Raw genomic sequence first — 57,551 nt, 5'->3', positions numbered from 1 at the left:
TACCCGGCAGGAAAGCGCGACCTACCAGCCGGACCAACCGCACCAGCCCGTGTGTCCCTCTTGAGCCTGGACACCCCATGCCGTTCGGATGTGGCGGACGGGTGCGTGTGACGGTGCTTCAGGGGCCCGGGGGGAGTCTGGGGGGACGTCCCCCTGAGCCCGTTCACCCCGGCAGCCCGTTCACCCCGGCAGCCCTCAGCCCGGCCTCCCCGGGGTGCGGCCGGAGTCCGTGGTGGAGGTGCGTGTCGGGGCGGTCTCGGCGAGGAGGTGGAAACTGCCCTCCGCGTCCGGCCCCGCCGTGAGCCGGCCGCCGATCGCGGCGAGGCGTGCCGAGAGGCTGTCGAGACCGCCGCCGCGCTGCTCCCCGGAGTCGTGTCCGGCGGGCCGCACTCCGTCGTTGACGATGCTGAGCCTGACCACCCCGTCCTCCTGCGTGGCCTCGATCCGGCAGCGCGAGGCGTTGCTGTGCCGGACCACGTTGGTGATGCCCTCGCGCACCACGGTGGCGAACGCGGTGTCGGCGGCGCTGCTCAGCCGGTCGTAGTCCACCTTCAGATGGGCCTCTATGCCCGCGGCGGACAGCACCGAGCGGGCCGACGAGAGCTCGTTGAGCAGCGACAGCGAACGGTAGCTCCGCGCCACCTCCCGTACATCGGTGAGCGCCTCGCGCGAGGTGTCCACGATGCTGCGCAGCTCCTCCCTGGCCCGCTCCGGGGAGCGCTCCACCAGCTGGTAGGCCAGCTCTCCCTTGAGCGTGATCGCGGAGAGGCTGTAGCCGAGCAGGTCGTGCAGGTCGTGGGCGAAGCGCAGCCGCTCCTTGGTGACCGCGATCCGGGCGAAGTCGTCCTGGGCCTCGTGCACGGCGATGGTCAGCAGCGCGAGCCGGATCAGGCTGTAGACGATGATGCCGGTCAACAGGGTCGACACCATCATGTACAGCACCGCGACGGTCCCGAAGCCCTCCCGCAGGCCGGTGCACAGACCGATCAGCAGCACCAGCAGACCGAAGAGCGGCACCGCCTTGCGCACCGGCAGGACCAGCAGCGCGGAGGCGCCGACGAAGCCGCCCATGCCGCCCCAGGCCCAGCCGAGCGCCAGACACGGGACGGTCACCAGCAGGATCTGCACGACCAGGATCCAGCGGCCGTAGCGGTCGCGGACGGACTTCGTCCGGGGCAGCGTCTGCACCAGCTGCAGGACGATGGTCAGCGGCAGCACGGTCAGACACAGGGAAATGCTCAGCGGCGTGACGCCCTCGTCGAGGATGTCGACGACCTGCATGACGAAGAATCCGCTCATCACCATGAAGACGACGGCCAGCGCGAAGCGCGGCGGCGGCGCCGTGGCACCGAGCGCGACAAGTTTTGTCTCATTCGGTTCGGTGCAGTCGGCCCCGGGTGCTTGTTCGCACGCCTCGGAGCGTCTCAGGTGATCGGCCGGCACCGTCATCGGTTTCCCCCTTGGTCGACATCAGGGGCGATAATACGGTTTATGCGTGCAGGAGTGCCGACTCCGTACACCTTTGATCCGGCTCAGTAAACCTCTGATACGGATCGGGCGCCGTCGTTGTCCGGAAGTGAACCCAACAAGAACTCGCCGACCGCGGACTCCTCGCGCCAGTCGAGCCCGAACGCGCGGGCGCTCTGCCCGGTGTCCCCCGTACCGATCGCGCAACCCCCGAGCCCCATGGCGGTGGTGAGCAGGTACAGCGTCTGCTGCACCACCCCCACGTGCTTGAGCGTCAGCGCGTAGGCGAGCCCGCTGTACTTCCACGAGACCCGGGCGAAGCGGGCCGTCATGGTCAGCAGGACGTCCGGCACACCGGACATCCCGGCGCCCGTCCCGGCCTCCGCGAGCAGCCGGCCGACCGCGGCTTCCTGGTCCGGCAGCCGCACCAGGCAGTGCTCCGCGGGGGCGTAGTAGTACGCCCCGGGCGCCAGGCCCGCGCACCGGCCGACGCTCAGATAGAACTCGAGCTCGTGGCAGCCGCCCCCGCTCGGGTAGGGCCGGTCGGAGTGCGGGCAGGCGTCCCGCTCAGGGGCCGCCGCCCCGCCGGTCCGCACCCGCAGCGCCCGGTACAGGAGTTCACCGAGCTCGGCGAGCGTCAGGGGCCGGGCCCCGTGGGCGCGCACCGAGACCCGCTGCTCCAACGCGTCGGTCAGCGACATGTCCAGGCCGGTCCCCGACTCCTCGGAGGGCCGGGGCAGGGCGACGCGCGGCCCCTCGGGCAGCTCCTTGAGCGCGGGCGGCCGTGGCTGTGCGCCGCGCAGCGGGTAGGTCGCGCCGAACACCCCGTCACTCAGCCCGGGCCTGCTGCTCCAGTGGAACATCAGGTCGTGCGGGGACCAGGACCTGAGCACCGGATCGGAGTCCTCGGCAAAGCGCGGTTCGCCCTCCTCGCCCTCCGCGGCCTGCACCATGCCGGTCCCGATGAGGTAGGAGAGCATGGTGCGCGCCGACTGCGCGGAGACCGGCAGCGACCGCGTGGCCCGCGCGGCGGTGACGGGCTGGCCGAGCGCGGCGATCAGCCGGGTCGTCTCGGGACGGCTGAAGACCACCCGGAACGACGAGAGCGGCGACTCCAGGACCCAGCCCCGGTCGTCCGGGCGCAGCGCGGCGAACCGGGAGAGCCGCAGCGGCCGGTCCTGCGGCACGGCGGCCGGCTCCAGCGGGGACTCGGGCCTGGTCGGCACCACCGAGAGCAGTGAACTGCGGCCGTCGTCGGCGCCGACGGAGCGCACCACGAGGCCGCCGAGCTGTCGCAGGTCGACCAGGAGCTGGACCCGCCGGCGGAGGTCGTCGGTGCCGGGCACGTTCTCCAGCCGGGCCGGCCCGAGCTCCATCCGGCGCAGGGCCTCGCGCAGCACCGGCGTCGGCCGGGGGATCCGCAGGGTGCCCCAGCGTGAGCGCAGTGCGATGCGGGAGCCCTCGAGCTGCAGATGGACGTCCTCGCACAGCGACCAGAGTTCGCCTTCGGTGACGTGTGCCGATGACGGGCCGACGGGTGAAGCAGGAGAGGGCACAGGGCTTCCAGGGACGGGGCTCAGACGAAGAGCGGTACGGGATTGAGGGCGTCGTACGGAGTGGGCGAGGTCAGTCGCCCGAGGGTGACGGGGACGTCGTAGAGGCGGCCCGGCGCGAACCGGGGCCAGAAGTGCCGCAGACCGGGAACGATCATGCGGATCACCGGAAGCCCCAGGTCGGGCCGGGTCTGGTCCAGCGCGAGGACTTCGAGGCCGCGCTCTTGCAGACGTCGGCGCAGCTCGGTGAGGTCGCCGAGGAGGTCGTCGGTGGGGCGGTAGGCGTAGTCGGCGGGGGTGCGGGCCCCGGCGGCCGGGGAAGCGGCCAGGTAGGGCAGGCCGTCGCGGGTGGCGGTGCGCCACCAGCCGAGGGCCACCGGGTCGGAGCACTCGTACCCGGTGCCGTCGGGCCGCGCGCCGAGCACCGCGGGGAGCAGCTGGTTCATCTCCGACAGGGCCCGGGAGAGCGCGACCCGCGGGTCCGGGTGCGCGCCGAAGCCGAACACGATGTCCTCGGCCGCCCGGTCGGTGCGCCGGGACAGCGCCGCCATCACCGGGACACCCAGGTCCGACGTGACGTCGAGGACCCAGACCTCGCGGCCGAGGGCGGCGTGCGCCTCCTGCACCTCGGTGATCCAGGGGTCGGCGAAGGCGGTCAGGTCGACCGCGGGCTGGCGGGTCCGGTTGTACCACCACAGCGCCACGGCGTCGCGCTCCACGAGTTCGAGGAGCCCCTGCAGCGCGGCGTCCTCCAGGGTCCCGCCGGCCGCGCAGCCGTTGGAGTCGGCCGGTGCCATGCGGCGCGCGGCCCGGTCGGCCGCGTTGTAGTAGAGCAGGGAGCTCGGCAGCAGCACCTGGCGCTGCCGGGTCAGGGACCAGACCGGCGTCCAGTCGAGCACGGCGTCGTCGTCGAAGCGCTCGGGGACGAGGTGGAAGGGATGGGCCCCCGCGTTCCAGGCGTCCCGCCCGGCGAACTGGCGCTCGTGCCAGAGCTGTACGCCGCCGGGGGCCATGGCCCGCTCGCCCAGCGAGCGGAGCGAGCCGCGCACCCGCCGCTCGTCGCCCTGCCAGGTGCCGCTGACCCGCTCGACCCCCTCGCAGAGCGCACCGACCCGGGCATCGAGGGCGGTGCGGCCCTTGCCCGCGCTCTCCTGGCGCAGCGAGGAGCGCAGTTCGGACATGCGGCGCGGGCCGAGCGCCAGGTTGTGCCCTGCCCGGTAGACGTTGAGCAGCGCGGGACCGCGGTCGTCGCGGCGGATCTCCTTGATCACTCCGGTCACCGGGCTCACCAGCCGGTCGTAGCGGTCCAGGACGCTCTGCGCGGACAGGGCGCGATGGCCGCCGCCCGAACTGACCGCCTTGGCGCGGGAGGTGAAGACGACCGGCCGGTCGGCCAGGGCCGCCGTCAGGCCGGCGTCCCCGCACTCGGGGCACTGCGGCCGGCGGTCCAGGGGGTGGGTGCGGCTGGTGAGGGTGAGGGTGTCGAAGGTGACCACGCCGTCCTGCGCCTCGTGCCGGTGCCCGGCCAGCCACTTCGCGCACTCCAGGGCGGCGAGGCCGGTGCCGAGACCGACGGTCACCGGCAGCGCGGCGCGCGGCGGCGGCGCCGGGGCCTCGCCGAGGGCGCGGCGGACCGGGGACTCGGCGGCGCGGTGCCCGCGCAGCCGGTGCGCCAGGCAGTGCCAGCACGCCCCGTCGCCGGGGCGGAAGACGGGGCCGACCCAGACGCCGGTGCCGTACGGCTTGGCGAGCAGCCAGGTCCTGCCCTCGGCCCGGTGGGCCGCGTCCAGCGCGCCGAGGCGCGGGTCGAGGTAGTCCTCGCACACCACGAGGTCGAGGGCGGCGTCGCCGGGCGCGTCGACGACGGTGAGCCCGGCGCCGCGGCAGGAGGCGAGCAGCTCCGAGGTGTCGATGTCGCCGACGGCCACGATCCGCAGCGACAGCCGGCCGGCGGCGGCCCGCCGGACCTCCTCGCCGCCGGCGATCTCCCAGTACGCCGCCGCGGCGGCGTCGGCCTCCGCCCGGTCCTCGTCGGGGCGCCGGTGGTCGAGCAGCCCCGAACGGGTCAGCTGGCCGACCAGGTGGCCGACCTGGGCGGGCGGCACCTGCGGCGACGCGTCCCGCAGCAGCGTGCGCAGATCGCGGGTGCCGTCCAGCAGGGGGGCCAGGGCCGTCATATGGCTCCCCGGTACGGCCGTCACACCGTGCTCCGAGACCAGATAGACACCGTCACCCGCCACCACCTCGGGCCGCAGATGCGGCTTGAAGCCGATCAGCGCGCCCTCGCCCTGCCCTCGCCCGGTGGTCATGCGGCCGGCGTCTCCGCGGCGGAGGCGAACGCCGGCGTCGGCTCGTCCGCGAGACTCAGGCAGAACCCGGCGGTCGGGGCCGCGGCCGGCAGGGTGTCGAAGCGGTCCACGACCACGTCGAGCTCCTCCCCGGGCAGCAGCGCGGGCACCGCGGAACCGGGGGAGAGCTCGATGCCCGCCTCGGCGAGCACGTCGCGCGGGTCGGCGAGGTAGCGCGCACGCAACTCGGCGTCGGTCCAGGTCCGTGCGATGAGCTCCGCGAAGCGCCAGTCGTGGTCGAGCGTCATGTCGTCTCCTCTGCTCTGTTGCCGCTCCCCTGCGCGGGGAGCGGTCCGGGACGTGCGTAGGAAGACCTCGAGACTTTCTCGAGAAAGCCTGGAGAAGCCTTCGTCAGGAGTTAATGCCATCACCGGGAAGAGGGGCCAGTGCCTCCTTCACGTTCCCGGTATGAACGATTCATGTCCCGGGCGGGAGCGGCCCACAGGGGGTGCGGTGATCCGTACACGGGCAGCTGATGAGCTCCGCACTGTCCCTTGCGCATCGCAGCTGTGAAGGTTGTGGAGATTCGTCCAGATAGGGCGTCCGACCGTGGGGTAAGTGGGGAAAACCGTGATCGTTGACATTGGAGTGCTCGGGCCGCTGCGTGCCGGGATCGGTGATGTGTCCGTTGTGCCGTCGGCGGCGAAGCCGCGTCAGCTGCTGGCGCTGCTCGCCGTGCGCGCGGGGCAGATCGTCACCGTCGACGAGCTGACCGCGGAGCTGTGGCAGGAGGATCCACCGCGCAGCGCCGCCACGACTTTGCAAACGTATGTACTGCAACTTCGGAGAAGGATCACCGCGGCGATCGGTGACCGCCCCGGCCTCTCGGCGAAGGACATGCTCTCCACGGAGCACGGCGGATACCGCCTCGCCCGGCCCGCCGAATCGGTCGACCTCCACCGCGCCCGCGCCCTGATAGCCCGCGGCCGCCAGGAGCTGGCCGACGGCGACGACCACGCCGGATCCGCCCTCCTCGGCGAGGCGCTGCGGCTGTGGGACGGGCCCACCCTGGTCGACGTGCCCAAGGGGCCCCAGCTGCGCATCGAGTACATGGCCATGGAGGAGAGCCGGCTCGGCGCCCTCGAACTGCGCATCGAGGCGGATCTGCGCCTCGGCCGGCACCACGGGCTCCTGGACGAGCTCACGACCCTGACCGCCGAACAGCCGCTGCACGAGGCGCTGCACGCCCACTTCATGGTGGCCCTGTACCGGTCGGGCCGCGCGGTCCAGTCCCTCGAGGTCTTCCGGCGGCTGCGCGCCACCCTCATCGACGAGCTCGGACTGGAGCCGTCGCCCCGCGTCCAGCGGCTGCACCAGGCGATCCTCGCCTCGCACCCCGGCCTCGACCCGGTGCCCGCGCCCGCCGCGGAACTGCTGGCGAAGGGGCGGTGACCACGATGCTGGACATCAGTGTGCTGGGACCGTGCCGGGTCACCCACCAGCAGACGTCGGTGGTGCCCACGGCGGCCAAACCCCGCAAGGTGCTCGCCCTGCTCGCGCTCTCCCCGGACCGGTTCGTGTCCGTGGACTGCCTGATGGAGGAGCTCTGGGAGGAGCGACAGCCGCGCAGCGCCCCGACCACCCTGCAGACGTACATCCTTCATCTGCGCAACCTGATCGCCGCCACCCTGCGCGAGGCCCCGGTGCGGACCGGCCTCGACGTCAAGGACGTCCTGGTCACCAAGCCGGGCGGCTATCTCCTCAACACCGGGGGCGGCAGCGTCGACGTACGCGAGTACGAGGCCAGGGCGGCCGCGGGACAGCGGGCGATGACCGCCGGCGACTACGCCGCGGCGGCCGTCGGGTTCCGCGAGGCGCTGTCCCTGTGGCGGGGCCGTGCCCTGGTCGACGTGCAGACGGGGCCGAGGCTCACGGCGGAGGCGCGCCTCCTGGAGGAGTCCCGGCTCGCCCTGCTCGGCCGCCGGATCGAGGCCGACCTGAGGCTCGGCCGCCACCACGAGATCATGGGCGAACTCGCGGGCCTGTGCGCCGAGTACCCGCTGGACGAGACCTTCCAGGCGCAGCACATGGCCGCGCTCTGCAGGGTGGGGCGGCGCGGCCGGGCCCTTGAGGTGTACGCGGGGCTCAGGCTCGCGATGAAGCGGGAGCTCGGGCTCGAACCCTCGCAGGCCGTCGCCCGGCTGCAGCACACCATCCTCAGCGGGGCCCCGGGCACCGACTGGGAGCCGGCCGCCGACGCCTGGAGCGTTCGGCCGCAGCTGCTGCGCGCGGGATGACCGGCGCCGATGTCGCGGCGGACACCGCCCGATACCGAGTCTTGAGAGGCATTCGACCGCAGGGGACCAGGGTTCGAGGTCCGAACGTGGCCCGGGGCGCCAGCGCCGCCCCCGTGCCCACGGCCGCCTCCGTGGGGAGCGGCCGTCACGGTGAGGAGAGGTCCATGAAGGCCCTGGTGTTGTCGGGCGGCAAGGGTACCCGCCTGCGTCCCTTCAGCTACTCGATGCCCAAGCAGCTGATTCCCATAGCCAACAAGCCGGTGCTCGAGCACATTCTGGACAACCTGCGGAAGCTGGGCGTCCGGGACGTCGGCATCATCGTCGGCGACTGGGCGCCGGAGATCACCGCGCTCCTCGGCGACGGCAGCCGCCACGGCATGCGCATCACCTACATCCCGCAGGCCGAGCCCAGCGGGCTCGCCCACTGCGTGTCCATCGCCCGGGAGTTCCTGGGCGACGACGACTTCGTGATGTACCTGGGCGACAACATGTTGCCCCAGGGCGTGACGGAGATCGCCGAGGAGTTCCGCGCGCATCGCCCCGCCGCCCACGTCGTGGTCCACAAGGTGCCCGACCCCCGGGCCTTCGGCGTGGCCCAGGTCGACGCCGAAGGCCGGGTGACCCATCTGGCGGAGAAGCCGGAGCAGCCGCTCAGCGACCTCGCGATGATCGGCGTGTACTTCTTCACCCCCGCGGTGCACGAGGCCGTGGCCGCCATCGAGCCGAGCGCCCGCGGCGAGTTGGAGATCACCGACGCCATCGCCTGGCTGGTCGAGCGCGGCGAGCGGGTCACGGCCTCGGAGTACGACGGCTACTGGCGCGACACCGGTCGCGTCGACGACGTACTCGAGTGCAACCGCGAGCTGCTCGACGCGCTCGTGGCCCGGACCGACGGCGAGGTCGACTCCCTGAGCGAACTGGTCGGCGAGGTCGTCGTGGAGGCCGGCGCGCGCGTGGTGCGCTCACGCATCCACGGCCCGGCCATCGTGGGCGCGGGCACCGTCGTCGAGGACAGCTGGGTCGGACCGCACACCGCGATCGGCCGCGACTGCCGGCTCAGCGACGCGCGCCTGGACCACTCCATCGCGCTCGACGGGGCGACGGTCCGTCATGTGCACGGAATCCACGGCTCGTTGATCGGCAGGGCGGCCGTGGTCAGCACCACGGACACCGGCCCCGGCCGCCACCGCCTGGTGGTCGGCGACCACACCACCGTCGAGGTGGCCGCATGAGCGCCCCGCCGGAGCGGGCCCTGCCGGTACGGATCGGGGTGCTCGGCACGGCCGACATCGCGCGCCGCCGGATGCTGCCGGCCTTCGCCGCCTGTGACCGGACCGAGGTCGCGGCCGTCGCCAGCCGCGGCGCGGCCAGGGCGGCCGAGCAGACGGAGCGGTTCGGCGGTGTGCCGGTGGAGGGCTATGCCGCCCTCCTGGAACGCGACGACGTGGAAGCGGTCTATGCGCCGCTGCCCGTGGCGCTGCACGCCGAGTGGGTGGAACGGGCGCTGCTCGCGGGCAAGCACGTCCTGGCCGAGAAGCCGCTGACCGGCGATCCGGCGACGACGCGCAGGCTGCTCGCGCTGGCCAGGGCGCGCGGCCTGGTGCTGAGGGAGAACGTCATGTTCGTCCACCACGCCCAGCACGCGGCCGTCCGGCGGCTGGTGGCCGACGGGGCCATCGGCACCCCCCGGTCCCTCAGCGCCGCCTTCACCATTCCCGAACTCCCGCCGGACGACATCCGGTTCAGCGCCGAGCTGGGCGGCGGCGCGCTGCTCGACGTCGGCCTGTACCCGGTCCGTGCCGCCCTGCACCTGCTCGGACCCGGCCTCGACGTGGCCGGGGCGCATCTGCACCGGCCGGCCGGGCTCGCCACCGAGACGACCGGCGCGGCGCTGCTGCGCGGGCCCGGCGGCGTCACCGCCCAGCTGACCTTCGGCATCGGATGCGGCTACCGGTCGCGGTACGAGATCCTCGGATCCGAGGGGAGCCTCGCGGTGGACCGTGCCTTCACCCCGCCCGCCGATCACCGCCCGGAGCTCCGCCTGGAGCGAGGGGGCCGGGGCACCCTCGTCCCCCTGGAAGCGGACGACCAAGTGGCCAACTCCGTAAGGGCGTTCGCCGACGCGGTGCGCGACCCGGCGGGCCATGACGTCGATCACCGGGAGACGCTCAGGCAGGCCCTGCTCCTGGACACGATCCGCCGGGCGGCGCCGCCCGTACCGGGACTCGAGCCGTTGTCCAGGCCTCCGGCCGACCATGACCTGGCAGTACGAAAGGCCAAGGCAGTGGGAGGGGACCAGTGACTTCGAGAGCCAGACACGCAGATCCGGCCGCGCCGGACATACGGAAGGCGGGGCGACCGTGACCCGCAGGGTGGTCATCACCGGACTGGGCGTCGTCGCCCCGGGCGGAATCGGTGTGAAGGCCTACTGGGACATGCTGACCGCAGGGCGCTCCGCCACCCGCACCATCACCCACTTCGACGCCTCGCCGTTCCGCTCCCGGGTCGCCGCCGAGTGCGACTTCGACCCCGAGGCGGCGGGCCTGGACCCGCAGGAGATACGGCGCCTGGACCGGGCCGCGCAGTTCGCGGTGGTCAGCGCCCGCGAGGCACTGGCCGACAGCGGGGTCGAGACGGACACGTACGACCCGACGCGGATCGGCACCACCCTCGGCAACGCGGTGGGCTGCACCACCAGCCTGGAGCGCGAGTACGTGGTGGTCAGCAACGGCGGCCGCAAGTGGACCGTCGACCACGAGTACGCGGTGCCCGACCTGTACCGCCACTTCGTGCCGAGTTCGATGGCGGGCGAGCTGGCCTGGACGGCCGGTGCGGAGGGCCCGGCCTCCATGGTCTCCACCGGCTGCACCTCCGGCCTCGACGCGCTCGGTCACGCCACCGAACTCATCCGTGAGGGCAGCGTCGACATGGTGGTCGCCGGGGCGACCGAGGCCCCCATCACGCCGATCACCTCGGCCTGCTTCGACGCCATCCACGCCACCACCCCGCGCAACGACGACCCGGAACACGCCTCGAGGCCCTTCGACCGCACCCGCAACGGGCTCGTGCTCGGAGAGGGGGCGGCCACCCTGATCCTGGAGGACCTGGAGAGCGCGCGGCGCCGCGGGGCCCACGTCTACGCGGAGATCGCCGGGTTCGCCTCGCGCTGCAACGCCCACCACATGACCGGCCTCAAGCCCGACGGCCGGGAGATGGCCGAGGCCATCGACGTCGCGCTGGCCGAGGCCAGGATGGACCCGTCGGACGTGGACTACATCAACGCCCACGGCTCCAGCACCAGGATGAACGACCGGCACGAGACGGCCGCGTTCAAGCGGAGCTTCGGCCACCACGCGCACGACATCCCGGTCAGCTCGATCAAGTCGATGATCGGGCACTCGCTCGGCGCGATCGGCGGCCTGGAGGCCGCGGCCTGCGCGCTGGCGATGGAACACGGGGTCCTGCCGCCGACGGCCAACCTCCACGAGCCCGACCCCGACTGCGATCTGGACTACATCCCGCTGCACGCGCGCGAGCGGCGCACCGACGCGGTCGTCAGCGTGGGCAGTGGCTTCGGCGGCTTCCAGACCGCCCTGGTCCTCGCCCGACCCGAAAGGAGCGGCCGGTGACGGCGACAGCAGTGGTGACCGGCCTCGGAGTGGTCGCCCCCAACGGCCTGGGCACCGAGGAGTACTGGGCGGCGACCCTGGCGGGCCGCAGCGGACTCGGCCCGGTGACCCGCTTCGACGCGGACCAGTACCCGGGCAGGATCGCCGGTGAGGTCTCCGGGTTCGTCCCGCAGGACCACGTCCCGAGCCGGCTGCTCCCGCAGACCGACCACATGACCAGGCTCGCCCTGGCCGCCGCCGACTGGGCGGTCGAGGACGCCGCCGTCGACCCGGCGGAGCTCGACGAGTACGGCATGGGCGTGGTCACCGCGGCCTCCGGCGGCGGCGTCGAGTACGGCCAGCGGGAGCTCCAGGAGCTGTGGAGCAAGGGCAAGGAGTACGTCAGCGCGTACCAGTCCTTCGCCTGGTTCTACGCGGTGAACACCGGTCAGATCTCGATCAGGCACAAGATGCGCGGGCCGAGCGGAGTCCTGGTCACCGAGCAGGCGGGCGGCCTCGACACCCTGGGCCACGCCCGGCGGCACATCCGCAAGGGCATCCCGCTGGTGGTCTCCGGCGGGGTCGACGGGGCGCTCTGCCCCTGGGGCTGGGTGGCACAGGTCTCCACCGGACGGCTCAGCGCCGCCGACGACCCGGACCGCGCGTATCTGCCCTTCTCCGCCGACGCCGGCGGCTATGTGCCGGGCGAGGGCGGCGCGATCCTGCTCGTGGAGGACGCCGAGGCGGCCAGGGCCCGCGGCGCGGCCCAGGTGTACGGCGAGATCGCGGGGTACGCCGCGACCTTCGACCCGCGCCCGGGCTCCGGCCGCCCGCCGGGGCTGCGCCGGGCCGCGGCACAGGCCCTGGCCGACGCGGGGCTGACCCCCGATGACGTCGACGTGGTCTTCGCCGACGCCGCGGGCGTCCCGGAGCTCGACCGCGTCGAAGCGGAGGCCCTGGTCTCGCTCTTCGGCCCGTCCGGGGTCCCGGTGACCGCGCCCAAGACCATGACCGGGCGGCTGTTCGGCGGCGGCGCGGCGCTCGACGTGGCGACGGCCCTGCTCGCGCTGCGCGACGGCGTCGTCCCGCCGACCGCCAACGTCGCGGGGCCCGCCGCCGACTACGCGCTCGACCTGGTGACCGGCGCCGCCCGTGAGGCACCGCTCAGGACCGCGCTGGTCCTGGCCCGCGGGTACGGCGGATTCAACGCGGCCATGGTGCTGCGCCGGGCCTGATCCGCTGCGGTCCGGGTGCCGCCGCCGACCCGTTCGGCGTTCACCCGCCCTCTCTCCACTCTCTCCGTCTGTTCACCCACTCCCGAAGGAGCACAGCCATGTCCACCAACGGCATCCTCGAACTCACCGACCTGACCCGCCTGTTGCGCGAGAGCGCGGGCGAGGAGGAGGGCGTCGACCTCGACGGCGACGTCCTGGACACCGACTTCACCGAGCTCGGCTACGACTCTCTGGCGCTGCTCCAGGTCATCGGCCGCATCCAGCGCGAGTACGGCGTGGAGATCCCCGACGCCGCCGCCGAGGCCGAGACCCCGCGCGCGCTGCTCGACCTGGTCAACTCCGTTCCTCCGGTGGCCGCCTGAGCCGTCGGGCTCCGCCGTCGCCGAGCCCCCTGGACCAACCGAATCGACGGCCGTTCCCCCGCGGCCGTCACCGCGGCCGCCCCGCCCATCCGGGTGGGGCGGCCGTGTATCCACCCCGCCCACCCGCCCACGCCGGGTCAGGACCGTCCCACCGGGAGGAACCATGCCGGGAGCACCCACGCGCTCCGCCGCCCCACTCGCACCGCTCACCCGCGCACCGCTCCCCGTCGCGCTGCTGCTGCCCGGGCAGGGGGCCCAGCAGGAGGGCATGGCCCGCGGCCTGTACGGCAGCGAACCGTCCTTCACCGAAGCCGTCGACGAGGTCTTCGAGCTGCTCGGCGCGGAGGGCGACCGGATCCGCGACGACTGGGCCGCCGACCGTCCCGCCGTCCCGCTCGACCATGTCTCGCGGGCCCAGCCGCTGCTCTTCGCGGTGGACTACGCGCTGGGCAGGATGCTCTTCGACTGGGGCATCCGGCCGGCCGTGCTGCTCGGCCACAGCGCCGGTGAGGCCGCCGCGGCCGTGCTCGCCGGGATCTTCTCGCTGCCGGACGCGGTGCGCCTGCTGGCCGAGCGCGTCGAGCTGATCGCCCAGGCCCCGCCCGGCGGCATGCTCGCCGTGGCCGCCACGCCCCACGAGGTGGCACCCCACCTCCGCGCCGGCGTGGTCGTCGGCGCGGTCAACTCCCCGGCCCAACTCCTGCTCGCCGGGCCCGAACCCGCGCTGTCCGAGACCGCCGACGCCGTGCGCGCCGCGGGGTTCACCTGCGTACGGGCCAAGGCCACCGCGGGCTTCCACAGCCCCTCGCTGGCCCGGTTGTGCGCCCGGCAGATCCCGTCGGTGGCCGCCGTGCGGAGGAACCCGCCCGCGATCCCCGTCCTGTCCGCCTACACGGCCACCGAACTGACCCCGGACCGGGCCGCCGACCCCGAGTTCTGGGCCATGCAGCCCGCCGAGCCGGTCCTCTTCGGCCCGGCCCTCGACCGGCTCCTCGCCGACGGCCCCTACCAGCTGGTGGAGGCCGGTCCCGGCCAGAGCCTGTCCGCGCTGGCCCGTCGCCACCGCGGCGTCACCTCCGGCGGCAGCCGGGTCCTCGGGCTCCTCCACGCCCGTCCGTGCGGCGCGGAACGCGACCGCGAGACCGTCCTCAAGGCGGCCGAACAGCTCGCCGCCGACGGGCAGTTCACCGACCCGGACGTCCTGGCGCGGCTGCGCAACCGGCTGTCCGGCGAGGATCGATCCCGTTTCGAGGCCCCCGCGTGAGGCTTGGCCCGCAGAAGCAACCGGAAGGGACGGGGAGTGGCGCCATGAGGATTCTGGTCACCGGAGGAGCCGGATTCATCGGCTCGCACTATGTGCGGCAGCTGCTGGCCGGCGCGTATCCCGGATACGAGGACGTACGCGTCACCGTCGTCGACAGCCTCACCTACGCGGGAAACCTCGCCAACCTGCCCGAGGCCCACCCCCGCCTGGAGTTCGTCAGGGGCGACATCTGCGACCAGCGGCTCATGGACGAGGTGACGCCCGGACACACCGCGGTGGTGCACTTCGCGGCCGAGTCGCACGTGGACCGGTCGCTGCACGGGGCGGCCGCGTTCGTACGGACCAACGTGGGCGGCACCCAGACCGTCATGGAGGCCTCGCTGCGGGCCGGCGTCGAGCGGGTCCTGCACGTCTCCACCGACGAGGTGTACGGGTCCATCGACGTGGGGTCCTGGACCGAGGAGTCCCCGCTGCTGCCCAACTCGCCCTACGCGGCGTCCAAGGCGGGCAGCGACCTGATCGCCCGCGCCTACTGGCGCACCCACGGCCTCGACGTCTCGATCACCCGCTGCTCCAACAACTACGGCCCGTACCAGCACGTGGAGAAGCTGCTTCCGCTCTTCACCACCCGCCTGCTGGCCGGAGAGCAGGTGCCGCTCTACGGCGACGGCGGCAACGTACGCGAGTGGCTGCACGTCGACGACCACTGCCGCGCCCTGCACCTGGTGCTCACCGAGGGCGGCGCGGGCGAGATCTACAACGTGGGCGGCGGCGAGCACACCACCAACAAGGAGATCACCGGCCGACTGCTCGACCTGTGCGGCGCCGACTGGAGCTCGGTCCGCAGGGTCGCCGACCGCAAGGGCCACGACCTGCGCTACTCGCTCGACGACAGCAAGATCCGCACGGAGCTCGGCTACCGGCCGCGGATCCCCCTCGAGCGCGGACTCGCCGAACTCGTCGACTGGTACCGGGACAACGAGGCGTGGTGGCGGCCGCTCCAGGACGCCGCCTGACCCGGTCGCCACCGCCCGGCGTCGCCGACGCCGTCCGCCACCGCCGCAGCACACACGACCGAGGAGTCGACATGCGGGTTCTGTTCACCACCGCGCCCCTGCCCGGGCACTTCTATCCGCTGGTGCCGCCGGCCTGGGCGCTGCGCGCCGCGGGGCACGAGGTCCTGTTCGCGGCGCCGGAGAGTTTCGCCGACACGGTCATCGAGGCCGGACTGCCGGTGGCCGCGTCCGCGCCCCCGGTGGGCTTCGCGGAGTTCATGCTGCACGACAGGGAAGGGCGGCGCCTGGAGCCGGTGCGCGACCCGGTCGCCCGGCGCAGGGCGAGCGGCCGCGCCTGGGGGCGCCTTGCCGCCCGCACCCTGGAGGGCACCCTGCGCCTGGTCGAGGAGTGGCGCCCCGACCTGATCGTCAGCGAACCCATGGAGTACGCCGGGCAGTTGGCGGCGGCCGCGTACGGCATCCCGTGGGTGGAACCCGGGCTGAACTTCGCCGGGTTCCACGGCCCCGAAGGCCCCGACCGCCCCGCGGCGGAGGAGCTCGCCCCGGAGTGCGCGGCCCTCGGCGTCGCGGGACTGCCCGACCCCGCCCTCGTCCTCGACATCTGCCCGCCCTCGATGCGCGGCACGACCCCGCCACGGAGCACGCCGATGCGGCACGTTCCGTACAACGGGCCCGACATCCACACCGCTTGGCCCGACCGTCCACAGGGCGTCCCGCGGATCTGCCTGACGCTCGGCAGCATGCTGCCCACCCACGGCAAGCTCGACTTCCCCGGCCGGATGGCCGAGTTGATGACGGCGCTGACCGGCCTGGGCGCCGAGGTCGTGGTCGCGGTCGACGAGCAGGTCGCCCGGGGCTGGGATCCGCTGCCGGTCGGCGTGGTCGCGGCCGGCCGCTTCCCGCTCGACCGGGCGCTCGCCGACTGCGACGTACTGATCAGCCACGGCGGGCCGGGATCGGCGTTCGCCGCGCTCGTCCACGGCGTACCGCAACTGTGCCTGCCGCAGACCTCCGACCAGTTCGAGAACGCCGCACTGGTGGAGCGGCACGGCGTCGGGCTCGGCCTCACCCCCGAGCACGCGTCGACCGAGGCGGTCGTCGAGCGCGCCGAGGCGCTGCTGCGGGACGGCTCCTACCGCTCCGCCGCGCGGGCGGTGGCCGCCGAGATCGCCCTGCTGCCCGCCCCGGCCGACGTCGTGCCCGTGCTGGAGAAGCTCGCCCTGTCCGGCTCCGCGGGACCCGTCGGGGCGGCCCGCTCCGGCGCGGCCGAGTAAGGAGCGGACGGATGCAGATCGTGGGCCGCGGCTTCCTCGCGCGGCACTTCACCGCGTCGGCCGACCGGCACCCCGGCATCGTGCTGCTCGCCGCCGGGGTCTCCTGGGCCGACGGCGTCTGTGAGGCGGAGTTCGCGAGGGAGGCCGCCCTGGTGCGCGAGACGCTGCGCCGGTGCCGGGCGGACGGCACCCGGCTGGTGTTCTTCTCCACCGCCTCCACCGGGATGTACGGGGCGAAGGGGTGCCGCGGCAGGGAGGACGAACCCGTCACCCCCTGCACGCCGTACGGCAGGCACAAGCGGGGCCTGGAGGAGGAGGTCGCCTCGTCGGGGGCGGACCACCTGATCCTGCGCCTGGGGCACGTGGTGGGCCCCGGACATCCACCGCACCAGCTGCTGCCCACCCTGATCCGCCAGGTGTGCGCGGGCACGGTGACCGTGCACCGCGGTGCCGCCCGCGACCTGATCGCCATCGACGACGTGGTCGCGGTCGTGGACCGGCTGCTCGCCCTCGGCGTCTCGCACGACGTGGTCAACATCGCCTCCGGGGTGCAGGTGCCCGTCGAGGCGATCGTCGACCGGATCGAGCGGCGGCTCGGCGCCACGGCGGAGCGCCGCTTCGTCGACGGCCGTGGCGCCAACCACCAGGTCTCCATAGCGAAGCTGCGGCGGCTGGTGAGTCCGGAGCCCCTCGACTTCCCCGCGGACTACTACCGCGGGGTGCTCGACCGGTACGTCCGGGCCCCGGTGACCACATGACCCGCCCCCTCCGGCCGGCCGACAGGCGCCGGCCGTCCCCCTCGACCTCAGGAGAACTCCGGTGCGTGTGCTGTTCGTGACGGCCGTACTCCCTTCGCACTACTTCGTCATGGCGCCGTTCGCCTGGGCGCTCCGCGCGGCCGGGCACGAGGTGCGCGTCGCCACCCAGCCCGAACTCGTCGAGACGGTCGCCCGATCCGGGCTCCCGGTGATCGGCGTGGGCGGCGACGCGGACTTCGCGGGCCGCTACCGCGACCGGGCCGAGAGCCGCGAGCCCCGCTCCGGCGACCCCAAGGTGCTGTTCTGCGAGATCGCCGACGGCATGGCCGACGACCTGGTCGCCTTGGCCCGCGACTGGCGGCCGGACGCGGTGGTGTGGGAACCGGCGACGCTGGCCGGACCGCTCGCGGCCGCGGCGTGCGGCGCCGTCTCGCTGCGCTATCTGTGGGGCCCGGACATCGTGGGGCGCGGCATCGGGCGGGACAACCTGCCGCCCCAGTTCGCCGAGCTCTTCGAACGGTTCGGGATGCGCCTCGACGACGTACCGGACTGGTGGAACCTGGACGCCTGCCCGGACGACGCCCAGGTCGCCGGCAACACCCGGCGGCTGCCCGTGCGTTACGTGCCCTACAGCGGGGCCGGACACGTCCCCGAGTGGGTGCTGCGCGCCCCCGCGAGGCCCCGCGTCTGCGTCACCCTCGGCATCACCATGACCGAAGTCGTGGGCGAGGAGAGCTTCTTCGTGCCCAAGGTCCTCGACGCCCTGTCGGGGCTCGACGTGGAGCTGGTCGCGGCGGTGGTGCCGAGCCAGCGCCCGCTGCTCGGCGAGGTGCCCGACGGGGTGCGGATCGCCGAGGACTGCGCCCTGTACAAGATCGTGCCGAGCTGCGACCTGGTCATCCACCACGGCGGCGTGGGCTCCATGCTGACCGCGGCGCTGAACGGCGTACCGCAGTTGATGATCACTCAGATGCCGGACCAGGGCTTCTTCTCCGCCCATCTGGCACGGACCGGCGCCGGCGTCCACCTCACCGGCGACCGGGCGGATCCGGAGACCCTGCGCGCGACGGTGAGCCGGCTGCTCGACGACCCGTCCTGCCGCGAGGCGGCGGCAGCGGTGCGGCAGAGCGTGCTGTCCCGGCCCACCCCCGCCGAGTGCGTGCCGCTCGTGGAGCGGCTCGTGGCCGATGCCGCCGCCGACCGGACCTCCCGCACTTCCCCCACACCCCCGACTGCCCGCCGAGGAGCTGCCCGATGACGAACACCCCCGCACCGGAGGGCTCCGGAGAGGGGCTCGACTTCGGGCTTTTCTTCTTCGCCGCCGTCGGAGACGCCGCGGCCGAGGCGTACCGGCTGCTCCTGGACGCCGCCCGGCGCGCCGACGAGCTCGGCTTCGCCTTCGTCTCCACCCCCGAGCGGCACTTCCACCGCTTCGGCGGCGCCTTTCCCAACCCGGCCGTCACCTCCGCCGCCCTCGCGGCGGTCACCGAGCGGCTGCAGATCCGGGCCGGCAGCGTGGTCACGCCGATGCACCAACCGGCGCGCATCGTCGAGGACTTCGCGATGGTGGACGGCATCTCCGGTGGCCGGGCGGCCATTTCGGTGGGCTCGGGGTGGAACGTCAACGACTTCGTGCTCGCCCCCGACGCCTACGAGAACCGCCGCGAACGCATGGTCGCCGACATCGCGGCGATCCGCCGGGCCTGGGCCACCGGGACCTGGACCGGCACCAATCCGCACGGCACGGAGGTCACGCTCGACGTCTTCCCCCGCCCGGTGCAGGACGAACTCCCCGTCTGGACGACGGCGTCCCGGAGCGAGGAGACGTTCCGGCAGGCGGGACTGCTCGGCACCCATGTGCTCACCCACCTGGAGAACCAGAGCGTCGACGAACTGGCCGGAAAGATCGGGACGTACCGGAAGGCGCGCGCCGATGCGGGCTTCGACCGGGGCCGCGTCACCGTGATGATGCACACGCATGTCGGGGCGACGTCCGAGCAGGCGCGGGCGGCGGCCGTGCCCTGGCTGAAGAAGTACCTCCTGACCGCCATCGACCTGGAGGCGCGGGCGGTGGAGGCCGGCGGCGCCATGAGCGGCGGGCGCCGGGGCCGCGACTTCATGGCGCGGGGCGACGCCCGGGACAGGCTCGCCGAACTCGGCGTCAACCGCTACCTGGAAGGCACCTCGCTGATCGGCTCGGTGGACGAGTGCGCCGGGGCGGCCCGGCGCGTGCGCGAGGCCGGCGCGGACGAGATCGCCTGCCTGGTCGACTTCGTGGGAGACAGCGCGGCGGTGCTCGCGGGCCTCGACCATCTGAACGCGGTGCGGGAGCGCTTCGTCCGTACCGGCTGACCGGCTGACCGGCGGATACCGGCCACGGCCATCGAAGGGAACCGGCTCGCCTGGCATGCTGGTCGAGGGTGCGGCGCCGCCGACCCCGCTTCTCGGGGACGGCGCGACGACTGGCTCGCTCAACGGAGAGAGATTGATGGTTACTTCGCGCTGGACGGCCGTTTCCGCTCGGGAGGCTGCCCCGCGGCGCCGAGGTCCCGTGCTGGAGCGGGCGATCCTCGACGCCGCGCTCGAGCAGCTCAGCACCGTCGGCTGGAGCGGGCTGACGATGGAGGGCGTGGCCGCGGGCGCGCAGACCGGCAAGGCCGCCGTGTACCGCCGCTGGCCGTCCAAGGAGGAGCTCGTCGTGGACGCGCTGCGCGTCGGGCTGCCGCAGCTCGCGAGCGCCCCCGACCTGGGGAGTGTCCGGGCGGACCTGCTCAGGTTGTGCGGACAGATGCGGGAGGCGATGTTCTCGCGTTCCGGGTTCGCCCTGCGCTCGGTGCTTCACGAGTGCGACACGGCAACGGCCGAGCGCTTCCACGACGTGATCTACGAAGGCGTCATCGAGCCGAGCGTGAAGCTGATCAAGGAGGTCGTGCGCCGCGGAATCGAGCGCGGAGAGGTGCGTTCCGGAGGGACGGACGACTATGTGTGCGACGTCATTCCGGCCATGCTCATGTACCGCTCGAAGGTGTGCGGCAGCGAATGGCAGGACGAGGAGTTCGAGGCCCTCATCGACCAGGTGATGGTTCCGCTGCTGCGCCGCTGAGGGCCGTGCGCCCGCGCGCCCGTAAGCCGCGCGCCCGTGCCCGGAAAGGCTCTGCGGGCGACTCGGCAAGCCTGGGTGTCGCGGGCGGCCTCCGGCGGCGTACGCTGTCTGGCGCCATGCCGTACGAAGCACCCACCCACACCGTCGAGCGCTCCCTGCGCGCCACCACCGGAGCGAAGATCGTCGCCGGTGTCGACGAAGTCGGGCGCGGCGCGTGGGCGGGCCCGGTCACCGTCTGTGCGGCGGTCACGGGACTGCGCCGGCCGCCCGAAGGGCTCACCGACTCCAAGCTGATCAGTCCCAAGCGGCGCGACGCGCTCGCGGAGGAACTGGAGAGCTGGGTCACGGCACACGCCCTCGGTCACGCCTCGCACGAGGAGATCGACGAACTGGGGATGACGGCCGCGCTGCGGCTCGCCGCGGTGCGCGCCCTGGAGGGGCTGCCGGTCCGTCCGGACGCGGTCATCCTCGACGGGAAGCACGACTACCTCGGGGCTCCCTGGCGGGTTCGTACGGTGATCAAGGGCGACCGTTCCTGTGTGGCCGTCGCCGCGGCTTCGGTGATCGCCAAAGTCCGGCGCGACAAAATGATGGCCGAACTGGGCATCGAACATGCAGACTTCGGTTTTGCGGCCAACGCCGGTTATCCGTCGCCGGTCCACAAGGCCGCGCTGGAGGAGCGGGGGCCCACCCCGTACCACCGGCTTTCGTGGGCGTATCTTGATGCGCTGCCCCAGTGGCGGCACCTCAAGAAGGCCCGCAGCTGGGCGGACGGAAAAGTTCCGGAAATCGAGGGTCAGCTCGGCTTTGAGTTCTGACGCTTTTCCGGCCCTTCCGGTCGCACTCATGTGCCACCCGCCGACGCGAGTCGCATCGGCGTTTGATAGACAACACTTCATGCCTCTCATTCCCGAGGAGCCTCAGATTCACGAGAGTGCCCAGGGTCCCCGCGCCACGCCGGCCAGTGGCCGCACCGCGCCGACCCCCCGCCCCGTACCCGGCCCCCGCCCCGCGGCTCCGCCGCGTCCCGGCCGCCCGGGTCCCGCCCGGCCCATGCCGCCCGCGCAGCGCACGCCGCGCGACGCGGCAGCCAAGCCCGGGCCGTCCGCCCCGGCCGCTCCCGGACCCGCCGCTTCTGGCGCGTCCACTTCCGGAGCACCCGCCGGTGGCGCCTCCGCCGCTTCGGTTCCGCAGATCCAACTCATCCCGGCCTCGGTCGAGGGCGCGCTGGACGCGGCCGAGGAGGCCGTCGACCTGTTGCTCGACTCCGGGCGCGCGCCCGGGGACATCCTGGTGATCACCACCGGCGATCCGCACCCGTGGGCCACGCACGAGCTGTCCTTCGGCGAGGCCGCCTACTGGGCCCAGCACGACGCGGGCGACGACGTCTTCTACGCCGACGCCGCCGCCCTCACTCGTGCCGCGGCTCGGCCCGTGGTCGTCGTCGCCGTCAACGGCGGCAGCGAGGAGACCGCGGTGGCCGCGCTGCCGACGGCTCTGACCCGGGCGGGAACCTTGCTGATCGTCTGCGGCGACCCGCAGCGGATCAACTCGATGCTGGGCGCCGGCGTCTGACGTCGGTGTCCGGCAGCCGTCGCCCGGTGCCGGTCGCGCGGTAGCGCCGCGCGGCAGTGGCCGGGTGGTGTCGCCGTTCGGCGTGCGGCGTGCGGTGCACGACATGTGCCGTGTGGTGCGTGTCGTACGACGTGTGCTGTGCGACGTGTGTCGGACGACGTGTGCCGTGCGAGGCACGGCCGGGTCGGCCGCGTGCCGGTCCGGGCCGATCGCGTGCGGGTGACGGTGAAGTGTGGGGGGACAGAGGACGTGCGCTCGCGCGTCCTCGTCCAGGCGACGAGCAGGGGGCGGCGTCGCGGGGGTGACGTCAGCGTGCCGCCGCGCGGCGCAGCACGTCCGACGCGACGCCTCCGGTGCGCGGCATCGGCGGATCGGTCCCGGTGAAGGGCTCGGGCTGCGAACCGACGCTCGGCCTGCGGCCTCCGCGTCCCTCGCCGAGCACCTGCCAGCCGTCGTGCGTCAGCGTGATGTACGCACCGCACCGCAGCCCGTGCAGGGTGCAGGCGTCCCGCAGGCCCCACATCCAGGCACCGTCCTCCTGGGTCCAACGGGCGTCTCCGTCACGGCAGTAGAGCAGCACGGCGGTGCGCACGGGGGTGCGGCGCCGCAGATCGTGCGGGATGACCCGACGCAACTGCGCGAGCAGGGCGTTGCGGAACACCCAGCCGTCCGTCACGGTCGCGCGCCGGTCGAAGGAGGCGCTCGCCCGCAGCCGCTCGTCCGGATCCAGCACGGCCACGACAGCCGTCGCCGGGGTCGGCCGGTGGCGGGAGTGCAGGCCGCTCACGACCTCGCGCGGATTGCGCAGCAGGGGGATCCCCGCGGCTGACCACTCCGCGGGTTCGAGCATCCGGGTCAGTCGGTGGGCGGAAGCGGCGGACAACTCGGCCGAGGTCGAGAACTCCGACGTCGATCCCGGGGCGGACGGAGCGAATCCGAAGGTCACGGTCCTCCCTTCGGCTACGCGCCCATGCTGAGGGCGGGGGCGGACTGGGGGAGCGCACCGCAACACAGCCCTACCGGACCACGGGGAGCCGCGCGGGAGCGGTTCCAATTCTTCCCGTCGTAGTCCCCTGCGGCAACGAGCAGTTGGGGCCGATCGCCGGTATCGGACGATGCGCCGTGTATATCCCTGCCCAGCTCGCCGCCCCCCGACGCCTGTGTCATCCCTGCACGGCGAGGACCAGTGGCAACACCCCCTCGGCTCCGGCACGACGGAGCATGCGCGCGGCCACGGCGAGGGTCCAGCCGCTGTCGGTCAGGTCGTCCACCAGGAGCACCGGCCCGCCCGCTTCCTGGAGCGCGGCAGCCAGCGCGGGAGGCACCGTCAGCGCGCCGTCGAGGGCACGCAGGCGCTGTGCGCTGTTGCTCCGGGGCACCCGCGCGGCCTCGGCGCCGGCGGCGTACTCCAGGGACCCCAGAAGCGGAAGCCTGCCGATCTCCGCGATCCGCGCGCCCAGTGACCGGATCAGCTGGGGCCGCGTCAGCGACGTCATGGTCACCACGCCGACCGGGCGCGGCCGCGCGTCACCCGCGCCCGAGGCCCAGCCGCCGGGGCCCTTCGCCCAGTCCGCGAGCACGTCCACCACGGCCTTGGCCACGTCGTCCGGAACCGGCCCGTCCGGGGCCTGCGGGGCGAGCATGGGGCGGAGCCGGTTGCCCCATCCGATGTCGGAGAGCCGGCCCAAGGCCCGCCCCGGAGCCGCCTGTTCGCCCGCGGGGATGCGTCCCTTGAGGTTCACGCCGACCGCGGCCAGGCCCGTGGGCCACATCTTCCGGGGCTCCACGTCGACACCTGCGCGCCCGAGCTCGCCGCGTGCCGCGTCCAGCGCCGCGGAGGAGACCTCGTCGCCGAACCGCGAGCCCGCGCAGTTGTCGCAGCGTCCGCAGGGAGCCGCGCCCTCGTCGTCCAACTGGCGCCGCAGGAACTCCATCCGGCAGCCGGGCGCCGACGCGTACTCGCGCATCGCCTGCTGCTCGGCCTGCCGCTGCTTGGCGACCCAGGCATAGCGCTCGGTGTCGTACGCCCACGCCTGGCCGGTGGAGATCCAGCCGCCCTTGACGCGGCGGACCGCGCCGTCCACGTCGAGGACCTTGAGCATCGTCTCCAGCCGTGAGCGGCGGAGCTCGACCAGGGGCTCGAGGGCGGGCAGCGACAGCGGCCTGTCGGCCTGGGCCAGTACGTCGAGCGTGCGGCGCACCTGCTCCTCGGGCGGGAAGGCGAGCGAGGCGAAGTAGTTCCAGATGGCCTCGTCCTCCTTGCCCGGCAGGAGCAGCACCTCGGCGTGGTCGACTCCGCGGCCCGCGCGCCCCACCTGCTGGTAGTACGCGATCGGAGAGGAGGGGGAACCGAGGTGGACCACGAACCCCAGGTCGGGCTTGTCGAAGCCCATCCCCAGGGCGGAGGTCGCGACGAGGGCCTTCACGCGATTGGCGAGGAGATCCTCCTCGGCCTGCTGGCGGTCCGCGTTCTCGGTCTTTCCCGTGTACGAGGCGACGGTGTGCCCGCACTGGCGCAGATAGGCGGTCACTTCCTCGGCGGCGGCGACCGTGAGGGTGTAGATGATTCCGGACCCCGGAAGGTCGTTCAGATGGTCGGCCAGCCACGCCAAGCGGTGTGCGGCGTTCGGCAGTTGGAGCACGTTCAGACTCAGGCTCTCCCGGTCGAGCGGGCCGCGCAGGACGAGTGCGTCCGAGCCGCCGCCGGTGCCGAGCTGCTCGGCCACGTCGGCCGTCACACGGGCGTTGGCCGTCGCGGTGGTGGCCAGGACGGGGACGTCGGGCGGGAGGTCCGCGAGCATCGTGCGCAGCCTGCGGTAGTCGGGCCGGAAGTCGTGGCCCCAGTCGGAGATGCAGTGCGCCTCGTCGACCACGAGCAGGCCGGTGGCCGCGGCGAGCTTCGGCAGCACCTGGTCGCGGAAGTCCGGGTTGTTGAGCCGCTCCGGGCTACCGAACTGGGAAGGCATTCAAATTCCAGGCGGATCTAGCGCCCTGACCTGCGTAAACGTGCTGATCGAGGGGCTGGGCGGTTGAGCGCGCCGTGCTGGCCACCCTCCATCGACGCGCACTAGGCGTACCGCATGCGAGCAGGGCGTCACACTGAGTGAGCTAGCCGATAGTCCCCGGTTTCCGGTTGCATGGGAGCATGGACGATCTGGACCTCCGCACCGAAGCCGATGTCATCCTCGCCGAGCTCGTCGGTGCCCCAACGGGTTCGGCGCGGTTGCGGGAGGATCAGTGGCATGCGGTGGCCGCTCTGGTGGAAGAGCGTCGGCGTGCCTTGGTGGTGCAGCGCACAGGCTGGGGCAAGTCGGCGGTGTACTTCGTCGCCACCGCTCTGCTGCGCCGGCGTGGTGCTGGTCCTACGGTAATTGTCTCGCCTCTGTTGGCGTTGATGCGGAATCAGGTCGAGGCGGCGGCCCGAGCGGGTATCCGGGCGCGCACAATCAACTCGGCCAACCCGGAGGAGTGGGACTCTATCTACGGGGAGGTCGAGCGCGGTGAGACCGACGTTCTCCTCGTAAGTCCTGAGCGGCTTAATGCTGTGGATTTCCGTGAGCAGGTACTTCCCAGACTCGCGGCTACGACGGGGCTACTGGTGGTCGACGAGGCGCACTGCATCTCTGACTGGGGTCATGATTTCCGCCCCGATTACCGTCGCCTTCGAGCGATGTTGGCTGAATTGCCTGCAGGTGTTCCGGTTTTGGCCACCACCGCGACCGCGAACGCGCGCGTGACAGCTGACGTCGCTGAGCAGTTGGGTACAGGCATTGGCGAGGCTCTCGTGTTGCGTGGCCCGTTGGAGAGGGAGAGTCTGCGGCTGGGGGTGGTTCAGCTGCCGGATGCCGCACACCGATTGGCGTGGCTGGCTGAACACCTGGACGAGCTGCCGGGTTCAGGGATCATCTATGCCCTCACTGTTGCTGCAGCCGAGGAGGCTACTGCTTTCTTGCGCCAACGCGGCTTCCCTGTGGCCTCTTACACAGGGCGTACGGAGAATGCTGAACGTCTGCAGGCAGAGGAAGACCTGATCGAAAACCGAGTGAAGGCACTGGTGGCGACCTCGGCGCTGGGGATGGGCTTTGACAAGCCGGACTTGGGTTTCGTCGTGCATCTTGGTTCGCCGTCCTCTCCGATCGCGTACTACCAACAGGTGGGGCGTGCTGGGCGCGGCGTCGAGCATGCCGACGTGCTTTTGTTGCCGGGCAAGGAAGACGAGGCCATTTGGCGGTATTTCGCCGACACTGCCTTTCCGCCTGAGACGCGGGTTCGCCAGACTCTCGCGGCCTTGGCCGATGCGGGAAGGCCTCTATCCGTGCCGGCTCTGGAGGCAGTGGTGGATCTTCGCCGTACCCGGCTAGAGGCAATGTTGAAGGTTCTGGATGTCGACGGCGCGGTGAAGCGAGTGAAGGGTGGCTGGACTGCCACGGGAGCCGACTGGGTGTACGACGCTGAGCGCTATTCCTGGGTGGCGCGGCAGCGGGCGGCCGAGCAACAGGCCATGCGTGGTTACGCGACCACATCACAGTGTCGGATGGAATTCCTGCGGCGACAGTTGGATGACGAAGAGGCGAGGTCGTGTGGCCGGTGCGACAACTGCGCAGGGCCCTGGGCTGATTCCTCTGTTTCGGTGGAGATGTTGACGGGGGCTGCGAAGGAGTTGGATCGCCCGGGCGTGGAGGTTGAGCCGCGTCGAATGTGGCCGACCGGAATGCCGTCACTGGGCGTCAATCTCAAGGGGCGCATCGCGGCAAGAGAGCAGTGCGCCACTGGACGAGCTCTGGGACGCCTCTCCGACATCGGCTGGGGAAACCGGCTGCGTCCGCTACTGACTGAGGGCGCGCCCGATGGGAAAGTGCCCGACGACGTCCTACGGGCTGCGGTGGCGGTCCTCGCCGATTGGGCGCGCTCTCCAGGCGGCTGGGCGCCGAACGTCCCGGACGCCTCTGCCCGGCCGGTAGGGGTCGTCGCCGTACCATCCTTGGCCCGCCCGCAACTGGTCAGTTCCCTTGCTCAGGGAATCGCGACCATCGGCCGCCTTCCCTACCTCGGCGCCCTCACGTACACGGGGCCGGACGGTGCACACGCGGCGCGCCGAAGTAACTCTGCCCAACGCCTAAAGGCGTTGTCCGGGGCCTTCTCCGTCTCCGAGGAGCTGACTGATGCTTTGACGCGCTCTCCCGGTCCCGTCCTACTCGTGGACGACTACACCGACTCCGGCTGGACCCTCGCAGTTGTCGCACGCCTGCTTCGCCAGGCAGGTGGTGGTGAGGTTCTTCCACTGGTGCTTGCCGCGGCAGGCTGAGTTTCCCCATTCGGGGTTTGGGCGCGTATCGCACACCATCTTCACGCCCCCGACAACCTGAGCGGAAATAATCCTTCACCTCATCGGCGTTGGTGATCTCCGAGCCGAGGAGGGGAAAGTGTCGGGCCTGAAGCTGTTTAATACGAAAGGCATCGTGACTGAGGTCACGCCGCGTCTGGCTGCGGTCGAGGCGGATGTGCAGGACCTTGTCGAGGCGCACATGGAGACGATGCTGGGCGTCACGTTCCTCGCGAGCGAGTTCGTCATCGATTGTGTGGACGGCGGACGGATCGACTCGCTGGGTCTCGACGAGAACGGGGCTCCAGTGGTCGTCGAGTACAAGCGTGGCACCGACGCAGGCGTGATCAACCAGGGCCTCTACTACATGGCTTGGCTGACGAACCACAAGGATGCCTTCCGGAACCTGGTCCGCGACCGGCTCGGGGGCACGGCCGCGTCCCAGATTCTATGGAGCGCGCCCCGGCTGATCTGCGTGGCCGGCGACTTCACCCGCTACGACGCGCACGCCGTGCGCGAGCACCGGCGCTCGATCGACCTAGTCCGCTACCGGTACTTCGGCAGCGACCACTTCGGCCTTGAGACAGTGGCCTCCGTCACCGGGCACCCGGCCACGGCCAAGCGGGTACGGCGCCGCGCGGCCGGGATGTTGCCGGGCCGGAAGCGGAGCGGTGCGATGGCCGAACTGGCCGAGGCGGTCGACGAGGTCCTGGTCGGACTCGGGGACGGCGTCACCCGGGTGCAGCGCAAGCAGTACCGCGCCTACCGCCGGCTGCGGAACTTCGCCAGCGTCTGCCCGCCCCAGCAGACCAAGATCCTCGTCTACCTTAAGGCCGACCCTAAGGAGGTGGACCTCATTCCCGGGCTCACCCGGGACGTGACAGGGCTCGGTCACCACGGCACGGGTGACCTGGAGCTGCAGGTGCGTACGGAACGGGATTTGGAGCGCGCTGGAGACCTTCTCCGCCTCAGCTACGCCGCGGCATAGAGAACTCTTGCTGGGGCGCTGGCCCGAGCAGGGTGTGGAGTTGTGGGCTGTCGTCGTGATGCTGCCTTTCGACGTGACGGGCAGGGAATGGCGGTGGACCACTAATGGTGCGGTGGATCTCCGGTTTCGCTAACCGGGGATCGCCTGCTATGTATCACCCTGCGCCTCGTGAGCCCTGGAAGCCTGCGCGAATGGTCATCGAACGCCTGCGTTGGGCCGATCTACCGGGGGCGGCTGTCCGGGCCGTCGAAGGGGAGACCGGGCCGATTGTTGATGTGACGCCTGTTGAAGGAGGGGCCAGCAGCGAGATCGTCGTACGTGTGCCTTCCGCCACTGGACCAGTGTTCGTCAAAGAGCTGCGTGCGGAGCACCCCCGAGTTTGGATGCAGCGCCAGGAGGCGCGGGTTGCCGCGCTGACGGGCAGTCTTGCTCCTCGGCTGTCCTGGCGGCTGGAGGTGGCCGGGTGGGATCTCCTTGGCTTTGGGTGCGGCTCTCCTGAAGTGAGGATGTGACGCCGTGCGCCGTTGCTGTCCGTGACCGGAGTGCGGATCGTCGTGTCCGGGACCGCGGTCAGGGAGGGGGGATGCTGTCGTGGCGGGAGAAGCTCGAGCGGTGGGAGGCTGCCGCGCGGGAGCAGATTGCTGAATTGCGGGCCCGGATCGAGGAGTTGTCCGGGCGTCTGACCGAGTAGGAGACCGCCCTGTCGCGGCTGGAGGTCGCGCGGGAGGCCATGTCCGAGATCCTGGAGGACGACGGCGACGACGGCCCGGTCGCCGATCCGCCCTCCGGGCCGCCGGTCGGGGTGAGGCTCATCCCGGACTGCTCGCCGGAGTTGGACGTGACGGTCCTGCCGCGCGTGTATCAGGACATTGTCGAGGCCCTGGGCGAGCCTACGAGGCGACGGTGGATCTCTACTCGTAGGGCATCTCCACTTACGCCCATGTGTCCGACCAGCACTCCACCTCCGGCACGAAGGTCATCGTGGCCATGCATCGCGAGGCCCACTATGTGCTGGACGAGATCCTGGGTACGCCACCGATCTGCCGATCACCGAGCACGCGACCGATACGCACGGCGTGACCCTGGTCAACTTCGGACTGTTCGACCTGGTGGGCAGGCAGCTTTCGCCCCGCATCCGCGACTTGGGCCAGATCGCCCTGTACCAGATGGGCGGCAAGGCCGACTGTGAGGAGGAGTTCCCCACGGCGGGGCCGCCGCCGACGAAGAAGGCCAACCTGGGCCTGGTCGCCGCGCACTCGGACGATTTGCTTCGTCTGGCGGGGGCGTTGGAGTACGGGCACGCTACCGCCTCCCTGATCGTGGGCAAGCCGTCCGCGTCCTCCCGGCAGAACGCGCTGGCCGCCGCGCTCAAGGAGTACGGGGCGATCCGCAGGACGATCTATGCGGCGAAGTGCCTGCCGGACGAGGGCTAGTGGCGCAAGATCGCCCGCCAGCTGAACAAGGGCGAGTCCCTGCATGCCCTGCGCCGCCAACTGCACTACGCCCGCGAGGGCAAGATCGCCCGCCGCCAGCCGGAGCAGCAGAACGAGCAGGCGTCGTGCCTGACCGTCGTGACGAACGCCGTCGTCTGCTGGCACACCGAGTACATGGGCCTGGTCGTCGACGAACTGCGCAGTACCGACCGCGGGATGGACGCCGAGGTGCTGGCGCACCGGTGCAGATCGATCCCCACGCTCTTTCCGGGCCACGCCTGTGCGAAGACGGTCGCGCCCAGCTGCTCCAACCCGCTGTCCGCCATGGCCTGGAGCACTCTGCGGCCCCACAGCGGGTCACCGCCCGCCGCCTGCAACAGGTTCAGGATCTCGGCATGTACCCGCGTGAACAGGTCCGCCGTAGCAGGGCTGGGAGCGGCGAGGACCGGCACCCACCCGCAGTCGAACTCCTCCAGGACGAGCCGGCCCCCCCCCGGCCGCAAGGCCCGCACCAAACGGGGCAGCACCTGGTGGCGCTCGGGCACATGCACCAGCACCAGACGCGCGTGAATGAGGTCGAATTCGCCTTCCGGCAAGGCGTCACGGGCAATGTCATGCCGCCACAGCCGCATGTTCCCGCGCTGCTCGTGGGAGCTCATCCACCGTGGCTCGATGTCGGTGACGGTCACCTGCCCGGCAGGGCCCACCGTCTCGGCCAGCCAGCCGCCGATCGAGCCTCCCCCGCCGCCGACCTCCAGGCAGTTCCAGCCGGCAGCGACACCAGCCCTGGCCAGAGCTGCGCGGGATGCGGTGTCGTAGGTGGCCTCCAGAGAACTGAAACGACTACCGGTTTCCTCCGCACTGTTGTCGAACACATACCGCGTCACCGGCCTCCTTTCCTCCAGCCCTCAAGGGCGTGCGCCAGTGGGCTGTTGCCATTGCGCCGCACGGCGGCAAACCGCAGCCGTTGCACCGCAGCAAAGCGGTGCACATGGTGAAACATTGCACGTTCACAGAACCGGCTCTTCTCCACGCCAACACGGGCGATCAACCCCGCCGACCAGGCGCATCGTCGCACCCCGGAGCATGAGGGCAGGGGCCATACGGACGTGACGCGATTTCTGCGGAATCACTGCTTCCGGGCGCGGGGCGGGCGCTCGCGCACCACCTCCCCTGTGCGCACGTCGGTTCTAGTAAATGGTCAAATGAGAAACTGCCGATCAAGTCCCGCACCGCATCCGGTTTGTCGAGGATCCCGGTTCTCAATACCGGGTCCGGGAAGACCGCGGTGAAGTACCACACCCGCCGCCTCCAACTCGTGCCCCAAGTGGCCGAGGAGCTCCACGTCCTCACCTCGCCCGACCGTAATCCCGGCAAAAGGTGGGCCACTGGCCCGGACCCGGGCGCGGACGCTCCGGCGGAACCCGCGCTGCTCACGGCGGGGATCACGACGGTCCGCATCGGTTACGCCCACTGCTCGACCGCCACCCAGGAACTGCAGTCCCAGCTCGACGCGCTGTAGCCGGTCTGCTTTCAGGTGTTCCACGAGAAGGTCTCGACCCGCGTCAAGGTCTGGCCCGAGTACGAGAAGGCCGTCGCCATGGCCCGCCGCCTCAAAGAGCGGCACGCCGACGTGCATGTGATCCTGACCGTGCACGAGTTCCGCCGCCTGGGGTGCGGCACCGACCTGCTCGTCAACGTCGAGGAGCTGCGCAAGGTCGGCATCGCCCTGGAATTCCTGAGCGGCCCGATCACCGGCCTGTGCGCCCCCTGCGACCGGCACGGCCGGGACGCCATCCTCTTCGGGGTGCTCGCCGCGCTGTCCGGCGCGGAGCGCACCTACACCCGCGAACGCACCCTGGAAGGCCAGGAATCCGCCCGCAAGCGCGGCCGCACCGGCGGCCGCCCCCTCGCTGGACGCCGACCAGAACGAGTACGCCCTCGCTCTGCGCGCCAAGGACACTCCGATGAAGGAGATCCAGCAGAAGACCGTCATCACCCGCAGCAAGCACAAGGGCAAGCACCCCAGCCTGCCTACCCTGTACCGCACCCTCGCCGAAGTCGCCTAGGGCGCGGACGCATCACTGTGCCCGGCACCGACGGGAAGACGCCGAAACTCCGCCTGATCAGGCACGTTTCCCGTTCAAGATCCACTGATGGCGGGTTTTGGGCTCACCTTGGCTGGACCCGGAATTGAGCGAAAGAGCCCACACCGCGGACGGTTCTGGTAGAGGTACGGGCCGCCACGTCTGACACGCACGTCCAAAAAGGGGCAGCAGGTTGCCCCTGAACGGGTGCGGAACGCCTGGACCTGGTGGCCACCGCGAGAACGGAACCTGTCTCGTCGTGTGGGGCGCGGGGCTGTTGGTACCTCAGGGGGTCGGGCTGAGGCACAGTCAAGGGCGCAGTGCCGTTCAACGACGGCGTGTTGGTGTGGGGGCGGGAGCGCGTGCGCGACGGCGACGAGTGCGTTGCGGTGTGCTTCGCAGAGCTCCCGGGCGCACTTCGTAGGTCGTGTTCACGTCAATACGCAGGTGGGGTGCGCCTTGTGTGAGCTGGAGTGATCGCCGTCATGGTGGAGGTTCGGCGATGACGGCGCTTGTACGCAGGTGCCGGGTGCCGGTCCTGGTCCACGGTGCGACGTTAGGCCCCAGCTATGTCCCACGTACGACAGCCCTCTCCTGTCCCGGCCGAGGATTCGCTGCTGGAGCGGGTGGCGTGCCCGGAAGATGTCCGGGCGCTGCCGGGCGAGCAGCTGCCGCGGCTGGCAGAGGAGATCCGCCGGTTCCTGGTGGAGAAGGTGTGCGTGACGGGCGGGCATCTGGGCCCGAATCTGGGTGTGGTGGAGCTGACGCTGGCGCTGCATCGGGTGTTCGACTCGCCGAAGGATGCGCTGATCTTCGATACCGGACATCAGGCATATGTGCACAAGATGCTGACCGGCCGGTCCGGCGGGTTCGCCAGCCTGCGCCAGGCCGGTGGTCTGTCGGGGTATCCGTCGCGGTCGGAGTCGGTGCATGACCTGGTGGAGAACTCCCATGCCTCCACTGCCCTTTCGTATGCGGACGGTCTGGCCAAGGCCCGCGCGCTCAACGGGGACAGCGGCCGTGCGGTGGTCGCGGTCATCGGTGACGGCGCGCTGACCGGCGGGATGGCGTGGGAGGCGCTCAACAATCTCGGCGCCGCCCGCGAGCGGCCGGTGATCGTGGTGCTCAACGACAACGGCCGCTCCTATGCCCCCACGATCGGTGCGGTGGCCGCGCACCTGGGCGTCCTCAAGTTCGGCGGCGGCGCGGAGGCTTGCCGGAACCTGTTCACCGATCTCGGTTTCACCTACTTCGGCCCCGTGGACGGCCATGACACGGCAGAGGTCGAGGCGGTGCTGCGCCGGGCCCGCGCGATGCGCCGGCCGGTGCTGGTGCATGTGATGACGGTGAAGGGCAAAGGCTATGCCCCCGCCGAAACGGACGAGGCGGACTGCCTGCACGCGGTGGGTGTGGTGGATCCGGAAACAGGACAGTCGGGCGGGGCCTCGCAGGCCTCGTGGACCAGTGTGTTCGGTACGAGCCTGTGCGAGCTGGCCGCCGTGCAGGAGGACGTGGTCGCGGTGACCGCAGCGATGCTGCGTCCGACCGGCCTGCACGCCATGTACGAGAGGTTCCCCGAGCGGGTCTTCGACGTCGGCATCGCCGAGCAGCACGCGGTGACATCGGCCGCCGGGTTGGCGATGGGCGGCTTCCACCCTGTGGTGGCGATCTACGCCACCTTCCTGAACCGGGCCTTCGACCAGGTGCTGATGGATGTGGCCCTGCACCGGCTGCCGGTCACGTTCGTCCTGGACCGGGCCGGGATCACCGGTCCGGACGGGCCGTCCCATCACGGCATGTGGGACCTGAGCGTGCTCGGTGTGGTGCCGGGCATGCGGGTGGCCGCCCCCAGGGACGCGGTGCGGCTGCGCGCCCAGCTGCGGGGCGCGGCCGCGCTGCAGGACGGGCCGACCGCGCTGCGCCTGCCCAAGGGCGCGGCTGTGGGGGAGATTCGGGCGCGGGTGCGGATGGACGGCCTGGATGTCCTGCACCGCACCACCGGCCGCGGCTTGGACGTTCTGCTGGTGGCGGTGGGTGCCATGGCGCCCACTGTTCTGCGGGCCGCCGAGCGGCTTGAGGAGCACGGCCTGGGCGTCACCGTGGTGGATCCGTGCTGGGTGCTGCCCGTCAATCCGGCGCTGCCCGCTCTCGCATCCCGGCACCGGCTGTGGGCGAGCATCGAGGACAACACGGTGACCGGCGGGGTGGGTTCGGCCCTCGCGGCAGCCTGCTGCAAGGCCGGGGTGAGGATGCCGCACCTCACCCTCGGCCTACTCAGTGCCTTCGTCGAGCACGGCGACCGCGGCCGGCTGCTGGCCCAGAACGGCCTGAGCCCGGACGCCATCACCGATGCCATACGAGAAGCCCTCTCCACAGTGGGCAGCCGACCGGCCGCACCCGGCCGGTCCGTGCCCACGCAACGCATCGACGCGTCCCCCGCCCCCGCCGCGGCCCCAAGGAGGGCGTGATGGCCACGATCGATCTCGGTCTGCCCAGCGGGCCCGCACAGGCTCCATCAGGCCGCCGCCCGACCCGGCAACTGCGCGTCGGCTCGGTGCCCGTGGGCGGCGGTGCACCGGTCTCGGTGCAGACCATGACCACCACCAACACCGCCGACGTGGATGCCACGTTGCAGCAGATCGCCGAGGTCACTGCCGCCGGCTGCGATCTTGTCCGGGTCGCCGTCCCCTCCGCCGACGACGCCGCCGCCCTGCCGAAGATCGCCGCGAAGTCGCCGATCCCGGTGATCGCCGACATCCACTTCCAGCCCCGCTACGTCTTCGCGGCGATCGATGCGGGCTGCGCGGCGGTGCGCGTGAACCCGGGCAACATCAAGAAGTTCGACGATCAGGTGGGCGCCATCGCCAAGGCCGCATCCGCGGCCCAGGTACCCATCCGGATCGGCGTCAACGCAGGCTCCCTCGACGCACGTCTGCTGGCCAAGCACGGCAAGGCCACCGCCGAAGCGCTGGTGGAGTCTGCGCTGTGGGAGTGCTCCCTGTTCGAGGAACAAGGCTTCACCGACCTCAAGATCGCAGTCAAGCACCACGACCCTCTCACGATGATCGCAGCCAACCGGCTTCTCGCCGAACAATGCGACTATCCCCTCCACTTGGGGGTCACGGAGGCCGGACCCGCCTTCCAGGGCGCCATCAAATCCGCTGTCGCCTTCGGCATCCTGCTGGGCGAGGGCATCGGGGACACCATCCGCGTCTCGCTGTCCGCGCCACCCGTCGAACAGGTGAAGGCGGGCTGCCACATCCTGTCCTGTCTCGGCCTGCGCCCCCGCAAACTGGAAATCGTCTCCTGCCCCGGCTGCGGCCGCCTCCAAGTCGACATCCACCGCCTGGCAGCCCAGGTCGAAGCCGCCTTCGACGGCTTCCCCCACCCCTTGCGCATCGCGGTCATGGGCTGCGTCGTCAACGGGCCCGGCGAAGCACGCGAAGCCGACCTCGGCGTCTCCTGCGGCAACGGCAAAGGCCAGATCTTCCGAGGCGGCCAAGTCCTGCGCACCGTACCGGAATCGAAGATCGTCGAAGCGCTGGTGGAAGAAGCCCTCGCTCTGACCGGGGATACCGTCAAGGAGGGAGTGTCATGAACACTGCCAGGTTCGAACCGGAACGCCGGGTGCTGCTGGCCGAGCCCCGCGGCTGCTGCGCGGGTGTGGACCGGGCCGTGGACACCGTCGAGGAGGCCCTGGACAAGTACGGGCCGCCCATCTATGTACGCAAGCAGATCGTCCACAACACCCATACCGTGCAGCGGCTCGCCCAATTGGGCGCCGTATTCGTGGAAGAACTCGACGAGGTACCCGCAGGCGGCATCGTCATCTTCTCCGCCCATGGCATCGCCCCTACGGTACGCAGCGAGGCAACCGCTCGCGGTCTGGCGGTCATCGACGCAACCTGCCCTCTGGTGTCCAAGGTCCACCAGGAGGCCCAGCGCTATGCCCGTGACGGCTACGACATCCTCCTGATCGGCCACGCCGGACACGAGGAAGTCATCGGCACCATGGGCCATGCCCCCGAGCAGGTACACCTGGTCACCGGGCCCGATGATGTGGCCGCGCTGCGGGTGCGCGACGAACAGCGGGTGGTGTGGCTGTCGCAGACCACCCTGTCCGTCGACGAGACCATGACGACCGTCGACGCCCTCAAGCAACGCTTCCCTGCGCTGATCTCCCCGCCCAGCGACGACATCTGCTACGCCACCCAGAACCGGCAGCAAGCTGTCAAACAGCTCGCCGCCGACGCCGACCTGGTGCTCGTCGTCGGCTCTGGGAACTCATCCAACTCTGTGCGCCTGGCGGAAGTCGCGCGCACCGCAGGCGCCGCTGCGCACCTGGTCGACAGCGCGCGAGAGATCGATCCGGCCTGGCTGTCCAGCGTCCGGACGGTGGGTGTGACCTCGGGAGCCTCGGTTCCGGAGATCCTCGTCACCGAGGTCCTCCAGTGGCTCGCCGAGCACGGTTTCGGGCACATCAAGGTGGTGGCCGCCACCGAGGAGCACACCCGGTTCGCCTTGCCCAAGGAACTTCGGCGCAACCTCACCGGGCCGGGAAGTGCCCGCGACGCCGAGCTGCCCGAACAGACCGCAATTCGAGAAGCAGCCGACCGTGTCATCAGCGACCTCGTGGACCGGGAGGTGCCGCGGCTGCACGCCCTGGGACTGGCAGAGCACGAGGAGGCGCTGCGTGCCTTTCTCCTGAACGCGGGCGGCAAACGGATGCGGGCACTGTTCTGCTACTGGGGCTGGTGTGGCGCCAGTAGCAGCAACCGGACAGGCATGGACAGGGTCCATGTGGCGGCAGCAGCCCTGGAGCTGAACCACTCCGCCTTCCTCATCCACGATGACATCCTCGACCGCTCCGAACTCCGCCGCGGCCAGCCCACCCTCTACCGCCGCTTTGCCGCCTGCCATGCGGCCCGGAACGGGCATGGCCCCAGTGGGGCCTTCGGCGACGCGGTCGCCTTGATTCTGGGCGATATCGCCTTTGCCTGGGCCGCGGAACTCATCGACCAGTGCACCACCCCCGGCCCCGCACGGCGGCCCTCGGACGTGTACCACCGTATGAACGCGGACGCCTGCTACGGCCAGACCCTGGACCTGCAGATCCAGGCGGACCGCGAGTACGTGCCCGGCCGCTGTCTGACCGTGGCCACCTACAAAGCCGCCCGCTACATGCTCACACCGCCGCTGCAGATCGGCGCCGCTCTGGCCGGTGCCGACGATGCCGTGCACATGGCGTACGAGGCTTTCGGCACCGCGCTCGGCGAGGCATACCAGCTCCGCGACGACCTGCTCGGAGTCTTCGGCGACCCGGGCGTGACCGGCAAGCCCAACCTGGACGACCTGCGCGAGGGAAAACCCACCGTGCTGTTCGCCACCGCTCTTGAAGCAAGCAGTCCGGCCCAGCGCGGCAAGCTCCTTTCCCTGTACGGCCGGCGCGACCTCGATGAGGCCGCCGCCGACGACCTCCGCACTCTCCTGCACGACACCCAGGCCGCCGCTGCCGTCGAGGAGATGATCCGCGACCGCAGCCGGGCCGCCGCCCGCGCCCTGAAGACCGCACCGATCACCGACGAAGCCAAGACCGCACTCGAAACCCTCGCCGCACACGCACTCTTCCGCACCCGCTGACAGCCCTCTGGAGCCCGCCATGACTCTCGCCCAGGACAACAGCCTGCTGCGCAACGACTTCGAAGCCGACGCCTTCACCTACTACGACACCAAGCGCAACGACGCCCTCAACCTCGACCTCGGCCACAGCGACGGCTTCTACCACCACCACTTCGCCGTCGGCGACTTCGACCACCGCTGCCTCGAGCTGACCGGCGAGGAACGCGAGCAGGCCATCAACGCCGAACTGCACCGCATGGAAACCCACCAGGTCCGCACGATCACCGAGGCCCTGGAGCCGGTCCCGGAAACGGCACGCATCCTCGACGCAGGCTCCGGCCGCGGAGGCACCGCCATCTTGCTGCACAAAGCCTTCGGCTGCCAGGTGGACGGAGTCAACATCTCCACCTACCAGAACAGCTTCGCCCGCGAACAGGCCACCCGGCACAACTGCGCCGACAAGGTCCGCTTCCACGACCGCAACATGGCCGCAACCGGCTTCGCCGACGCAAGCTTCGACTGCGTCGTCACCAACGAGACCACCATGTATGTCGACCCGCACGAGGTCTTCGCCGAGTTCGCGCGCGTCCTCCAGCCGGGGGGCCGCTACGTGATGGTGACCTGGTGCACCAACGACGCCCTCACCACCGAACCGGCCGAAGTACGGGCCATCGACGAGCACTACCGCTGCCACACCCACCGCCGCATCACCTACCTGCGGGCCATGATCGACGCAGGTCTCATCCCCTACCAGGTCGATGACCTCACCCAGCCCGCCATCCCCTACTGGGTGCTGCGCAGCCAGTCCAAACTCGCCACCGGCATCGAGAAGCCCTACCTGGACGGCTACCGCAGCGACCACGTCAACTACATCCGCATCGCAGCCCGACGCGCGTGCGCACCCTCACCCGCCGACATCTGAAGGCGCCCCCTCAGCAGTTCCACTGCCACCTGCTCCCAGCGGGAGCCGGGAAAGGAGGACACCCCGTGAGCACTGCGCACTCCGTCAGCCCGCCGCACCTGCCCGACGTCATCCACCGGGCCCGCGACTACGTACGCGAAGGACTGGAACAGACCCTTGAACGCATGCAGCCCGACCTCGCGCGCATCGGCAGCTACTACTTCGGCTGGAGCGACGCCGATGGCACCCCGACCAAGCGACGCGGCAGCCGCTGTCTCCAGGCAACGATGGCCATGCTGGCCGCCCAGGCAACCGGTGAAGACCCTGCCCGCGCCGTTCCGGGCGCGGTCGCTGTGGAACTCACCCACAACTTCTCGTGCCTGCACGACGACATCGCCGATGGTGACGAGATCCGCCGCGACCGCCCCACTGCCTGGGTCACCTTCGGGGCCGGTCCCACCATCGTGGCCGGGGACTCCCTGCTCAACGAGTCCGTGCGCCTTCTGGCCGCCACTGAGGCGGGCGCTGAGGCCGTACACGTCTTCACCGACGGCGTTGCGCACATGATCCATGCCCAGGCCAGCGAGGCAGCATTCGACCGCGCCGACCCACTCGAGGTGGACCTCGACGCCTACCTCGACTGCTGCCGCGGCAAAGGCGGCGCCCTGCTGGGCACCGCGGCGGTCCTGGGCACCGTCCTGTGCGGCAGGCCATCCGCAGAGGGCGAGCCCCTGCGCCGCGCCGCGCACCATGCCGGCACCGCCTGGCAGGCCGTCAACGACCTGGAGAACATCTGGGGCGACGCCGCCCTGGTCGGCAAACCCGGCTTCCAGGACCTGCGCCTGCGCAAGAACACCATGCCCGTCATCACGGCCGTCAAGTCGTCCGATCCGGGCACCAAGCAACTGCGACAGCTGCTGGCCCAAAGCACCTTGCACGACGACGATCTGCAGGCAGCTGCCGATCTCATCGACGAGCTCGGCGGCAGGACCGCCACAGAACAGATCGCCGAACGCCATCTCGGCCTGGCCCTCGACACGCTGGACGCACTGACGCTTCCCCGCACCGTCCACAACGACCTGGCAGAACTCCTGCAGTTCACGGTGACCCGACGCCCCCGGACACCATCCGGCAAGGAGTGAATATCGCTCTTCCCGACAAGGAGGCAGCACCATGTCACTGACCACCTCCCTGACGATGCCCCTGCCCCGGCACCCGGTACCGGCCGGGCTCGAAGATGTACGCAAGGCGCACCTGGACTGGTTGCACGGTCACGGTCTGCTGGCATCAGATGCCGCCACTGAGCAGTATGTACGGTCCCGAGTTGCTGACCTCGCCGCCTACACCGACCCGTACAGCCGGAACCTGCTGCTGTCCTACAACGTGATCGGATGGATCTTCCGGCACGACGACTGGATGGACACCCCAGCCGCCGACCGCATGGCAGACCATGCGGTGACCGCGGAGCTCATCAGCATCCTGCACCGGCCCGTCACTCCGGCCTGCTCGGTCACTGCGGCCTTCGCCGACCTGTGGGAGCAGCTTCAGGCCGGTATGTCGGAAGCCTGGTGCCAGCGCACGGCGTGGCTGTGGCAGGAGTACTTCCACGCAAATCTTGCGGAGGCGGCCAACCGCCGCGGCGGCAGCGATCTGACCAGCGAGCAGCACATATGGGTCAAAGACAGGGCCATCGCCGCCCACGTGATGTATGCGGTTGCCGAACGCACCGGCGACTTCGAAATCGGCGCCGACGTTTGGCACGCCAGCTATCTCGGCAGGTTGCGCCACCACGTTACCCGTCACCTGGTCCTGCTGAACGAGGTCCAGTCCTTCAGGTGCGACGAAGCCGATGCGCGCACCAATCTCATCTCTCTCATGATGCGGGAAAGGGATCTGACTCTTCCTCAGACACTTGAAGAAGTCAGCAGGGACGCCGAGTGGCACGCGCGTCAGCTGTGCGAGCTCAGCACAGACCTGTCCAGCTTCTGTGACCATCTGCAACTGCCCGACAAAACGCGCGAAAACATCACTCAGCATCTGGAATCCCTGCGCTGCTGGGTCCGCGGATCCTACGACTGGTACGACATCACGTGCCGCTACTCAGTATCGGAATCCCGATAGATCCGAGCTGAAGAAGAGAGCGCGAGAGGTGACCGTCATGTTTCTGTTTCTCCTGTCATCCGCTCTGTTCGCGACCCTTTTCTGGTTTGCGCACTCCGTGCGCCAAGGCTTCCAGGACCGCACATACCCGGTGCCGATCGCGGCAGTGTGCTTTATTACGTCGCTGGATGTGTCATTGGCTCTGGGGGTATACGAGCGATGGATTCCAGGCGTACCTATGTGGGCACTTGCCATTCCGTGGGCGGTAGCCGATTTCACCCTGGTCTGCCAGGTCTTCGCCTACGGACCGGGTAGCTTTCCGAACCTTCCCGGAATCTCTTTCCGATGGTTCTTCTCGCTCTCCCTGCTGATCGGCAGTGCGGCCGCCCCCGTTCTCAAGTACACCCTGCACGACTCCTACGGTGCCTACAATGTGATGCTGTCGGTGCTCATTCCAGCCGTCGGCTACCCCATCATGCTCGCAACCCGGGGCAGCTTGAAAGGCCAGTCCTTTAAAGCGGCGATCTCGTGGCTCGTAATTTGCGTCACAGTCCCTGCCGCCTTCTTCGCGGCGCCACCGGAATTTGGCGTGACCCACCGCTGGCTCATCGGCTACATGGGAGCTGCCTCAGTCATTTTCTCCGCCATGTACCTGGTCATGATGATGCGTATGTCGTCGCGGGTGCATGTCGATGGGCGTGGACTCACGGCGCCGTCCGCGGGCCCGTAGTTCGGCGTGCACGCGCGGGGTGCCATAGGTGCCCTGGTGCTCGGTATGGATGGCACGGATCTCGGCCACGGTCTGCTTCTCCTTGGTCTGGCGCTCGGCGCGCGTCTGCGCGGTGACCTGGTGCCGGTAGCAGCCGGAGCGGGAGACGCCAACGCCCGGCACAGCCGCTTCACGCCGAAATCGGCGCGGTTTTTCGGGCTCTGTCGCAGATTTGGGGGCATGGCTGGTTGATCAAGGCGAGAGCAGGATGCGGCGCCGCAGGAGGTCGAAGTTGGCTCGGCCGTACATCTGTCTCTTGAGCAGTTTGATCCTGGTGACGTTGCCCTCGACTGCTCCAGAGGTATGCGTGGTGGTGAGTGCCGCGAGGACGGCGGCCTGGTCGCGGCGCATACCGCTGGCCAGGGCGCGGAGTTCGCGTTGTCCGTCGAGGCAGACGTCGGCGAGCCAGACCTCAAGGGCCAAGTGCTCGTTGCGCCGTTCACGCAGAATCAGGGCCAGGCGGCGAGCGTACTCAGTGCTCGTGGCCAGTGCAGGGCTGCGATCGCACAGGTCATCAAGGCACTTGCGCTCGGTCTCCGTGAGCTGTTCGGGCCTGCGCATGATCCAGTCGGTGAAGCGACGGACAGTCATATGGGGCAGCGGAGCGTCCGTCGCCAGCACGTCCCCTGCCCGGCCGAGCAGCGCATGTGCGCGCCTGGACTGGGAGCCCACCCGCAGCGAGGGCACGGCGGGCATGTCCTGGCACTGGGGGACGACACGGGATGGAGTACCGCGCGCACCGGTCGCGGAGGCCGGCGCCTGCCCGGTACGACCCAGGATCTGGAGCTCCCGGTGTACGCCGACCCGACCTCCCTCGTCGTCGTGGCCCAGACCCTCGCGGTCGACGGCTTGACCACGTTGGCTGACCGGCTGGCGGAGTGGAGCGGCGCCTCCGCGGTGCGCGAGGCCGTGGAGGACTCCCGGGCGATGCCGCAGTAGCGCTAGCGGCAGACGCTTCAGGTCGTTGGGGTTATACCGGCATGTTCCAGGCCGCTTCCCACAGGCAGTGCAGTGTGTCGGTTTTGGCGTGCAGGACCTCAAGGACGCGGCTGGTGACGGGCCGGTCCAGGACGTAGGTGCCGCGCAGGAGCATGTCGACCTCGTCCTGGGGGAGTGCGCCGTGTGCGGAGTTGCAGATGTCCTCGGCGGTGGGGCAGGAGACGGCCAGGTGCGCGCCGCGGACGGCGACGTAGAAGGCGGACTCCGGAGCGCGGACGTCCCAGCCCGTGTACAGGTCGAAGTCTTGGACGGCAGACCAGAGCAGGCGGATGGACTCGGGCCCCCGAACCCAGGACGAGTGCCCCGAGCGCGGCTTGCCGTTCCTGCGGCGCAGCGGAACAGAGTTCCCGCCGGCTGGCTCGTCCTCAACCGCGCTGTCGGCAACCGGGAAGGGCACCTGCGCCTGGGCCTCTACTGCACACTGCCCTGCCTCATTAGCTCCCACCGACGGCTCTAGCAAGGCCACACCGCACATGCCCACCAGCTCGGGCTGACCGAGGACGAGTTCGCACAGCACGCTGCCACCACAGCGTGCCCTGGAACCCATGCAGGACGACGGCCTACCGCGTGGGCGAGCGTGCGGGACCCTAGAAGTCTGGTGAAAATCTTGCTTCGGCCGCCCGGCTTGCGGGAGTTCACCCTGGATTGTCGATCGGGGCAAAGCGCGACAAGCCGGGCATCATTTCAAGATTGTCAGTGGACTTCTAGGGCCTGTGCGGAGTCGTTATCAGTTTGCCGTTAGAACATTCGTGTGGCACGACGTGAACTGAGCGATGATGAGTGGGTGCTGGTGGAGCCGTTGCTGCCGATAGGCGGGTGCGGGCCGTATCCGTACCGGTTGCGGGACCAGTTCGAGGGCGTGGTCTGGCAGTTCCGTACTGGGAGTCAGTGGCGGGTGGTGCCGGAGGAGTTCGGGGCCTGGTCGACGGTGTACGACTGGTTCCGTCAGTGGCGCGATGCCGGGGTGTTGCAGGCCCTGATGGAGGCGATGATCGCCGTGGCCGCGCGGTGCGGGCAGGTGGACTTGTCGCTGGTCGGTGTGGATTCCACGGTTACCCGTGCGCATCATGACGCGGCTGGCGCGCGGGTGGGTGAGGGCGTCCTGGCTGCCCTGGAGGAGGCTGCCGTGCGATCTAAGGGAGCCGTAGGAGGGGACAACAGGATCAGGAAGGTGTGGAAGACGGCGGGGCGGCCGGTCCCGCCCGTGACAAGCGGCGCCGCGTTCGCCGACGGCGTCGTGCGCGGCTGGGGCCGCTGCCCTGGGGCGTTCGCGGGGCGGGCTGACTAGCAAGGTGCACCTGGCGGCCGAACGGTGCTGCCGTCCGCTGTCCCTCGTGCTCACTCCCGGGCAGGCCGCCGACAGACCGCAGTTCATCCCCGTCCTTGGGGGCATCAAGGTTCGCGGCCCGGTGGGCCGACCGCGCACCCATCCCGACGCGGTCGCCGGTGACAGGGCCTACTCATCCCGCGGTAACAGAGCCCACCTGCGCAGGCGCGGTATCAAGGCAGTGATCCCGGAGAAGAGAGAGGCCAGGCGGCCAACCGGAAGAAGAGAGGATCCGGGGGAGGACAGCCCGTCAGCCATGACGTCGGCCTGCACAAGGACCGCAACATCGTCGCGCGTCTGATCAATAGGCTGAAGGCGTGGCGGGGTATCGCCACCCGATATGACAAGACCTCCGAGAGCTACCTTGCGGCGCTCCACCTCCGCGGCGCGATCATCTGGCTCCGCAGTCTCCGCCCCTCCAGCTGATCACGCTGCGTACAGCCCACGCTCAATGCGCATCCTGCTGGCCAGCCTGTTGCAAACAGGTGCAGGTACGACAATGGGGGACGGGCGCCTCGCTGCTGTGCACCAGGGTGTACCGGCGGGAGTCCTCCTCGGGCACCGCGCTGGCAGCGAGAATCTTGTGGGCCCCACAGGAGCACCAGAGAGCGACCATCGATGGGCGGCGAATGAGCTTGCGGGTCTTAACCTCATGAAGCGGCATACGTCACCACGATCATGCCAGGTGCGCCGCCAAGGAAGGCGCGCATCGGGCACAAAGGGGGCAAACGGCTGCCCCAATTGCCCGCGTTGATGCCTTCAGTGCGCTCTTTGCGCTCCCCTCGCTGTAGTAGCAGCCGACCAGGGGCGAACCCGAAAGCGAAACATCAGCCAGTGGATGAAGTGGTGCTCCGCAGTCTCCGCCCCTCCATCTGATCACGCCTCCACGCAGGCCTTAGAAGTCTGCTGAAGATCTTGCCTGGTCAGCGGGTGTTTCAGGGGATCGTCCCTGCTGTCAGGGGGGCAGGGGCGGTGGCCCAGGTGCCGTCAAGGTGTGTGAGTCCGAGGTTGATCAGCCAGCGGAGGTTGAGGGCGGCGGCCCGGTTGTGGAGCCAGGTGTTGTTCTTCAGGGTGCCCAGGTAGCGCAGGCGCCGGTTGCCGTGGGCGACGAGCCAGGCGACGCCGCGTTCGACCGGTGGTCTCCAACGCCGGTACTGAGCCTGCCAGTGGGGGGGGGGGGGGCGGTAGCGGCCTGATGGCGGGCGGCCGCTTGCTCGTCATGGTGGGGCCGGATCGCAACGACCCGGCCCCGTTTGGCGGTGGTGCACCTTGGCCGCAGCGGGCAGCTGGCGCACAGCACCCCGAAATGGGCCATGCGCTGAAGGTTCGGCCTGGTGGGACCGTGCAGCGGGGCGGTGTGACCGGCCGGGCAGGTCACGGTTGCGGCGGCGGTGTCGATGCGGAAGTCGTCGAGGGTGAACCCGCCGGGCACGGCGCACTTCAAGGGAGCGGGTTTGCAGAACACCTGGTGGCCGGCCTCGACCAGGGCGGCCCTGCAGCTCTGCCCGGAGTAGGCGGTGTCGCCGAAGACGTGCAGGCTGCCGGTCTCCTCCGCCAGCAGTTCCAGCGCCACCGTGCCCTTCGTGTGGTCTCCTCCGCTGCCGGGGCGGAGCGCGACCGCGGTGAACAGTCCGGTTTCCGGTTCGAAGGCGAGGTGCCCCTTGAAGCCGTCCGTGTGGCCATGGGTGGTCTTGTGGATGTGCCGGGACTCGGGGGCGACGGTGGAGAGCGCGCGGTCGGGGGCGGTGCGGTGGGCGATGCGCCAGCGGCCGTCGCTTCCATCGGAGTCGTCGGCGGGTTCCACGTCCTGGCCGGCGACCAGGGCCAGGATGCCGACTGCGTCCGCGGCCTTCTCGCCCAGGTTCTGGTCGGGCAGGTGGCCCAGGGCCTGCAGGGCATCGGTGACCAGGGCGTCGACGAGTTCGGCCCGTGCCTTCGCGTCGTCCCAGGCGATCTTCGGCTTGCCGGGCCCGGCGAGGTAGTCGTGGCCGGTGCACCGGGCCGTCACGGTCGCGGTGCCGCCAGGGACCTCCCGGGCGACCCGGCGGATCGCGGAGATCAGCTGGGTGACGGTGTCCTGGGTGGCCACCGCGTCCTGGAAGACGGTGGAATCCAGTGCCCGCCGGGGGCGGCCGCGCAGGATCCCGGTGGCCTCGACCACCTGCCTGACGGCGGTGAACACGCGGTGCGGATCGCGCGAGTGCTGCAGCCGGCGCCTAAAGTACGTCAGCAGCGAGGAGTCGAACCCGCTATCCAGCAGCCCGAGTCCGCACGCGGCCTTCCATCGCAGGTCGCAGCGGAGTTCCTGGACGGCCTCCATGTCCGACAGGCCGTTCAGGGCCTGCAGCACCACCACCGTGGACAGCACCTGCGGCGGATAGCTCGGCCGCCCGTTGGACGACGGATACATGTCCGCGAACATCCCCGCCGGGAACAGCGCCTCCCGGTGCTCGGCCAGGAACGCGAACACACTCCGCTCCGAGATCAACTCCCGGCAGGTTTCCCACACATCAGGCCCGACCGGCCCCCCGGCCCACTAACCCTGCATACCCACCAGACTGGCCCCGGACCACATGATCCAGGGCCAGAACAGCCGAACATTTTCAGTGATCTTTTAGGGCGCGCGCGGCTACGAGACCGGCATCATCCAGCCCGCGCCGCGGGCTACACGCTCCGCGTCCCCGCGGCGCCCGCGGTCCACCGCCAACTCCTCGATCATTGCCAACCGCTCAACGGCCCCACCGGGATCCCGGCCCAGTGCAAGGCCCGCCGCGAGTACGCGAGCCGCGTCAACACGCTCGGGGATGGCGCCTGATCACACGCCGTTCCAGATCTTCACCGAGCGCGAGGAGTGCAAAGCCACCGCGGTGGCCACCAACGCACCGTTCGCGGAATGGGACAAGATCTTCGCTGACCCGAGGCTCTGCGCGGACATCGCCGACCGGGTCACTTTCTGCTACACGTTGACCCAGACTGGCACCGAGTCCTACCGCAACCAGGCCACCGAAGCCGAATGCCAGACCCGCTGATGGACTACCTCTTTACGATCACCGCCCAGCGGAACCTGGTCGCCGACGCCCACGGACCGCGCCGAAGGCGACCTGTGTGCTCCCTTGCGCCCGCACTGCGCCCCAGGACCTGCGGGTATGCCCTGTACGTAGCATGCATCGGGGTCATACCCACGAGCTCGGAGGTCCGCTCGGATGATGCCAGTGATCGCCCGGATCGGGCGGTGCAAACGGCACCTTTCCCAACATCCCTTCCTCCTCTTCCTCAAGGACCAGGACATCGACCCGCGTAGGCGCATGAGCTTCGCTCCCTGCCTGGCCCCCTTTGTGATGGGGTTTAGCGACGTCAACGCGTTTGGTCTGCGCGACGAGACCACCGCCGACGACCATCTTCAGCGTCTGGTCAACGAGCACACGCGTGAAGACGACCACCACTGGCCGATGTACCTCGACGACCTAAGCACCCTCGGATTCAACATGTCCGGTCCACCGGTGGACACCATGCGGAAGCTGTGGGGCGACAGGTGCGAGAGAACCCGGCAACTGACCTATGGGTTGATGGCTTTCGCCAAGTCCTCGAACCCGCGGCTTCGGGTCGCTCTGGTCGAAGCCGTTGAAGCGACCGGTTTCGTGGCCTGGCGTGCCTTCCTCGTCGCCGCCAACGACTACACCGCGGCCACCGGACACACCCTGCGCTACTTCGGAGCCGAGCACGCTGCCCTGGAAAGCGGGCATGCCATGGGCGCCGACGACATCGACCGCGAACTGCGTCAGATCGACCTGGGGCCGGACCGGCCACGTGCCCTGAGTATGGTCGATGAGATCTTCGCCCTTTTCAATCGGATGCTGGAGGAGCAGCTGGAACACATCCACGCCGCGTGACACCTAGGGGTCCATGCACCGCCCTGCCCTCAGCGCAGCGGCGCTGGTGCCAAGTGGGTACCGCGAGGCTGACGGCGCGACTCATACACCGGTCTCCCACCAGTGCGCGCTCGTCAATTCGGCGATCACAACCGAACGGCAGGCCCAGCTAGCCCGGTGATCGAGTACCTTGGTCCCGACGCCCAGCACATCTGGGCCGCACCTTCCGCGGGACGCAAGCGGCCGTCACCCGTCAGCCGGTGACACCCGCCGTCCCTTGAAGAGTCACCGACTCCGCCCGGGATACTCCTCGGGTCAGTACCCGGGGCCGCGAGTGAACCGCAGCCGCCTATGGTGCCGCCCCGTCCAGGGGCACGTCATCCGCAATGGCATCTGTCCACTCTCCGCGCACCGCCCACGGAACGGGAACGCCCGGTCCTTCATCGCAGAGTTGTCGGGCCGGGGTCTCCCGGGGCCCGAGGGGCGGTGCGGAAGAGTTCGGTTCCGGTGAGCTGGAGGGCGTGCTGAATGGTTGGTGAGTAGTGGGTCAGGCGCAGGTGTCCGTGGGCGTGCTGGCTGTGGCGGTGATGGGCGAGCAGGATGTCGAGGCCGCTGGAGTCGAGAAGGGTGATCTCGGCAAGGTTCAGCTCGACGGGTCGGTGCAGCAGCGGCGCGAGCGCGGCACGCGGCGCCGGACGGCTATCGATGTCCAGTTCCCCGCTGGCGCGGACCAGGACAGGATCGAGGCCGGAGACGATGTCCACATGCGGCACTTGCCGGGGGCCGGGAGCCATAGCAGCAGCAACGCTACCGGTGATCAGTCACGTGATAGCGCGCCAGACAGGAGGCCATCAACCACCCGCGGTCACAGCGGGTCCTTCCGTGGGGAACCTGCGTCAGTTGAAGAGGCGAGTCCACCAGAGGCCGTCTGCCCGGCCTCGACGCAGACGCAATGCTCGAGATGCACGTTCAGCGAGTCACGGTCTTTCTGAGGACCAGGGCCTGCGCGAAGTCGTGATCAGCTGTAGGGCGGAGTCTGCGCAGTACCGCTTCACGCAATGGCTGGTGCTTCGCTATCGAGTTCGCCCTTAGGCGGCTGCTACTCCAGTGGAGGCAGTGCAAAGAGCGCACTGCGGGTATCAACGCGGGAAATCGGAGCGATCATCTGCCTATTTATGCCTGATGTGCGCCTTCCTTGGTGGCGCGCCTGGCGTGATCATGATGAATTATGTCGCTTCACGAGGTTAAAACCCGCAAGCTCATCCGCCGCCCATCCATGGTCGCTCTATGGTGCTCCTGCGGAGCCCACAAGATTCTCACTGCCAGAGCGGTACCCGAGGAGGAATCCCGCCGGTACGCACTGGTGCACAGCAGCGAGGCGCCCGTCCCCCATTGCCGTACCTGCACCTGTTCGCAACACGCTGGCCAGCAGGACGCGCATTGAGCGCGGGTCGTCCGCAGTCGTGATCAGCCGGAGGGGCGGAGGCTGCGGAGCCAGATGATCGCGCCGCGGAGGTGGATCGCTGTCAACGGCCTCTGGGGACGCCCCGCTGGCGGCCTTGAGACATCCCCGCCGGTGGACGGCATGTCGGGCTCTCGCAAGATTTTCGTGACGCGATGACCGTGGGTGACCTCGTCATGCGAGCAGGATGCGGTGGCGGAGGAGCCGGTGGCCGGCACGGCCGAACATCTGGCGTTTCAGCATCTTGATCCTGTTGACGTGCCCTTCGACGACGCCGGAACTCCAGGGCAGGGTCAGCCCCGCTCGGACCGCGTCGAGGTCGCCGACCAGGCCGCGGGCGAATCCGTTGAGTTCCGGGATGCCGCTGTTCCTGGCGGAGTCGAGCCAGTCGTCGAGCTTCTCGGCGCCTTGGCGGTGGACGAGCATCTCGGCGAATTCCCCGACCAGGGTGCGGAGTTGTGCCAGCTCCGGGCAGCGGGTGCTCAGTTCCTTCAGCAGTGCCTGGTCCGGTTCGGGCAGTGCGTCTGGGTGGGTGAGGATCAGCCCGCTGGCCTCCCGAGCTTTCGGTGCCAGGGACCTGGGGGTGGGGGCGCCGTGTTCGCGCATGCGGTGGACGAAGCGGCGGACGGTGCGCTGGCCGACGCGGATGCCGCGGGTGGCGAGTTCGGCGTGCAGGATGTGGGCGCCGGTGACGCCCTCGTCCCAGCGTCGGGCGAGGTAGTCGGCGTGCGCGTCGAGGGTGCCGGTGCGGCCGGACGGGCCGTGGGTGAGGATCTCCTCGACGGTGGCGGCGCGCATGAACCGGCGGACCGTCTTCTGATCCAGCCGCAGTTCGCGAACGATGCCCACGGTGCCCACGCCGCGTTCCATCAGGGCGTGCACGGCGGTGTGCCGTTCGCGGTTGCGGCGGGTGAGTTCGCCCTCGGTCTTGTCCGGCAGCACCTCAGCTGTGGTCAACGCCTCACGTTCGGGCGGCAGCCAGCTGGAACGGAGCCGCCCGGTGGCTCGCTCCACCGCCGTGCCGAGGTTCTGCCAGAGGTGGTAGCGATCAGCGCACTGGCGGGCTTCGGGGGCGCCGCGGCGGGCGCCGTCGCCGAAGCAGTTGGCGCGGTCGCGGCAGATCACCTCGGTGCCAGGGTGAGCCTGGAGCCAGGCCGCCAGAACGTCACCGCGGTAGTCGTCCAGGACGTCGATGACCCGGCGGGTCTCGATGTCCACCAGCACCGTGCCGTACCGGCGCGACCGCTTCAGCGCGAACTCGTCCACCCCCAAGATCCGAGGGCATGTCACGGCGGGCAGGGGCAGCGCGAGCACGGTGGACAGCAGTGTCACCCGGCTGACCACAACGTTCAGCACCGTCAGCAGCCGGGCCCCGGCGCTGCCGGCCAGTGGCAGCCCGACCGCCTGCAGTATCCCCAGCAGCAGCGGGGTGTACCGGCCGTAGCGGATAGTCAGCCCCTCGACTTGCTCCGCGAACGTACGCCGCGGGCAGTCCGACGCATCGCAGAACAGCCGCCGCACGGTCAAGTCGATGACGACCGGTCTGCCGCCGACCCCGGCGTCCGCGAGGTGCCGCTGGTAGCGGCTGTGGACCCGAGCCGAAACCGTTCCGCGGTCCGGACACGGCAATCCGACTCGTCACGGGTACGCGCGGTGATGCGCAACACCCCGTGCTCCACGGCCACTTGCTCCACCAGCACCTTCTCCAGGTGCGGGAACACAATCTTGAGCACGTCCGCACACACTGCGGACGATGGCACCGCCGTGACGTTCTGTCATCGCGTCACGAAAATCTTGCGAGAGCCGCATGTCGCCCCACTCGCGGCCAGATATCTCCCCGCCCTTCGGTCGGTGTGGATCAGCTGAAGGGCTTCACCCCCTTCCCGGTGGTGGCTTCGGTGAGCCGGAACGAATCACCTTGAGTGACAACGACATGAGCGTGATGCAGAAGGCGATCGACAGTCGCTGTGGCCAAGGTCTTGGGCATGATCTCGTCGAAGCCAGAGGGGTGAAGGTTGCTTGAAACCGCGATCGAGCGTCGTTCGTATGCGGCATCGACCAAGCGATAAAAGCCCTCGGCGGCGTCCTCGGAGACGGGCAGGAGCCCGATGTCGTCCACGATGATCAGGTCCGAGCGGATGATCCTCGCAAGGGCCCGGGCGATCGAGTCGTCCGCGCGGTGGCGGCGGACCAGTGAGCCGAGGTCCTCGATGGTGAACCAGGAGACGGCCAGGCCGGCCTCGACCGCGGTCTGCCCGAGGGCCTCGGTGAAGTGGCTCTTGCCCGTGCCGCTTGGTCCACAAATGCAAAACGACTCCCGGCGGCCGACCCACTCCAGCGTCTTGAGCGCGTCCTGGGTGGCCCTGGGGATTGAGGACTCGGTCTCGCGCCAGTCGCCGAAGGTCTTGCCGGTAGGGAAGCCGGCCTGCTTGCGGCGGGTGTGCAGGTTGGCGCGGTCGCGCCCGGCGGCTTCCTCTGCGAGGAGGACCCTCACGACCTCGGCCGGGTCCCACCTCTGGCCTTCGCGGTGGGGATGATGTCGGTCAACGGCCGGCGGATGTGCGGGAGTTTGAGCCGCTTGGTCAGCTCGATGGCCTCGGCAAGCGGGTCGCCGTTGGTGCCGGGAACGGTGCGAAGAGGGGTGGCCATCAGGCGAGTTCGCTTTCGTCGTACTCGGAAAGGTCCGAGGCGGTGGTGGACAGGCCGAAGGTGGACCAGGCGCCGGTGCCCGGCTGCAGGGAGTGGTCCTCGCTGCGGCGATGAGGCTCGGCCAGGCCGTGGACGGCCTGGTAGTCGAGGATGGACAGCAGGTCCTTGTCGGCGAACCGGCCGGTGACCGCGGCGGTGCCGAGCGCGCGGTCAACTTCCGCCGCGGAATGCAGTTTCGACAGGGCGACGGCCTCGGTCATCTTCGCCTTGATCCTGCGGACCCCGGTCGCAGCTGCTTCGATCAGCCAGGACGCTGCCCCGGGACCGAGGGCGAGGAACGCTGCTTCCTCCGCGCTGGTGGCCCTCGGGGTGCGGTCGACGTTCTTGTCCTCGCGGGGCGGGTAGTGGGCGTCGTCCAGGACCGGGGAGCCGGGCTCGCCGCGCTGGTGGCGGGCGACTTCACGGGCTGATCCGTGTTCGTCGACGGCGGTGACGATCAGCTCGTCGCCGTGGAAGCGGGCCCAGACGCGGGTGTCGATCAGCTCGTGCGGCACTGAGTAGCGGACCGCCTCAACGGAGATCGTCGACTCCCAGGTGACCCGGCGGGTGGTGCCGAAGGCCGCGGTGAAGGGGCTCTTCGGCAGCGGGTGCAGCCGCTGGGCTTCCTCCGCGAGCCGCTCGACGGGCTTGCGCCGAGTCGCCTTGTGCGTGCGGGAGTTGACCTCCTCGCAGAAGGCCCGGCAGGCCGCCTCCAATTCGCCGAAGGTCTGGTACTGCTCACGCAGATTGACGTCCCTGGGCACCAGGTCCGCCTTTGCGATCTTGACGGTGGACTCGCTGCCGCCCTTCGTCTCCGGATCCGCCGGCAGACAGGTACGTATGGTCGTGCCGTAGTGCCGGGCCACCTCGACGACGTCCGGGTTGCGGACCGCGATTCCGGCGACGTGGTCGGTTGTGACCGTCTTCTCGTTGTCCGTGAGCACGTAGGCCGGGATGCCGCCGATCCTGCGGAATGCGGCGTCCAGACATGCGGTGATCGTCGGCAGCGTCTTGTCCCAGATCGGGATGACGACCCGGAACCGCGACCAGGCCAGCCAGGCGCAGAACAGCGTGGTCTTGCGTCCCTTGATCACCGGCCCGTCGCCGAAATCGTATTGAAGCCAGAGCCCCGGTTCGGTCACCCACGGTCGATAGACCCGCCGCCGACCGGACCTGAACTGGGCTTTCGCCTCGGCGACGGTGCGGCGGGTGGTGCGTTCCCCGCCGGTGAAGCCCATCGCAGTGATCCTCTTGTGGACCACGTCCGCGCGGATCTTGCCCTGCGAGCGGACCACCAGTTCCTCGATCTTCGGCAGATAGTCGTCGATCTGCCGGGCCCGGTGACGGCGCTTGTCGGGCTGCTGCCCGGCCGCCCGCATCTTCACGTATCGGGCCACCGTGTGGTGGTCGCACCCGGCCAGCTCGGCCGCGGCGCGGTAACTCCCCGTGAGGTCGTAAGCCTCCAGGATCTCCATGATCTCCCTGCTGTTCTTCACCCGCTCCAGCGTCGTCGAGCGGGATTACTCGGAGCGAGCGGGGAGAAATCTGGCCGCACCCGGGGACCCCATGCCGTACGTGGGGAAAACCGTGGCCATAGATTGCGCCGTAAGTGGCCGCCAGCGTGGAGCTTACGGAGACCGCCGTCACCCGCCCAGGAGTGAGCACGAGGGACAGCGGACGGCCACGCCCTTTGGCGGCAGGTGCACCTTGCTGGTCAGCCCGGGTGACCGTGGAATCCACACTGACCAGTGACAGGCCCACCTGCCCGCGCCACGCGGCCACGGCGATCATTGCCTCCGTCAGGGCCTGGAACACCCCGGCATCGCGCCACTGACGGAACCGGTCGTACACCGTCGACCAGGCCCCGAACTCCTCCGGCACGTCCCGCCACTGGCTCCTGGTACGGAACCACCAGATCACGCCCTCGAACTGGTCCCGCAATCGGTGTGGATACGGCCCTCACCTGCCTATCGGCAGTAATGGCTCCACCACCACCCACTCATCATCGCTCAGTTCACGTCGCACCATACAAATGCTCTACCAGCATGCTGATTACAACTCCGTACTGGCCCTAACAGGCGAGCGTGGCAGCGCCCTGCGTAGCCCGAAGCAAGTTGAGTGGACTCGGGCCACACTCCCACCACGTTGCCACGCCCCTCCCGACCGGGAAACAAGCCAGGGCCCAGGACGTCGTCAACGCCACTCGGGCCGCGCTTCATCGCGCCCCCGCCCTGGGCCTGGGTGTACCCGCACGGCGATCTTTGAGTCGAACTGCCCAACAGCGCCTTCTCACCGCTCACGGTCACGACCGGCGGCTGTACGCCCTGGGTGACGTTAGGCGGGGGATGCATGTGTTCACCTTCAGGATCGCTGCCCTCGGTGAACGGGCTCGTAATGTCGTCTGCGCCCTGCTGAGACACCGAAAGCAGGTATACGGCATGCGCACATCTGCAGCGCTGCCGTGAGGCACCGGACATTGGGCGCGCACAGCAGCGCGGTCATTCGAGGCCGCCGAAGAGGGGGGGGCGACACTGGGCATCATGCCGGACCGGGGTCGGGGACGGGCACCGATAGGGGACTGGCGTGTGGAATGAGGTACAGGCACCACAGGATGACAGGTGTGGAGCCGGGGTTGTCGCCGATGTGGATTTTGCCAGGGCCAGGGAGTTCGACGAAGCTCGTGCCGGGCGGGTGAGTGGTGACAGTGCCGTCGGCGAACCTGTGCCGCAAGGTTCCTTGGCCCACAGTGACCAGCAAAGGGCCGGGATGGTAGTGCCAGCCAGTCGATGAGCCGCTGGAAAGGGTGATCTGCCGGAATTCCAAGGAGACGATCTCGATGGCCTGCCACGGGAGCGGGGCGTCCAACAAGCCGTGCGCCAGAGTCATGGCCGAGGGCAGTGTGGGGTGCTGATGCTGGGCGGGTTGTTCCATGCGCTGCCTTGGTTGGGTTGGTTGTCGTGCGCGGTTGGCGGAGTGCGTCGTGCTCGTGTGGGTGGGACGCTGCATCCGGCCTTTCCAGGGGACATTCAATCCGTGTCGAGGGCGAGCCGCATAGCGCGGGCGACGGGGATGTCGTCGTCGGATACACCGGGGGAGTGGGGTGGGGGCCGCCGAATCGGAGTCGGATTCGTCCCAACGCGGCTATGACGAGAACACATTCGGGCAGACGTGCATCGAGAGAACCGCTGTACCGTACTCATACTCGAACCCTTGGCGGAGCCTTGGTCAGTCGCTGTTCGGCGATCCGGTCAGCCGCTGTGGCCGGCGGAATGCCCTGGGTCGTGGCGTACCTAAGGATTTCGAGGGTGGTGTCGTAGATGCGCGCTGCCTTGGCCTTGCACCTGTCGAAGTCGAAGCCGTGCAGTTCGTCGGCAACCTGGATGACTCCACCGGCGTTCACGACGTAGTCGGGGACGTAGAGAGTTCCCCGTGACGCGAGGTCCTTCTCCGCTCCTGGGTACTCGAGCTGATTGTTGGCAGCACCGCAGACGGCCTTGGCAGAGATCGCGGGGACGGTGGTGTCATTAAGTGCGCCGCCCAGGGCGCACGGGGCGTAGATGTCGAGAGGGCCGACTGTGGTGCCCCGGATCAGTGCCTCGGTGTCGGACACGGCCGTCACCTTTCCCGGGTGCCTCTCGGTGATCCTGCGTACGCGCTCCTCGCGTACGTCCGTGATGAGCACCTCAGCACCGTCTTCGATGAGGTGTTCGGCCAGGCGGCGGCCGACCTTGCCCACCCCGGCGATCCCGATAGTGCGGCCGCGCAATTCCGGTGTGCCCCACAGGTGGTGGGCTGTGGCGCGCATGCCCTGGAGTACACCGAAGGCGGTCAGTACGGAGGAATCGCCGGCGCCGCCGCTCTGGGCGGAACGCCCCGTTGTCCAGGGGCACGCACGGGAGATCACATCCATGTCCGCGACGTAGGTGCCGACATCGGCGGCGGTGATGTAACGGCCGCCGAGCGAGGCGACGAACCGGCCGTACGCGAGAAGGAGTTCTTCGCTCCTGAGCTGCTCAGGATCGCCGATGATGACGGCTTTGCCGCCGCCGAGGTCAAGTCCGGCCAGGGCGTTCTTGTACGACATCCCGCGGGCGAGTTCGAGCGCGTCGGTGACGGCCTGTCCCTCGGAGGCGTAGGGATGGAAGCGGGTACCGCCGAGGGCGGGGCCCAGGGCGGTGGAGTGGATGGCAATCACAGCTTTGAGGCCGCTGGCCCGGTCTTGGCAGAGCACGACCTGCTCATGGCCGGTCCGATCGGAGTGGAAGAGGGTTTGCAGTACGTCGGCAGCTGCGTTGGTCGCTTGGTTCACGGTGAGGCTCCCGGGGCAAGAGTCTTCGGCGCGCCCCCGCGAGGCGACGGCTGCGGCTACGCGGAGTCGTGGCCGCCTGGGCCCGCGGGGATACGCGGTGTCAGCTGTACGCAGGTGCTGCAATGGGAACAGCTGGATCTCGGCTCGTGATGTGCAGTGGCTCCAGGAGCCGCACGATCTCCTCCTGCTCGGTTCGGCCGTAGCAGGCCAGACCGAACTGCGTTAGAGCCAGCTCGTGTACCGCCGCTTCGGCTCGGTGTCGGCCGGTGGTGGTGATGACGGCGAGCGTGCTGCGCGCGTCCTACGGGTTGAGGCTGCGGGTGAGTAGTCCTTGACCGGCGAGTCGGTTGACCGTATGGGTCACTGTGCTGGGGTGGACCATGAGGCGTTCGCCGATCCTGGCCATGGCCAGAGCGCCGCCGGGGCTGAGCGAGAGCATGGCCAGCACTTGGAGTTGGGGGAAGTTGAGCTCGTGGGGGCGGATCACGGTGTCGGCGTGTCGTTGCAGGATCCGGGACGAACGCATGACGCAAAGAGATGCCGCCAGAGCGGGGTCGGCCCCCCAGCTCCAGCCATGCCCGGCAGGAAGGTTGATCGGATCGCATGGTGTGCGCAGAGCACCCATCGAAGTCTCCTCTGAAGCATGGCCGGGCAGGGGCTGAGATCTCACCCCGCAGGCATTCCGCGGGGCGCTATCGATGCGAGATGAGGAAGCCGATCTCCTCGAAGTAGTCCAGGTAGCGATCGATCAACGTTCCGTCGACGGGCGGGCATGTGTTACTTGACGCTGAGGCGGTTGTCTCGAAGGTGTTCTGCTCGGGCGCAGGCACAGTGTCACAAAGGTCGTGTGGTGAGTCGGTTCGCGCGAGTGGGCCTGCAGATGAGGTGAGCAGCGGCAGGAAGGGGGTGAGCGCGAAGTCGGGAGATGCGGCCGCGCGCCGAGTGGTCTCCTTCAACCAATGGGCGTACGGCAGTCGACGCACGCTGCATCCGCGCGCCCGGAGCCGGTCGACGACCAGTTCGAAGTCCGTGGGCTGAGGGTTGGCGATGGGATAGATCTGGCCGCGCGGTGGCTCGTGGGCGAACAGATGAAGGAGCGTGTCAGCTGCGTGGTCCACCGGGATGAGGTTCAGCGGGAGCGGCAGATCCGGGGCGATTCCGGTGTCTTCGACGGCCTTGATCAGGGCACAGACCAGGGCGCCGGTGGGCCAGGTGCCCCGGTCGGAGGCCCCGCTGATCTCGTGTGGGCGGTAGATGGACAGCGGCAGCCCTCGCCTGGCGGCTTCCAACAAGAGGCCCTCGGCCACCCACTTGCTCTGGGCGTAGCCGGTGCGAAGCCGTTCTGGATTCCGCAACTGCGCTGTCTCGGGAAGGTGGTTGTGGCTGATGAACCCGTCACCCATGACGGTATCGATGGTGGAGAGGTAGTGCACCGGCTTGAGGTGGTGTGTCGTGGCCAGACGCAGCACGGTGCGAGTCCCGTCCACGTTGGCCGGACGCAGGGCGACGTATGGGTAGGCGAAGTTGACTTGAGCGGCATTGTGGATCACAGCGTCGACATCGCGGGCCAGTGCGTCGAAGCTGTCCGGGGACAGTCCGAATCGGGGGGATGTCAGGTCGCCGGGGACGGCAATGACACGCTGCCAGGTGTGGTCGGTGGTGGTCAGGCCGAAGCGCTCCATGGCCGCGCGCAGGCGCCGACGGGCGTGGGCTTCGTCGGTCGCCCGGACGAGGCAGTGCACGGCGTGGTCGGTCCGCCGCAGCAGGCGGTCCAGAAGGAAGGCTCCGAGGAACCCGGTGGCACCCGTCAGCAGTGTCGGTCCCCGCACCAAAGAGCTCCGGGAGCGGGCCGGCGGAAAGTGGAGGGGCAGACCCTG

47 protein-coding genes and 8 pseudogenes (1 of these 55 running past the window's edge) are annotated in these 57,551 nt (G+C 69.9%); 35 read left to right on the top strand and 20 right to left on the bottom strand.

Going from position 1 to position 57,551, the window contains the following annotated elements:
- Positions 1–64: the end of an nSTAND1 domain-containing NTPase gene (locus ACZ4D5_RS37075; protein ID WP_467776871.1), read on the top strand. 3,620 nt of this gene lie to the left of the window's left edge; the window shows 64 of its 3,684 coding nt (coding positions 3,621–3,684); its start codon lies beyond the left edge, outside the window; it ends in the stop codon at positions 62–64.
- 131 nt (positions 65–195) lie between these two features.
- Here ACZ4D5_RS37075 and ACZ4D5_RS37070 read toward each other — a convergent pair whose 3' ends face one another.
- The 4 genes from ACZ4D5_RS37070 to ACZ4D5_RS37055 all read right to left on the bottom strand — a co-directional run bounded on the left by ACZ4D5_RS37070 (position 196) and on the right by ACZ4D5_RS37055 (position 5,616).
- On the bottom strand, positions 196–1,449 hold the full coding sequence (locus ACZ4D5_RS37070) for a sensor histidine kinase (protein WP_467776870.1): 1,254 nt from the start codon (positions 1,447–1,449) through the stop codon (positions 196–198).
- Between the two features lie 83 nt (positions 1,450–1,532).
- Positions 1,533–3,023 (bottom strand): SagB/ThcOx family dehydrogenase, encoded by a 1,491-nt coding sequence (locus tag ACZ4D5_RS37065; RefSeq protein WP_467776869.1) that lies wholly within the window; start codon positions 3,021–3,023, stop codon positions 1,533–1,535.
- Positions 3,024–3,043: 20 nt separating this feature from the next.
- Positions 3,044–5,329, bottom strand: a complete 2,286-nt coding sequence (locus ACZ4D5_RS37060) for a TOMM precursor leader peptide-binding protein (RefSeq protein WP_467776868.1) — start codon at positions 5,327–5,329, stop codon at positions 3,044–3,046.
- A complete protein-coding gene (locus tag ACZ4D5_RS37055; RefSeq protein ID WP_467776867.1) occupies positions 5,326–5,616 on the bottom strand; it encodes a hypothetical protein in 291 nt (96 codons plus the stop codon). Before ACZ4D5_RS37055 ends, ACZ4D5_RS37060 begins: the two co-directional genes overlap by 4 nt.
- Positions 5,617–5,938: 322 nt before the next feature.
- Here ACZ4D5_RS37055 and ACZ4D5_RS37050 point away from each other — a divergent pair, with 322 nt between their 5' ends.
- The 16 genes from ACZ4D5_RS37050 to ACZ4D5_RS36975 all read left to right on the top strand — a co-directional run bounded on the left by ACZ4D5_RS37050 (position 5,939) and on the right by ACZ4D5_RS36975 (position 21,800).
- Complete coding sequence (locus tag ACZ4D5_RS37050) at positions 5,939–6,760, top strand: AfsR/SARP family transcriptional regulator (protein WP_467776866.1); 822 nt, start codon at positions 5,939–5,941, stop codon at positions 6,758–6,760.
- 5 nt (positions 6,761–6,765) lie between these two features.
- On the top strand, positions 6,766–7,605 hold the full coding sequence (locus ACZ4D5_RS37045) for an AfsR/SARP family transcriptional regulator (protein ID WP_467776865.1): 840 nt from the start codon (positions 6,766–6,768) through the stop codon (positions 7,603–7,605).
- A 164-nt stretch (positions 7,606–7,769) separates the two neighbouring features.
- Complete coding sequence (locus ACZ4D5_RS37040) at positions 7,770–8,837, top strand: glucose-1-phosphate thymidylyltransferase (protein WP_467776864.1); 1,068 nt, start codon at positions 7,770–7,772, stop codon at positions 8,835–8,837.
- Complete coding sequence (locus ACZ4D5_RS37035) at positions 8,834–9,907, top strand: Gfo/Idh/MocA family protein (RefSeq protein ID WP_467776863.1); 1,074 nt, start codon at positions 8,834–8,836, stop codon at positions 9,905–9,907. The genes ACZ4D5_RS37040 and ACZ4D5_RS37035 overlap by 4 nt, the downstream gene beginning before the upstream one ends.
- Positions 9,908–9,965: 58 nt before the next feature.
- Positions 9,966–11,234 carry a beta-ketoacyl-[acyl-carrier-protein] synthase family protein gene (locus ACZ4D5_RS37030; protein ID WP_467776862.1) on the top strand — a complete coding sequence of 423 codons (1,269 nt, stop codon included), beginning with the start codon at positions 9,966–9,968 and terminating at the stop codon, positions 11,232–11,234.
- Entirely contained in the window at positions 11,231–12,448 is a 1,218-nt protein-coding gene (locus ACZ4D5_RS37025) for a ketosynthase chain-length factor (RefSeq protein WP_467776861.1), read from the top strand. The genes ACZ4D5_RS37030 and ACZ4D5_RS37025 overlap by 4 nt, the downstream gene beginning before the upstream one ends.
- Positions 12,449–12,546: 98 nt before the next feature.
- Positions 12,547–12,810 (top strand): acyl carrier protein, encoded by a 264-nt coding sequence (locus ACZ4D5_RS37020; protein WP_467776860.1) that lies wholly within the window; start codon positions 12,547–12,549, stop codon positions 12,808–12,810.
- 163 nt (positions 12,811–12,973) lie between these two features.
- Positions 12,974–14,074, top strand: coding sequence for an acyltransferase domain-containing protein (locus ACZ4D5_RS37015; protein WP_467776859.1), 1,101 nt, complete (start codon positions 12,974–12,976; stop codon positions 14,072–14,074).
- A gap of 44 nt (positions 14,075–14,118) precedes the next feature.
- Positions 14,119–15,090, top strand: coding sequence for a dTDP-glucose 4,6-dehydratase (gene rfbB, locus ACZ4D5_RS37010; protein ID WP_467776858.1), 972 nt, complete (start codon positions 14,119–14,121; stop codon positions 15,088–15,090).
- A 71-nt stretch (positions 15,091–15,161) separates the two neighbouring features.
- Positions 15,162–16,364 (top strand): nucleotide disphospho-sugar-binding domain-containing protein, encoded by a 1,203-nt coding sequence (locus ACZ4D5_RS37005; protein ID WP_467776857.1) that lies wholly within the window; start codon positions 15,162–15,164, stop codon positions 16,362–16,364.
- Between the two features lie 11 nt (positions 16,365–16,375).
- On the top strand, positions 16,376–17,122 hold the full coding sequence (locus ACZ4D5_RS37000) for an NAD-dependent epimerase/dehydratase family protein (RefSeq protein ID WP_467776856.1): 747 nt from the start codon (positions 16,376–16,378) through the stop codon (positions 17,120–17,122).
- Positions 17,123–17,183: 61 nt separating this feature from the next.
- A complete protein-coding gene (locus ACZ4D5_RS36995) occupies positions 17,184–18,380 on the top strand; it encodes a nucleotide disphospho-sugar-binding domain-containing protein (RefSeq protein ID WP_467776855.1) in 1,197 nt (398 codons plus the stop codon).
- Positions 18,377–19,474, top strand: a complete 1,098-nt coding sequence (locus ACZ4D5_RS36990) for a MupA/Atu3671 family FMN-dependent luciferase-like monooxygenase (RefSeq protein ID WP_467776854.1) — start codon at positions 18,377–18,379, stop codon at positions 19,472–19,474. Before ACZ4D5_RS36995 ends, ACZ4D5_RS36990 begins: the two co-directional genes overlap by 4 nt.
- Before the next feature lie 136 nt (positions 19,475–19,610).
- Entirely contained in the window at positions 19,611–20,225 is a 615-nt protein-coding gene (locus ACZ4D5_RS36985) for a TetR/AcrR family transcriptional regulator (protein ID WP_467776853.1), read from the top strand.
- 116 nt (positions 20,226–20,341) lie between these two features.
- Positions 20,342–21,043: a ribonuclease HII gene (locus tag ACZ4D5_RS36980; protein ID WP_362340147.1), complete on the top strand. Its 702-nt coding sequence runs from the start codon at positions 20,342–20,344 to the stop codon at positions 21,041–21,043.
- Between the two features lie 79 nt (positions 21,044–21,122).
- Complete coding sequence (locus ACZ4D5_RS36975; protein ID WP_467776852.1) at positions 21,123–21,800, top strand: hypothetical protein; 678 nt, start codon at positions 21,123–21,125, stop codon at positions 21,798–21,800.
- A 307-nt stretch (positions 21,801–22,107) separates the two neighbouring features.
- Here ACZ4D5_RS36975 and ACZ4D5_RS36970 read toward each other — a convergent pair whose 3' ends face one another.
- Positions 22,108–22,746, bottom strand: coding sequence for a hypothetical protein (locus ACZ4D5_RS36970; RefSeq protein ID WP_467776851.1), 639 nt, complete (start codon positions 22,744–22,746; stop codon positions 22,108–22,110).
- A gap of 217 nt (positions 22,747–22,963) precedes the next feature.
- Positions 22,964–24,748, bottom strand: a pseudogene (locus tag ACZ4D5_RS36965) (helicase-related protein); the annotation flags it as partial.
- A 197-nt stretch (positions 24,749–24,945) separates the two neighbouring features.
- Between ACZ4D5_RS36965 and ACZ4D5_RS36960 the strand changes: the two are divergent.
- The 4 genes and pseudogenes from ACZ4D5_RS36960 to ACZ4D5_RS36945 form a co-directional block, all read left to right on the top strand.
- Positions 24,946–27,105, top strand: coding sequence for a RecQ family ATP-dependent DNA helicase (locus ACZ4D5_RS36960; RefSeq protein ID WP_467776850.1), 2,160 nt, complete (start codon positions 24,946–24,948; stop codon positions 27,103–27,105).
- 118 nt (positions 27,106–27,223) lie between these two features.
- Entirely contained in the window at positions 27,224–28,111 is an 888-nt protein-coding gene (locus ACZ4D5_RS36955; protein ID WP_467776849.1) for a DUF5655 domain-containing protein, read from the top strand.
- A 924-nt stretch (positions 28,112–29,035) separates the two neighbouring features.
- Positions 29,036–29,191, top strand: coding sequence for a Tn3 family transposase (locus tag ACZ4D5_RS36950; RefSeq protein ID WP_467776972.1), 156 nt, complete (start codon positions 29,036–29,038; stop codon positions 29,189–29,191).
- Positions 29,188–29,724: pseudogene (locus ACZ4D5_RS36945) on the top strand (Tn3 family transposase); the annotation flags it as partial. The gene ACZ4D5_RS36950 and the pseudogene ACZ4D5_RS36945, both read left to right, overlap by 4 nt.
- On the opposite strand, the gene ACZ4D5_RS36940 reads toward ACZ4D5_RS36945, so the two are convergent.
- Positions 29,610–30,419: a class I SAM-dependent methyltransferase gene (locus ACZ4D5_RS36940; protein ID WP_467776971.1), complete on the bottom strand. Its 810-nt coding sequence runs from the start codon at positions 30,417–30,419 to the stop codon at positions 29,610–29,612. The pseudogene ACZ4D5_RS36945 and the gene ACZ4D5_RS36940 sit on opposite strands and share 115 nt — an antisense overlap.
- 413 nt (positions 30,420–30,832) lie before the next feature.
- On the opposite strand from ACZ4D5_RS36940, the gene ACZ4D5_RS36935 reads away from it, so the two are divergent.
- From ACZ4D5_RS36935 to ACZ4D5_RS36890, 10 genes and pseudogenes are all read left to right on the top strand, one after another.
- Positions 30,833–31,066: a hypothetical protein gene (locus ACZ4D5_RS36935; protein ID WP_467776848.1), complete on the top strand. Its 234-nt coding sequence runs from the start codon at positions 30,833–30,835 to the stop codon at positions 31,064–31,066.
- Positions 31,067–31,081: 15 nt separating this feature from the next.
- On the top strand, positions 31,082–31,741 hold the full coding sequence (locus ACZ4D5_RS36930; protein ID WP_467776847.1) for a recombinase family protein: 660 nt from the start codon (positions 31,082–31,084) through the stop codon (positions 31,739–31,741).
- 459 nt (positions 31,742–32,200) lie between these two features.
- Positions 32,201–34,099, top strand: coding sequence for a 1-deoxy-D-xylulose-5-phosphate synthase (locus ACZ4D5_RS36925; RefSeq protein ID WP_467776846.1), 1,899 nt, complete (start codon positions 32,201–32,203; stop codon positions 34,097–34,099).
- On the top strand, positions 34,099–35,229 hold the full coding sequence (gene ispG / locus ACZ4D5_RS36920; protein WP_467776845.1) for a flavodoxin-dependent (E)-4-hydroxy-3-methylbut-2-enyl-diphosphate synthase: 1,131 nt from the start codon (positions 34,099–34,101) through the stop codon (positions 35,227–35,229). Before ACZ4D5_RS36925 ends, ispG begins: the two co-directional genes overlap by 1 nt.
- Positions 35,226–36,209, top strand: a pseudogene (locus tag ACZ4D5_RS36915) (4-hydroxy-3-methylbut-2-enyl diphosphate reductase); the annotation flags it as partial. The gene ispG and the pseudogene ACZ4D5_RS36915, both read left to right, overlap by 4 nt.
- Positions 36,210–36,263: 54 nt before the next feature.
- Complete coding sequence (locus ACZ4D5_RS36910) at positions 36,264–37,271, top strand: polyprenyl synthetase family protein (RefSeq protein ID WP_467776970.1); 1,008 nt, start codon at positions 36,264–36,266, stop codon at positions 37,269–37,271.
- A 19-nt stretch (positions 37,272–37,290) separates the two neighbouring features.
- Positions 37,291–38,172 (top strand): SAM-dependent methyltransferase, encoded by an 882-nt coding sequence (locus ACZ4D5_RS36905; RefSeq protein ID WP_467776844.1) that lies wholly within the window; start codon positions 37,291–37,293, stop codon positions 38,170–38,172.
- 65 nt (positions 38,173–38,237) lie between these two features.
- Positions 38,238–39,293 (top strand): polyprenyl synthetase family protein, encoded by a 1,056-nt coding sequence (locus ACZ4D5_RS36900; RefSeq protein ID WP_467776843.1) that lies wholly within the window; start codon positions 38,238–38,240, stop codon positions 39,291–39,293.
- Between the two features lie 31 nt (positions 39,294–39,324).
- Positions 39,325–40,272 (top strand): terpene synthase family protein, encoded by a 948-nt coding sequence (locus ACZ4D5_RS36895; RefSeq protein ID WP_467776842.1) that lies wholly within the window; start codon positions 39,325–39,327, stop codon positions 40,270–40,272.
- Between the two features lie 37 nt (positions 40,273–40,309).
- A complete protein-coding gene (locus ACZ4D5_RS36890; protein ID WP_467776841.1) occupies positions 40,310–40,981 on the top strand; it encodes a hypothetical protein in 672 nt (223 codons plus the stop codon).
- On the opposite strand, the pseudogene ACZ4D5_RS36885 reads toward ACZ4D5_RS36890, so the two are convergent.
- Positions 40,961–41,172 (bottom strand): annotated as a pseudogene (locus ACZ4D5_RS36885) (IS3 family transposase); the annotation flags it as partial. The gene ACZ4D5_RS36890 and the pseudogene ACZ4D5_RS36885 sit on opposite strands and share 21 nt — an antisense overlap.
- A gap of 40 nt (positions 41,173–41,212) precedes the next feature.
- The gene (locus ACZ4D5_RS36880; RefSeq protein WP_467776840.1) at positions 41,213–41,716 is read right to left on the bottom strand and encodes a transposase; all 504 of its coding nucleotides are present in this window, start codon (positions 41,714–41,716) and stop codon (positions 41,213–41,215) included.
- Positions 41,717–41,812: 96 nt separating this feature from the next.
- Between ACZ4D5_RS36880 and ACZ4D5_RS36875 the strand changes: the two genes are divergently transcribed.
- Positions 41,813–41,959 carry a hypothetical protein gene (locus ACZ4D5_RS36875; RefSeq protein ID WP_467776839.1) on the top strand — a complete coding sequence of 49 codons (147 nt, stop codon included), beginning with the start codon at positions 41,813–41,815 and terminating at the stop codon, positions 41,957–41,959.
- A gap of 31 nt (positions 41,960–41,990) precedes the next feature.
- Here the strand turns inward: ACZ4D5_RS36875 and ACZ4D5_RS36870 are convergent, their stop codons facing one another.
- On the bottom strand, positions 41,991–42,416 hold the full coding sequence (locus tag ACZ4D5_RS36870; protein ID WP_467776838.1) for a hypothetical protein: 426 nt from the start codon (positions 42,414–42,416) through the stop codon (positions 41,991–41,993).
- 354 nt (positions 42,417–42,770) lie between these two features.
- On the opposite strand from ACZ4D5_RS36870, the pseudogene ACZ4D5_RS36865 reads away from it, so the two are divergent.
- Positions 42,771–43,772: pseudogene (locus ACZ4D5_RS36865) on the top strand (IS5 family transposase).
- A 509-nt stretch (positions 43,773–44,281) separates the two neighbouring features.
- Here the strand turns inward: ACZ4D5_RS36865 and ACZ4D5_RS36860 are convergent.
- Positions 44,282–45,855 (bottom strand): annotated as a pseudogene (locus ACZ4D5_RS36860) (IS1182 family transposase).
- A 295-nt stretch (positions 45,856–46,150) separates the two neighbouring features.
- Here ACZ4D5_RS36860 and ACZ4D5_RS36855 point away from each other — a divergent pair.
- The gene (locus ACZ4D5_RS36855) at positions 46,151–46,375 is read left to right on the top strand and encodes an ATP-binding protein (RefSeq protein WP_467776837.1); all 225 of its coding nucleotides are present in this window, start codon (positions 46,151–46,153) and stop codon (positions 46,373–46,375) included.
- Between the two features lie 177 nt (positions 46,376–46,552).
- Positions 46,553–47,236 (top strand): hypothetical protein, encoded by a 684-nt coding sequence (locus ACZ4D5_RS36850; protein ID WP_467776836.1) that lies wholly within the window; start codon positions 46,553–46,555, stop codon positions 47,234–47,236.
- A gap of 419 nt (positions 47,237–47,655) precedes the next feature.
- On the opposite strand, the gene ACZ4D5_RS36845 is transcribed toward ACZ4D5_RS36850, so the two are convergent.
- The 9 genes and pseudogenes from ACZ4D5_RS36845 to ACZ4D5_RS36805 all read right to left on the bottom strand — a co-directional run.
- Positions 47,656–47,979, bottom strand: a complete 324-nt coding sequence (locus ACZ4D5_RS36845) for an STAS domain-containing protein (protein ID WP_467776835.1) — start codon at positions 47,977–47,979, stop codon at positions 47,656–47,658.
- A gap of 872 nt (positions 47,980–48,851) precedes the next feature.
- Positions 48,852–50,306 carry an ISL3 family transposase gene (locus ACZ4D5_RS36840; protein ID WP_467776834.1) on the bottom strand — a complete coding sequence of 485 codons (1,455 nt, stop codon included), beginning with the start codon at positions 50,304–50,306 and terminating at the stop codon, positions 48,852–48,854.
- A 229-nt stretch (positions 50,307–50,535) separates the two neighbouring features.
- Positions 50,536–51,326: pseudogene (gene istB, locus ACZ4D5_RS36835) on the bottom strand (IS21-like element helper ATPase IstB).
- Positions 51,326–52,861 carry an IS21 family transposase gene (gene istA / locus ACZ4D5_RS36830; RefSeq protein ID WP_467776833.1) on the bottom strand — a complete coding sequence of 512 codons (1,536 nt, stop codon included), beginning with the start codon at positions 52,859–52,861 and terminating at the stop codon, positions 51,326–51,328. Before istA ends, istB begins: the two are co-directional and overlap by 1 nt.
- A 205-nt stretch (positions 52,862–53,066) precedes the next feature.
- A pseudogene (locus ACZ4D5_RS36825) lies at positions 53,067–53,393 on the bottom strand (transposase); the annotation flags it as partial.
- Positions 53,394–53,903: 510 nt separating this feature from the next.
- Complete coding sequence (locus ACZ4D5_RS36820; protein ID WP_467776832.1) at positions 53,904–54,251, bottom strand: cupin domain-containing protein; 348 nt, start codon at positions 54,249–54,251, stop codon at positions 53,904–53,906.
- 310 nt (positions 54,252–54,561) lie between these two features.
- Complete coding sequence (locus ACZ4D5_RS36815) at positions 54,562–55,674, bottom strand: Leu/Phe/Val dehydrogenase (protein ID WP_467776831.1); 1,113 nt, start codon at positions 55,672–55,674, stop codon at positions 54,562–54,564.
- A gap of 301 nt (positions 55,675–55,975) precedes the next feature.
- Entirely contained in the window at positions 55,976–56,200 is a 225-nt protein-coding gene (locus tag ACZ4D5_RS36810; protein ID WP_467776830.1) for a MarR family winged helix-turn-helix transcriptional regulator, read from the bottom strand.
- 166 nt (positions 56,201–56,366) lie between these two features.
- Positions 56,367–57,551 (bottom strand): thioester reductase domain-containing protein (locus ACZ4D5_RS36805; protein WP_467776829.1); only part of this gene is annotated, 1,185 nt, incomplete at its 5' end.

The organism is Streptomyces sp. NPDC025651 (assembly GCF_055558735.1).
The sequence above is the reverse complement of the archived record's forward strand: the minus strand, read 5'-3'. Positions and strand labels throughout refer to the sequence as shown.

Bases quoted from the DNA above. Each gene is read 5' to 3' on its own strand.
- ACZ4D5_RS37070 (WP_467776870.1), bottom strand. From the start codon at position 1,449: ATGACGGTGCCGGCCGATCACCTGAGACGCTCCGAGGCGTGCGAACAA.
- ACZ4D5_RS37060 (WP_467776868.1), bottom strand. From the start codon at position 5,329: ATGACCACCGGGCGAGGGCAGGGCGAGGGCGCGCTGATCGGCTTCAAG.
- ACZ4D5_RS37055 (WP_467776867.1), bottom strand. From the start codon at position 5,616: ATGACGCTCGACCACGACTGGCGCTTCGCGGAGCTCATCGCACGGACC.
- ACZ4D5_RS37045 (WP_467776865.1), top strand. From the start codon at position 6,766: ATGCTGGACATCAGTGTGCTGGGACCGTGCCGGGTCACCCACCAGCAG.
- ACZ4D5_RS37040 (WP_467776864.1), top strand. From the start codon at position 7,770: ATGAAGGCCCTGGTGTTGTCGGGCGGCAAGGGTACCCGCCTGCGTCCC.
- ACZ4D5_RS37035 (WP_467776863.1), top strand. From the start codon at position 8,834: ATGAGCGCCCCGCCGGAGCGGGCCCTGCCGGTACGGATCGGGGTGCTC.
- ACZ4D5_RS37020 (WP_467776860.1), top strand. From the start codon at position 12,547: ATGTCCACCAACGGCATCCTCGAACTCACCGACCTGACCCGCCTGTTG.
- ACZ4D5_RS37015 (WP_467776859.1), top strand. From the start codon at position 12,974: ATGCCGGGAGCACCCACGCGCTCCGCCGCCCCACTCGCACCGCTCACC.
- rfbB (WP_467776858.1), top strand. From the start codon at position 14,119: ATGAGGATTCTGGTCACCGGAGGAGCCGGATTCATCGGCTCGCACTAT.
- ACZ4D5_RS37005 (WP_467776857.1), top strand. From the start codon at position 15,162: ATGCGGGTTCTGTTCACCACCGCGCCCCTGCCCGGGCACTTCTATCCG.
- ACZ4D5_RS37000 (WP_467776856.1), top strand. From the start codon at position 16,376: ATGCAGATCGTGGGCCGCGGCTTCCTCGCGCGGCACTTCACCGCGTCG.
- ACZ4D5_RS36990 (WP_467776854.1), top strand. From the start codon at position 18,377: ATGACGAACACCCCCGCACCGGAGGGCTCCGGAGAGGGGCTCGACTTC.
- ACZ4D5_RS36985 (WP_467776853.1), top strand. From the start codon at position 19,611: ATGGTTACTTCGCGCTGGACGGCCGTTTCCGCTCGGGAGGCTGCCCCG.
- ACZ4D5_RS36980 (WP_362340147.1), top strand. From the start codon at position 20,342: ATGCCGTACGAAGCACCCACCCACACCGTCGAGCGCTCCCTGCGCGCC.
- ACZ4D5_RS36975 (WP_467776852.1), top strand. From the start codon at position 21,123: ATGCCTCTCATTCCCGAGGAGCCTCAGATTCACGAGAGTGCCCAGGGT.
- ACZ4D5_RS36960 (WP_467776850.1), top strand. From the start codon at position 24,946: ATGGACGATCTGGACCTCCGCACCGAAGCCGATGTCATCCTCGCCGAG.
- ACZ4D5_RS36925 (WP_467776846.1), top strand. From the start codon at position 32,201: ATGTCCCACGTACGACAGCCCTCTCCTGTCCCGGCCGAGGATTCGCTG.
- ispG (WP_467776845.1), top strand. From the start codon at position 34,099: ATGGCCACGATCGATCTCGGTCTGCCCAGCGGGCCCGCACAGGCTCCA.
- ACZ4D5_RS36905 (WP_467776844.1), top strand. From the start codon at position 37,291: ATGACTCTCGCCCAGGACAACAGCCTGCTGCGCAACGACTTCGAAGCC.
- ACZ4D5_RS36895 (WP_467776842.1), top strand. From the start codon at position 39,325: ATGTCACTGACCACCTCCCTGACGATGCCCCTGCCCCGGCACCCGGTA.
- ACZ4D5_RS36890 (WP_467776841.1), top strand. From the start codon at position 40,310: ATGTTTCTGTTTCTCCTGTCATCCGCTCTGTTCGCGACCCTTTTCTGG.
- ACZ4D5_RS36880 (WP_467776840.1), bottom strand. From the start codon at position 41,716: ATGCCCGCCGTGCCCTCGCTGCGGGTGGGCTCCCAGTCCAGGCGCGCA.
- ACZ4D5_RS36855 (WP_467776837.1), top strand. From the start codon at position 46,151: ATGGCGCCTGATCACACGCCGTTCCAGATCTTCACCGAGCGCGAGGAG.
- ACZ4D5_RS36850 (WP_467776836.1), top strand. From the start codon at position 46,553: ATGCCAGTGATCGCCCGGATCGGGCGGTGCAAACGGCACCTTTCCCAA.
- ACZ4D5_RS36820 (WP_467776832.1), bottom strand. From the start codon at position 54,251: ATGACTCTGGCGCACGGCTTGTTGGACGCCCCGCTCCCGTGGCAGGCC.
- ACZ4D5_RS36810 (WP_467776830.1), bottom strand. From the start codon at position 56,200: ATGCGTTCGTCCCGGATCCTGCAACGACACGCCGACACCGTGATCCGC.